Origin of the sequence: Winogradskyella psychrotolerans RS-3 (assembly GCF_000427335.1) — a bacterium.
Classification (GTDB): Bacteria; Bacteroidota; Bacteroidia; order Flavobacteriales; family Flavobacteriaceae; genus Winogradskyella; species Winogradskyella psychrotolerans.
Map to the genome: position 1 here is coordinate 115344 of NZ_ATMR01000095.1, position 57671 is coordinate 173014.

Consider the following 57671-nt stretch of genomic DNA (forward strand, 5'->3'; position numbering starts at 1 on the left):
AGCATCGCGAGAGAGCGAACTAAACGACACAGCGTTTTGATCGGTGCTTTTAGACTCTATAACTTTATTCAAATTAGAGATATTAGCTTGTAATTCTTCAATTTGTTTTTGCAGTCTATCAATGACATTATCTTTCCGATCTGATTCTGCATAAGCTCTATCTAATGATTCCATTAAGCGGTCTGCACTTCTGGTTTTATTGGCATTTATTATTAATTCAAAATCTTTAATGCTTTCGTATTTATGTATATCGTTTTGTAAAGCTGAAACCATCTCATCGCTTACATCTCCATTAAAATGCAAGCGGATTATTTTATTATCAGAATCTAAATCATCATCCTTTCGTTGTAACCAAAGGTTGTCATTGTTTTCAATATCACTTTTAACAAAACTATCAAAATCTCTTTTATATTTACTTTCCTGCAACACAGTTAAAAACGTCCAAATTGCTGGAAGCATAACTACCACAGCAACTAGCATTGCAAATCGAGAAGTTCGTTTTCGCTTTGCGGAATTGGCATACTTTAACATTGGAAAACGCAACAACTTTAATACTAAAAATGTTGCTAAGGCGATAAAAATGGTATTTATCGTAAATAAATACATGGCTCCTCCAAAATACTCCCAGTTCCCTATCGCTAAGCCATAACCAGCCGTACATAAAGGTGGCATTAAGGCTGTTGCAATAGCAACACCAAAAATAACCGAAGCGATAGTTCCTTTTTAGTTCGTGCAATTATTAACGCTAAACCTCCAAAAAAGGCAATAAGTACATCTCGTATATCAGGTCGTGTTCTCCCTAAGAGTTCAGACGTATCTGCACTTAACGGAAATAACCAAAAGAATAAAAATGCGGTTAATAAACTTAGCACAATCATAATGGCTAAATTGATAAGCGATTTTCTTAAGGTATCAATATCGTTGATAGCGATTGAAAGACCAACTCCCAAAATCGGCCCCATTAATGGCGAAATTAACATGGCACCAATAACAACCGCTGTAGAGTTTGCATTAAGACCAATAGATGCCACAAAAATTGAACAGACCAAAATCCAAGCTGTTGCACCTTTGAATGGAATATCTGCTTTTATTGCTGTAATCGTAGCATCTCTATCCGTATCATCTCTAAAATCGAGCAATTCGCTTAAAAATGTCTTTATACTAGCAAATAAACCTTGAGCGTCTTTTTTTACCGCAGCTTTTTTTTCTTCAACGGCAGCTTCCTTATTCATCTCATTGGTCACCTGAGAATTCTCTTCCTCAGAAAAATTGAATTTATTTTCGTCGCTCATAGTTTACCCATATTCTTCTCCAAAATTAGCTTTTACATTTTGAAGTACTTTTTTAATATCTTGTTCTTTTGCCTTAGGAAAGATAAGTAAAACTTCGTCTTTATCAACAATTATGTAATCTTTTAATCCATCTAAAACAACAATTTTACCCGCTTTAGATCGAATCATATTGCCATTAGAATCTTCTAATAATGTTTTAGCATTAACCACTGCATTATCATTTTCATCTTTGTCTAATTTATCATATAAACTTCCCCATGTTCCCAGATCATTCCAATCGAAAGTTGCAGGAATCACATAAACATTATCACTCTTTTCCATAAGCGCATAATCTACAGATATGTTTTCAGCCTTTTGATAATTCTCTTTTATAAACGCATCTTCGTGCTCAGTATTATAGATACTGTAACCGCTTTCAAACAATTTAAATAACTCTGGTTGATTGTTTTTAAAAGCTTTAATAACTGATTTCGCACTCCACATAAAAATCCCTGCATTCCACAAGAAGTTTCCTTGACTTATAAAAGTCTTTGCTGTTTCATAATCTGGTTTCTCTCTAAATTGATTGACTTGCTTAATTTCTGTCGTTGCAGATTTATCATATTCAATATAACCGTAACCTGTATTAGGAAATGTAGGAGTAATACCTAAAGTCATTAATGCATCGTTGGATTCGCAATACTCAAAAGCTGTTTTTACGTTATTAGAAAATGCTTGTTCGTCTTCAATCCAATGATCACTCGGAGCCACAATCATTACAGCATCTTCATTTTCTTTCTGAATTTTTAAGGCTGCATATAATATACAAGGAGCCGTATTACGCATTGCTGGCTCTAAAACAACTTGTCGTTTTGTAACGTTTGGTAATTGTTCAAAAACGAGGTCGTTATAACGTTCGTTGGTTAATATGAAAATATTCTCTTCCGGAATTAACTGTGCTAAGCGATGAAATGTTTTTTGTATTAAGGTATCTCCAGTACCAAGCATATCGTGAAACTGCTTAGGGAAATCTTGCGTACTTACAGGCCAAAATCTTGAACCAACTCCTCCTGCCATTAAAATGGCGTAATAATTTTTATTTTTCATTCTTCTAATAATTCAACTTCTGCATTAGGGTTAAACAAATATAACTTACCTGTTTTAACTTCTAAACATTCAAACCGTTTTCTTCTTTGTTTACCTTGTTTAAAAATTCTTCCATTATACAACTTAAACATTTTACCTAGTGGCACTTCAAAGACATAGGTCTTATCATTACTTTCGTCATATTGCTTTAGGGCGTAGGCGAGCTGCGTATCTGTATCGCTAGACGCTTTTGGGTTTTTAAAGTGATTAGCCAATAATGGTAACAACTCTAAAGGAAAAATTTCTGGACTAAAAAACGGCAACATTAAATGTTGAAAAGTCTGCTTCCACTCTTTTCCATGCGGTTTAATAAATCTACCGTGTTTTTTATACGCTTCAAAGTGCGCAATTTCGTGAATTAATGTTATTAAAAAACGATATACATTTAAATTAGAATTTATCGTAATCTGATGTTTTCCATTGGGCAATTCTCTATAATCTCCATGCCGAGTTTTACGCTCATTTTTCACTTTTACGACTAAATGATCAATAGCTAAAAGCTCTATAATCATTGGTTGTGCCGCAGTAGGAATAAAATTTAAAAGATGTGTTTGCATTAGTGCAAAAATAAGCGTTAAATTATTACTTTTTAAGTCTTTTTCTAATCAAAATGAACGCTACAATTGTAATGAGAATAATGAAAAAGCTAATTGAAGTACACAAAGCATTTAATATATATTCTTAATAGCACTTATCTTGATATTAGTCTAAAAAACCATTAACTTAGCTAGACGCTATTTAATACTCACAATTATTCACAGAATTTAAAATTATGGCATTTATTGACTATTATAAAATACTTGGGGTAGATAAAAGTGCAACCAAAAGTGATATCAAAAAAGCCTACCGAAAATTGGCAAGAAAACATCACCCCGATTTAAACCCTAATGATAAAGAGGCTGAATTACAATTTAAGAAAGTTAATGAAGCTAACGAAGTATTAAGCAACGACGAAAATCGAAAAAAATACGATAAATACGGTGAAAATTGGCAACATGGTGAAGCTTACGACCAGGCCCAAAAACAACAAGATCAGCAACAACATTACCAACGTTCATCCAGACCTCAGGATTTCGGAGATGGCGAGTACTCTGATTTTTTCGAATCCATGTTTGGAGGAGGATTTGGAAACCGGTCTGGCAATACTAAATTTAGAGGACAAGATTTTAATGCACAATTGCAATTAAACCTTAAAGACGTTTACACCACAGAGAAACGTGTGTTGACCGTTAATGGTAAGAACATACGCTTAACAGTTCCTGCTGGAATTACCAATGGACAAATTATAAAAATTAAAGGTAAAGGTGGAGAAGGTAGAAATGGTGGCCCTAATGGTGACTTACTTATTGAATTTAATATCAGTAACAATACGGATTTTAAACGCGATGGCTCAAACCTTTATAAAACCGTAAATCTCGATGTATATAAATCCGTTTTAGGAGGAGATGTTATCCTTGATACATTTGATGGTAAAGTAAAGCTAACTATAAAACCGCTAACCCAAAATGGGACTCAAGTCAAATTGAAAGGTAAAGGCTTTCCTATTTATAAAAAAGAAGGACAATTTGGTGACTTGGTCATTACGTATAATATCGAATTACCAAAAAAACTATCTGATAAGGAAAAAGAACTTTTTGAAGAACTGGCAAAATTACAATAGTTATGCAAAACACACATTTAATACCCATACCGAGTCTATGTACGCATTACCAAGTTGAAATGTCCTTTTTTACGGGATTGAATGAGTATGGCCTCATTGAATTTATTTCAGTAGAAAAGACCTATTGTATCCATCAAGATAAGATTGCAGATGTAGAAAAAATGATTCGATTACATCAAGATCTTCAACTTAACTATGAAGGTATTGATGCTGTATTTAATCTTTTGGAAAAAATTGATGATTTAAAATCTGAATTAATTACGGCTCAGAATAAACTTAAACGGTTTGAAGACGGTTAGGAACCGTTTTTAAAACCTACTAATTTGTTCTTTTTCTATTTTTAAGGTATTCCGCCGTTTTTCCAACGACAAAAACAACAACTGCTATCATTCCAGAAAATAATAGTCCAGTTATAACGATGAAATTTCTTCCCGTATCTGACGTCACCTTTTTCATTGCAGCGCGCTGTTCCAATGAAATTTCGTCTCCGCTAAAAAAACCATCTTTATTCAAATCAAATTTCTGCAAAGCCAATTCTGCTGAAACACCTGAATAAATGGCACTTCCAATGAGTACAACATATAAAAATAAAAAAGTAGTGAGACTAATCCAGAACCATTTCCATTTACTTGCTCCAAATAGCCGTTTCTTGTTATAACCTATAAATCCTAAAATTAGAATAGAGATTAATGCAGGAATAATTAAATGAAAAGGTAATGTTATAGCATTCATTGAAAAATAGACTAAAGCTAAAAATTCAATTCTAAGGTGTAGAATTAGAAACCTGCAACACCTTTCCGTTATAATATTTATTTCCGGTTAAAGCAAAATCTTGAATATACCTTGCCATTTCTATAGCTGTAGTTGGAGCTTTGTACCCTGGAAATGCCTCTTCTAACATTTCGGTTTGTACAGCGCCCAATGCTAATACGTTGAATTGTGGCCCTGTTTCTTTATATTCTTCCGCTAATAATTCCGTCATAGTAATTACAGCTCCCTTACTAGAACTGTAGGCAGATAAGCCTGGAAATTTCATACTTCCCTGAATGCCTCCCATCGAACTAATCGTAACTACATGTCCGTCACTTTTCATAAAAGGAAGAACCGTTCTGGTTAATTCGGAAACACCAAATACGTTGGTTTGGTATACTTTTTCAAAGTCTTTAAATGTTGTTTCTGCAAAAGGTTTATTAATAATAGCGCCTGCATTATTAATCAAAATATCAACATGTTTCCATTCACTTTTAACGAAATCTACTACGTTTTGGTAATCGTCTTCATTACATAAATCAAATGCAAATGATGAAATATTATCAAAATGAAGATTAGAGATTGGTTTTGCATTTCGAGATAAGGCTAAAACGTTGTGACCTTGATCCGCTAATAAATGAACCAATTCAAATCCTATTCCTCTGCTCGTTCCTGTAATTATTATATTTTTACTCATCGTTTAAAACCACTTCTTTTGTTGGTGCATTCATCATCCCTTCTAAAGCAGGAATCATTTTATTCATAAAATTCGCCATGTGTACATAATCCATTTTATCGGCTTCGTCATATACATGATGATAATAATCAAAATTTGTAAAGTCGAAAGTTGAAATGGCATGCGCAGGCATATTTAACTCTTTAAAGAAAGGAAAGTTATCTGATCTCATAAATAAATTCATCTTTTTTGCTCCTGGAAAAAACCCAACAACTTCCTCGCCTGCATATCTATTTAAAGTTTCTGCAAAATTAGAACGCTCGTAACCACTCATATAAGCCATCGCTTCAGTTGAAGCTCTGGGTACACCTATCATTTCAAAATTAATCATTGAATAGGCATTTATACCTTCATTTTTTAAACGTGCCGCTAAATGTGCTGAGCCTTTTAATCCCTTTTCTTCCGCATCATATAAGGTTATTAAAATACTACGTTTGTTGGTTTTTGTTTTGGCAAAATAGGCGCCAAATTCCATAGCGGCAATAGTACCAGAAGCATCGTCATTGGCACCATTTGCAATTGAATCTCCTTCTACAACTTTCCCTATTCCTATATGATCGTAATGACCACCTAGAATTACATATTCATTTTTAAGTTTAGGATCATTGCCTTCCACTACACCCACAATATTATAGGCGTCTATATCTTTTAGCTTAAATGAATCGCGATACGTTTTAAAGTACGGTTTAATTCCATTAGATTTTAGATACTCTTCAATAAACACAGCTGCTTTTTCAAGGCCTTCACTTCCTGTTTCCCTTCCTCCTAATTCGTCCGAAGTTAAATATTCCATACTGGCTTTAATAGCTTCCTGTGAGATAATAGGTTTAGCATTTTCACCATCTTTTCCAGGTGTGCCATCTGGTGCATTTACATTAAAAGCACATGAGCAAAGTAAAGCGATTGAGACTAGTGAAAGTATTTTTTTCATCATTATGTTTTATTTGTGTTTAAAGATAAAAAAATCCTGATTCGAAAATTATCAAATCAGGATTATATTATATAGATACTCTAAATTTAGAGTGCTGTATGATATTTACACAACCATTGTTAATGGGTTTTCAATATAACCTTTCAAAGTTTGAAGGAATTGAGCACCTGTAGCCCCATCAACCGTTCTATGATCGCAAGCTAAACAAAGTTGCATGGTATTACCCACTACAATTTGCCCGTTTTTAACGACTGGTTTTTCAACAATATTTCCAACAGATAAGATTGCCGAATTAGGTTGATTGATAATTGATGTAAAACTATCGATACCGAACATTCCTAAGTTAGAAATTGTAAAAGTACTACCTTCCATTTCGTCTAGTCCTAACTTTTTATTTCTAGCTTTACCTGCTAATTCTTTAACAGCTCCACCAATTTGAGTTAAACTTTGCTCGTTCGCAAATTTAACAACAGGCACTAATAAACCGTCTGGTACGGCAACTGCTACACCAATATGTACGTGGTTATTTAATTTCATTCTATCATCAAACCACTGTGAATTTACTTGAGGATGCTGCTTTAATGCTAAAGCACATGCCTTTACAATCATATCGTTGTAAGAAATCTTAGTATCTGGAATAGAATTATATTGCTTTCTAAATGCAATGGCATTTTCCATATCAAACTCCACATTTAAATAATAATGTGGTGCCGTAAATTTAGATTTCGCTAAGTTTTTAGCAATCGCTTTACGCATGTTTGAGTTTGGTATTTCATCAAAATCTTCTTGACCCGTTGGCACAAATTTACCAACAGAAGCTCCTTGTGCAGCAGGTGTAAAGTTTTCGATATCTTTCTTTACAATTCTACCGTTTTCACCAGAACCTTTAACTTGATTTAAATCAACACCTTTTTCCTCAGCCATTTTTTTAGCTAATGGAGACACAAAAATACGTCCTGAAGTTGACGTCGAAGTTGAAGCTTTTGGAGCTTCTTTCTTTTCTTCAACCTTTTTAGTTTCAGCTTTTGGCGTTTCTTTTTAACTTCTGCCTTAGGTGCTTCTTTCTTTGGTTCTGCTCCTTCAGATTTAAAGTTTTTAGCAATCCCAGAAACATCAGTTCCTTTAGGGCCTATTATAGCTAATAATGAATCTACTTTAGCAGACTCACCTTCTTCTAAACCGATATATAATAAATTTCCAGACTGGAAGGACTCAAATTCCATTGTTGCCTTATCTGTTTCAATTTCAGCAAGAATATCACCTTCTTCAACCTCGTCGCCAACTTTCTTTAACCAAGTAGCAACTGTTCCTTCTTCCATGGTATCACTTAAACGTGGCATGGTAACAACGATAACTCCTTCTGGTAATTCTTGTTCTTCACTAGAATCAGAACTTTCAGTTTCAGTTTCAGTTTCTTTTTCTTCAGAGTCAGAATTTACTTCTTCAGAGTCGTCTGATGCGGCATCTCCGTTTAAATAACTAGAAATATCTTCACCTTCTTCGCCTATAATAGCTAAAAGGGTATCAACTTTGGCAGTTTCACCTTCTTCAATACCAATATGCAGTAACGTACCTTCGTTAAAAGACTCGAACTCCATAGTTGCTTTATCAGTTTCGATTTCAGCTAAAATATCGCCTTCCTCAACTTTGTCACCTACCTTTTTTAACCAAGAGGCAACAGTTCCTTCTTCCATGGTGTCGCTCAAACGCGGCATATTTATTACTTCAGCCATAGTTTACTTAATTTTGTGGTCTATAAATGGGTAATCTTCTTGCTCATATACAACATCGTACATCACATTCTTTTCAGGATATGGAGATTCGTCTGCGAATTTCTCACATTCTGCAACGCGTTTTTTAACGTCCTTGTCAATTGCTTTTAAATCTGCTTCTGTAGCATATTCATTTTCAAGAATAATATCTTTTACTTGTGTAATTGGATCAATTTTCTTGTACTCAGCAACCTCATCTTTAGTTCTATAATGTTGCGCATCAGACATTGAGTGACCTCTATAACGGTACGTTTTCACTTCTAAAAATGTTGGTCCACCACCTTTTCTTGCACGTTGAATAGCTTCATCAAAAGCTTCTGCAACTTTAATAGGGTTCATACCATCTACTGGTCCTGAAGGCATATCATAACCAAGACCTAGTTTCCAAATATCGGTATGATTTGCTGTACGTGCTACTGAAGTTCCCATGGCATAACCGTTGTTTTCACAAACGAATACGACTGGTAAATTCCAAAGCATTGCTAAGTTAAACGTTTCATGCAACGAACCTTGTCTTGCAGCACCATCACCAAAACAGCAAATGGTTACAGCATCTTTATCGTGATATTTATCACCAAATGCAATACCAGCTCCTAAAGGAATTTGACCTCCAACAATACCGTGACCTCCATAAAAACGAAATTCTTTAGAGAAAATGTGCATAGAACCACCAAGACCTTGAGATGTCCCTGTTGCTTTTCCAAACAACTCTGCCATAACACGTTTTGGATCTACACCCATGCCTATTGGCTGCACGTGATTACGATACGCAGTAATCATTTTGTCTTTGGTTAAATCCATAGCATGTAAAGCTCCTGCTAATACCGCCTCTTGGCCATTATACAGGTGAAGGAATCCTCTAACTTTTTGCTGAATATAAACTGCGGCAAGCTTGTCTTCAAACTTTCGCCAGAACAACATGTCCTCGTACCACTTTAGGTAAACTTCTTTAGTTATTTTTTGCATTTCTTGATGAGTTCTTTTTAAATAAAATAGAATAACAAAAATAACACATTAGTCAATAATGAAGAAACAGTATATCATAAAAAAAATAAGTTATTACTGAATTTATTGCAATGAAAACCTTATAAAACTGAACTTTCAAAAAGAAGCGGCAATAAATTAGCTAAAGAATTTGATTTTACAACCTTACCTTCTGCTCCCATAAAATAAATTTCGATGGGTTGATCTTGTTTTATTTCGTATTCTGCGATAGATTGCCTGCATGCACCACATGGTGGAATAGGCTTATTCGTAATTTGATTTTGTGATGAAGCCGTTATTGCCATTTTCAGAATTTTAGCTTTAGGATACTTTGCTCCTGCATAAAATATTGCTGTGCGTTCTGCACACAATCCCGAAGGGAAACATGCGTTTTCTTGGTTACTCCCAATAACAACAATACTATTATCTAACAAAATAGCAGCTCCTACGTTAAATTTTGAATACGGTGCATACGCATTCTCTCTAGCTTCTATGGCCGTAGTCATTAAATTTTGAATGGCTTTAGGAAGCTCATTTATATCATCATAGACTTGTAATGTGGTTTCTATTTTGACTTCCTTCATAGTTTGCAATTTATTTTAGACAAAAAAACTATTGCTTTAATAAACAATAGTTTTTAATATCTAATTTAGTTATAAATTTTAATATTCAGTGTATTCACCATCACCAAAATTAAAGGTCAGTGAGAAACGTAGCGTATTTTCTAATGGACTCTGAATTTTAGATGCTGAAAATAAATATGATAAATCAACATTTATTGTAGTGTATTTGAAACCTGCACCAAGTGCAAAAAACTTACGTGCACCTTTATCATCGGCTTCATTAAAATAACCTGTTCTCAAAGAAAAGTTCTCTTGATATGTATATTCTGCACTCAACGCCCACGTGAATTCTCTTAACTCTTCACTAAAACCTCCTGGTGCATCACCAAACGATTGAAACACTCCGTTTAAAAAACTAACATCTGGATTCTGACCTGACATAATAATATCCCTTCTAATTGGGTTTGTACTTATGTCATCTATATCTTCCTCGTACGTTCCATTATCATTATTATCTGTAAATTCATATTCATTACCATAAATAGGAGGTGTTGGTACCAAATATTTAGTAACCTCACCAGTCACTGCTAGTGTACTGTATTGATCAAATATAAAATCAAAACCTGCCCCTAGTCTTAAGTTTGTTGGCTGAAACACATCGTTACCAGCATCATCATACTTAAATTTTGGCCCTAAATTCTGAATTGCAAAACCTGCTCTCCAACGGCCATTATAATCGTTATAAGCTTCTTCCTCACTTTGATAGTAACCAGTAATATCAGCACCAAAAGTACTACCAGGTTGTGCATTAGAATCTACTTGCCCTATTCGTAAAGCAGACCTCATGTATCGCAATCCTACTGCCATAGAAAACTGATCGCTTAATCGTAATGTATAAGCACCATCTATAGCATACTCATTCGGTTTTACAGCTGTACCTGGATCATTAGCATCTTGAGTTAATACAATTTCACCTAAAGAAAAATACTTAAGTCCTACAGAAAAGGCACTGACCTCATTTATTCTATTAAAATACGTTACATAACTCAGTGAAATATCATTTACCAATCGTGTTAAATACGGAGTGTAACTTAAACTAACACCTTGCTTTGTTTCAGAAAACACATATTTTGCTGGATTGTATTGTTGTGAAAACCCATCTACTGATGTTGCGACTCCCATATCTCCTAATGATGCAGATCTAGCATCTGGTGCGATTAACATAAATGGTAAACCTGTAGTGATTACTCTACTATCAAAATTATCTGGTAGAATTACTGTCTGACCATAGGTAGAACCAATTGTTACGAGTGCGATAAGGGTTATAAAATGTTTCTTCATGTTCAATTTTTGAAATATTAACACCTATTAGATAGTATTAATTCGTTAGCAAATATAAATTATTATTATAGTATGACAAGTTTTTGAATTTTTTCAACTTGTTTATTTAAACGATTAGATTTCACTTTTAGTTTATAGACATAGACTCCTTTTCCGATTTTATCCCCAAAATCGTCTCTTCCGTCCCAAATAATGTCTTTCGATAAAGAACTTACAGCTTTGCTTCCACCTGAAGTTTGCCCATTTAAAGTTCTTACTAATTTACCCGAAACCGTAAAAATTTGCACGGATATATCTAGCGGCTCTACACTATTGTGATTAAACCAAAACTCAGTATAACTCACAAATGGGTTTGGGTAGTTTAAAACATTATTAATAACTAATTCTTCATCTTTATCGAAAACAATAAATTGAATTTCGACGGTTGAAGAGTTATTGTAAACATCCCAAGCTTTTAAAGTCAAGGTATGTAAACCAGGTTCTAAGTCTCTAAATGGATAGGATACTGCACCATTGGTATAATCATCTACATTTGCTTGGTAATAGTTGTTTAAAACTATTGGATTGGTTTCATCTCCGTCAATTATAGCCGTAATATCATGACCAATACCACTTGCTGTATTGATACCATTATCATCTTGAAGCTTTGCTAGTAAAACTGGCGATTCATTTGTAATACCACCTGAAACAAAATTTTCATCGTTCATATATAAATTAATGACCGGTCCGATATTATCCTCGGGAGCATTTTCATTAATACCACCAATTTGAATATCAAAATTTGCACCTGCCTGGTCCGAAATGGGGTTAGCGGTTTGCGCATAAAAACTCACTTTACCATTACCTACCGGAATTCCGATATCTTTTGGCACAATAAAATCAAATTCAAACAGTCCATTTACGACACTTGCTTGGCCTTTAAATATGACTTCGCCTAACGTATTAAAATCCATTATAATAAGATCCCCGCTAGTATCTGTAACGCCATCATTAGCTAATGTTTGACGCTCAATATTTTTATCAAAAACCGTTGCTGTTAATGTTCCGTTATAATTAGATAATACATTGCCGTTTGTATCTACCACTTCACCAGCTAGTTTTGTATAGCTTAACGCTTTTAGAACATCGATAGGCTGTGTAATTTCTACATCATTTACTTTGGTTAATTTAATATCTGGTTGCGCAAAAGCTAATTTCATAGCAGGATCTCCAATAAAGAACACTAATCGTTTTTGACTAGAACCAGCGATATTATTATCTGTCTTTGTTAAACGCAATGCTTCTGCCATTGAAACGTATTCTCTAGAACCAAATGCAAATAAATAATCATCTAATACATTATTTAAAGATTCACCAACGGTTACAATAATTTGTCGTGTTGTAGTCACTAAAGCCACAGCACCTCCATTTGTATTCCAAAAGGTATATTCACCTGCGGTTTCTCTGTTTGGATCATCGAATTTGGTGTATTCGCAAGTTACGGTGATAAACAAATTATATTTACAAATGTTGTTTATCTCTTGCGAATCTATTTTATCAAAAATTCGTTCTTTAGCAATACCATCTTCACCTCCATGACCAAAATAATTAACTACTAAAGCGCCAACTTCAATAGCATCTTTTATAGCATCATTAACTTTAGGATATCTATTTCCTGCCGCTGAAGATTCTTGTTCAAAGGCATCCGAATGAATTTTTACAACATTTAAAAATGGTTTTTCTTCATCTAGCGTCGTCCCTAAATCATCGGTCGTTTTTTGTAATCTTTGCTCCCAAGCCTCATCAACATCATCAGAAATAAGAAGAATATTATTTCTCCAACTGCCATAAGCTTCTGGTTGGTAATAAGTATTAATTTTATCTACCATCTCTTTAGCACGTTGCACATCTTCTGCTAAAATTCTACCCACTGCAATATCCATTCGGTCAATGGAATTAATCATGCCGCCTTCATTATCATCTAACATGGCATAAAAATCATCTGAAACGAATGAACTCGTTAAACTAAAACTACTTGTAGTATACCATGATGGTACCAAGTTTGTATTATTGTTTATTCTATTTTTATAATCATAAGAACCGTCCCCAAATAAACAAAGGTATTTTAACCGTTTACTTGGCGTGCTTGCATTGTCATATACATATTTAATAAAATTACGCAATGCAGCAATATCTTGGCTTCCGGTGCTAAACTCATTATATATCGTTTGTAAATCAACCACCTTTACATTCAAATTGTATTGATTTCTATTAATCTCAGCTAAGCGTTCTGCCTGTGTTAAAAATTGAGATGGTGCCAAGATGATATAATCAATATCTTCAAATTCACCTTGATTATTGGTGAAAATCGTGCCTTTTAAGTTTTGATTTGAAACTACGGTCCTAGAATCTACTTTAGGCGAAAACACATCTGAGTTAGAAAAAGCTAAATATGTTCTTTCTTCTCCAGACTGTGCTTTAAAAGACATAGCACTCGCGTTATCTGAATTTACCGTTGTACTCACATTAAAACGGTCTGTTATATCCCAGATTTCTCTAATATTGTTTGTATTTGCAATATTATATTGTGCTATTCCGGGTGTAGTAATGACCTCTTTATTTTTAAAAACTAATTGATCGCCTTCATATCTTAAACTACGAGTGGCTTCAATATTAATATAATCTAGAAACGCATTTGCAGATGGGTTGCCACTATTATTATAATCAAAAGTTACCGTAATAACATCTGAAGCTATATTTTGGGATTGATTGTATGCCGCAGCAGTTCCTAAAACTGAGCCTGGCGATATCGCTGAAAGCCCTAAAGTTGTAACTTCATTACCATTAATTGTAACTTTCATGGTTGTAGGCACTTCGGAAACAGACCCGACAGCAATACGAAAGTCTACTGGAGTAGTTGTTAGTAAATTCGGGAATTCAAACTCATAAGAACGCTGATTTTCAATATCAAAATCATCACCAAACCAGCGTCTACCTAACTTTGCAAGGTTATACTCATCAACTTCATAAAATTGGTAATCTTGAAACGTATCAATTTCAATAGTAGCGGCACCATTAAGCGTAGGCATACTTTGAATACGTTTACCATTACCAGAACTAACATTAACATAGTAATAAGTCTTATCTGTATATAAGTTTAAATTTGTTTCACTTTCTTCACTATAGGTTTTAGGACCTTCTCCATAGAAAAGGATATAATCGGCATTATCAAAACGCCCATCTTCCTCACCTATAAACTTCACAGCATTCTCTACAACATCAAAAGGATAATTTTCAGAATTTTCTAATGGCAGCATTCGTCCTCCATTACCATAAATCTTTATGGTTCTTGGATCAACAGAATTTGTATTCACCCCTAAACCACCCAAAAAACTCTTAGATAATTTAAAGACACCTGAGTCTTCTATATAAAATCGAAACCATTGTCCGGAACTTAAAACTGAATTTGTAATGGCATTGACCCCCATTGCACCATTAGCAGAACGACTAGAAAGCACATTATAATTTACCGTAAAAGTTGTTATTTTCTTATAAATCCCTTTATCGTTAATAATAGGAGTTAATTCAAAATAATTACTATACTTTCCTCTAGCGTTAGTCGTATGCATCTTATACCTCGGAGACACGGGAATAAGCTTTGGATTTAAATCTTTTAATTCGTTAGACGACATTGTTTCATATACAATATTGGTAACAGCAACCGAATTTTGGTCAATTTGACTCCCGTTACTTTCCCATTGGTCAAAAAAGATTAAACCAGTATCGTCATTATAATTAAAATTATTGTCATCAAAAGCAGGGACTTCAATTTTACTATAACTAGTTTCTAAAACCTTATAGCCATCCCAATTTATATTAAATTGCTTTTGCTGCCCAAAACAAAGCACAGTAAATAAGAGAAGAGAGATTAAATAGCAGTTTTTCATTTATTCATTTTCGTTTTTCGTCTCAAATAGAATTATAAAGATAAGTCTCATATAACACATCCTATATTTCACAATAAAATAACGACTTATACGAGACGTTATTATGACTACACAATTTTTATTTCAAAAATACAACAATAAATCATTTCTAGGCTCGTTATTAAAGGGCAAAATACATCGATAAATTGAAAAAAATCCGTTGTTATGTTCAAAAAAAAGGATGAAATGCATCATTTTTTAAATTTAGACACAAAAAAAAGTTGTCGGTTTACCTTTAATTGTTATATTGCGACTCTAAAATTAAACGAGCTTACTTAAACGTATGGATATGAAACATGTCTCAAACCTAAAATTTTTAATAGCAGCAACGCTTTGCGCCACAATTGTGAGTTGTAATCGTTCTTCTAATTCTGGCAACGTAGATAGTGCCACAGGCTGGAAAATCAACGATAAACAAGGTGGTTTTCAGTACAACACACAATTCAAAGAGCAGGAAACTCCTCCTGGAACTGCTTTTGTTGAAGGTGGAACCTTTACAATGGGTAAAGTAGCAGATGACCCAATGCACGATTGGAATAACACTCCAACACAACAGCATATACAGTCATTCTATATGGATGAAACAGAAGTTACGAATGTAAACTACTTGTTTTATTTAGATTATTTAAAAAATGTATACCCACCAGACGACCCTAACTATGCTTTAATATACAAAGGAGCACTTCCTGATACATTGGTATGGAGAAATCGTTTAGGATATAACGAAATGATGACCGAAAACTATTTGCGTCACCCAGGTTATGCAAACTACCCTGTAGTTGGTGTGAGTTGGATCCAAGCCGTAGAATATGCGAATTGGAGAACTGACCGTGTTGCAGAATTGTCTTTACAAGAAGCAGGATACATCAAAAGAGATGCACAATACACAGACGTAAGCGCAGAAAGCACATTTAGTACAGATACATACATCAATGCACCATCACAAACATATGGTGGTAATGCAGAAGTATTAGAAGGCGGACAACGTAGACAGCAAACGGATGCCGATGGTAACCCTATCAATATTTATGCTAATAGAGAATCTGGATTAATTCCTGTAAAATACAGACTTCCTACCGAAGCTGAATGGGAATATGCCGCTTTAGGTATGAGTGAATTACGTCAATATAACGTATATAGAGGTCGTAAAAAATACCCATGGGATGGTCAGTATACTAGATCTGGAAAACGTGTAAATCGTGGAGATCAATTGGCTAACTTTAAGCAAGGTAAAGGTGATTATGGTGGAATCGCAGGTTGGTCTGACGATGGTGCTGATATTACTGCAGAAGTTAAAACATACGAACCAAATGATTACGGTTTATATGATATGGCTGGTAATGTTGCTGAGTGGGTAGCTGATGTTTACAGACCTATTGTAGATGATGAATTTAATGATTTTAACTACTATAGAGGAAACGTTTATTCTAAAAATGCAATTAACGAAGATGGTACAGTAAAAATTGTAACTGTTGATGATATTGTATATGATACATTAAGCAACGGTAAAATTATCGCTAGAGATTTACCTGGTGAAATTGCTAGAGTTCCAATTGATGAGGACGAAACGTATTTAAGAACTAACTTTAGTCAAAGTGATAACAGAAACTTTAGAGATGGAGATAAGCGTTCTTCACGTTACTACAGAGAAAGTTTTGACGAATCTGAAGGTGACAAGAGTGCAACTAGTAAGATGTACAATTCTCCTAAACATTCGGTTCAAATTGATTCTGTAGAAGGAACTATGACTAGAGAGTATGACCAATCCAACAGCAGAACTTCATTAATTAACGATGAAGTGAGAGTTTATAAAGGTGGTTCTTGGAGAGACAGAGCATACTGGATTGACCCAGCTCAACGTCGCTATTTCCCACAAGATATGGCAACAGACTATATTGGTTTTAGATGTGCTGTTTCTAGAGTTGGATCTAAAAGTGAAGACGGAGGAAAAAGACGAAATTAAGAAGCTTTAAATATTTTTTTAAAAAGTCCTGATAAATATATCAGGACTTTTTATTTTTAAACCTATCAAACAATCATGTTGAAGTCCTCATTATTCTAATACACGATGACTAAAGAACGGCATGTAATAGCTTAATAATTATCAACCTATGAAAATCGACACTATATATCAAAAGTTTAAAACCTGTTCATCTATCGCAACAGACACTAGAAAACTTCAACAAGACTGCATGTATTTTGCTCTAAAAGGAGACAATTTTAATGGAAATAAATTTGTGGACAAAGCTTTTGCTGGTGGTGCAAAATATTGCGTTGTAGATGATGTTGATGCTTTAACAAATGATAACTGTATATACGTTGATGACGCACTAGCGTCCCTACAAGAGCTCGCGAGACATCACAGAAAAGCGATTAACATTCCAATCATAGCATTAACAGGTAGTAACGGAAAAACAACAACTAAAGAGCTTATTAATGCTGTTCTCAATACAACATACAATGTAAACGCTACTATCGGAAACTTAAACAACCATATCGGTGTACCATTAACTTTATTACGTTTTTCGAAAGATATGGATTTCGGAATTGTTGAAATGGGAGCCAATCACCAAAACGAAATCGCGTTTTTGTGTGGCATAGCACTACCCGATTATGGTTTAATTACTAACTTCGGTAAAGCGCATCTTGAAGGATTTGGCAGTATTGAAGGAGTTATTAAAGCAAAATCAGAATTGTATGATTATATAAAACTGAATGAGAAAACAGCATTTATAAATGAGGATGATGAGAAACAGGTACAACAAATCGGAGATTACTCTAAGATTATCACTTTCGGTAATAGTTTAGAAAATGACTGTACCATTTCTTTTGAAAGCGCTAATCCCAATGTGACACTTTTATATGATGGTAATAAGATTAAAAGTCAGCTTATAGGCGATTATAACTACGGAAATATAGCAGTTGCAGTTGCAGTCGGAAAACATTTTAATGTCACTACAGATAACATTAAAAAAGCTATTGAAGGTTATCAGCCAGACAATAACCGCTCTGAAATTATTAAAAAAGGAACGACCAAAATAATTTTAGATGCGTACAACGCTAACCCAACAAGCATGTTAGCCGCTCTTAAAAACTTAAAGCAATTAGATGCTGACAACAAGTTTCTCTTTCTTGGAGATATGTTTGAATTAGGCGCAGATGCAGATAAAGAACATCAATTCATTGTAGATTATATTGAGTCTAATTTTGAAAAAGATGTTTATATTATTGGAAAGAATTTCTATAAAACAACAACAACAAAAGATTCTACTCAAAAATTCTCTAGCTTCGAAGCTATAAAATCGCATTTTAAAACGCTTCAACTTAATAATTCAACGGTTTTAATTAAAGGCTCTCGTGGTATGGCTTTAGAGCGGATTTTAGAACTATTATAAAGTATCTATTTTTTTTAAATAAAATAACCCTTTTGAAATATCTTTCAAAAGGGTTGTTTGTTAATTGTACTTAATCGCAAATTCTTATTGATTATGATTGACCATCCAACCAATTCCGAATTTATCAGTACAGCGGCCAAAATACCCCCATTCTCTTTCGCGATAATTGTGATGCACTTGTCCACCTTTGGATAAGGCCTCAAAAAGACGTTTTCCTTCAGCATTATCAGATGCTTCAATACTCATTTGGCATTGATTTCCGCTATTGAGCGGTGTGTCGGGAGAGACATCATAAGCCATAAAATAAACATTCTTCCCTTTTAACTCAGCGTGCTGTAGTTTATCTCTGTAAGAAGATGGAACATCTATTTTTTTGTCTTCGTAGGTTTGACGGTTAATAATATCAGCGTCAAATAATTCACTATAAAATTTTAATGCTTCTTGGCAATTTCCTTTAAACGATAAATATGCTTGTACTTTCATGTTTTTAGATTTTTAAGTTTAACAAATTGTGAATCTCAATTTATTTAAATTTATTCTAATCTATTAGCTGATTTCATAGTATTTATTGCTCAATCCCTTTCCTAAAAAAATTAACAAAAGCTTCGTTACTAACACATATTATTTAAGACTTATACCATCAATACATTCAATTTAAATACTCCTACCACTCCAAAGACAAATAATTAATGTAGTATTGACTTCATAACTATTAAAATTGGTATCTATTTTAAAAATCATACCATACTACAAAACAACACTATAGAAACAGCAGCTATTAAAATTCCTACAGCACACCAATCATATCTACCATTATAGTCACAAGAAATGAGTCTGAATTTGGGTGAATTAAGCAAAGCAAAACCACTTCAAAGCCTTATTTTTGCATTATATTTTAATAAACCCCCAAATCTTATGAACCACCCCCTAAAATTTATTATGCTTTTAGCTGTAATCAGCTTAAGCAGCTTTCAACTAAATGCCCAGACCAATGGCACTTATACAAATAATAATGGCACTGGAGATGGCTTATGGTCTATAGCAGCTAACTGGACAGATGGTATAATGGCAGATGCAACTGGTATTGCAACCCTAGAGGCTAGTGTAGATATAAATACTGATACAAGTGTTGGAAGTTTGGTAATATCAAATGCTTTAACAATTAGTAGTGCTTCAAATTCTACATTAACTTTAACTACTCCAAGTGGAACTGATAGTAATTATCTCATGCAAAATAATGCTGCTACTGGCACTGTTACTTTTGATTGTAACATAACGATAAGTGTATCTAAAAGATTTAAAAATGCACAAGACGCTACAACTATTTTCGCAGCCGGCAATACGCTTAGTACAGGTACTTTAGGTCTTAATATACAAAATTATTCATCTAACCCTTTTGAATTTAATGGAGTAATAACTGGAAGTGGTGTTTTTTATGCCATAACAGGAGGAGATGATGGAGGAGCAACTTTTGGGAGCACTTCAGATTTATCTGGATTTACAGGAGGTTTTAGAACTAGAAAGAATTCATATCTTTTTAACACTACAACTATAATTCCTGGTGTTTCAACATCTATAGAATTAGAAGGTAATAGTAATGTTACTTTTACTGGAATAAATAATTATCTGGGTGGTATTAACCGAGATACACAAGGAAACGGTTCATCTGTGGTTACATTTAGCCAAAGTCAGAACAATATGGCTACCTTAATAGTAAATACAAGACCTTTAGCTTTAAACTTTACTCCAGCTTCGACAGAAATTGCGTTTTCAGGAATTGGTATAATGACGGGGGTGGTAGATTTGCAAAACTATGCATCTGGAGTGCTTAGAATAGGAATATCATCAACTACGGTATCTCAAACCATATTAGACACTTGGCTTCTAGATGGATTAGAACCTGCAGATGGTACATTTACTCAAGATGCTGATGGTTATATTATACACAATACATATACTACAACGGCAGGTCAGGATATTAATTGGGAAGATGCTTCTAGTTGGGTAGGTGGAAAAATCCCTTCTTTATCAACTGATAATGTAGTAATACATGGTAAAGTAGATTTGAATTCTAACGTAGAAATAAATAATTTAACAATAGAACATACTAGTGGAGTTCAAGAAATTTTAGATGTTCAGCCTGGGTATTCGCTTATTGTAAATGGAGATGCAATAACAAAAGATGCACTTAGAGCAAGCTCTTCTAGTGCGAGTTCTGGTAGTTTAATTTTAAATGGAAATATTACTGGTAATATTAGATATAATAAGTGGGTAAATCCTGTAACATCAGGTAATGATTTGGTAGCGTCTCCAGTTTCTCAAACATTTAGTAGTTTTGAAGCATCCAGCATTAATCTTGTCGAAAACCCTTCTACAACAACGCAAAAATTATTTGGTCCTTTTGATCAACTTAATGGAGTATATATAAACTGGGATACTTCAACTAATGCAAATGATGATATAGTTCCTGGTAAAGGCTATAGAGCAGCAACTAATAGTGGAGGTACAGTTGTATTTCAAGCACAACCAGATTCACCAACAATAGATGTGCCAGTAACGCTTACAGATGGAGGTGATCTCACTTATGGTAAATGGAACTTAATCGGAAACCCTTATCCTTCATATTTAGATTTTAATACTTTTTTCACGGATAACAGAGATCAATTTGATACCGGAGCTTTTCAAGCCATCTATGGTTATGACGGTGATGCTTCAGATGGTTGGACAGTTTGGAATAGTTTAAATGGAGAAAAATTAGCTCCTGGTCAAGGTTTCTTTGTGAGAACTAAAACAGGTGGTGGTACTGTAACGTTCACACCGGCTATGAGAACTATTGGTTCTTCTGATGATTTTATACAAGGACGCTCAGCTAATAATCTAAACATCGCTTTAGCAAAATTGCATTTAAGTAATTCTTCTGACACCTATTCTACCGACATCTATTTTGTAGACAACCAAACTCGTGGTTTAGACCCAGGTTACGATGCAGGTGCTTATGTTGGTGCATCTAATGGCATCTACACTAATCTTGTAGAAAACAATACAGGAATTGATATGGCTATTCAAGCTTTACCATACAACGATTTTAACGATGTAGTTGTTCCACTTGGTATTAAAGGAGAAGCAGGTATACAATTAACTATTGGCTTAGATACGGAAACGGTTTCTATACCTTCTAATATTAATGTATATCTTGAAGATAATGTTACCAATACATGGACTATACTAAATACTGGTGATTATGTATTTACACCAGCTAGTACATTAAATGGAACAGGTCGTTTCTATGTGCATTTTTCTTCTTCAACATTATCTACAGAAGATAACTTGTTAAATGGTTTAAATATCTATTCAGAACAAGCCACAAAAACAGTCGTAGTTAAAGGGCAATTAAACTCAGATACGACAGCTGCTATTTACGATGTACAAGGACGATTGATAGTACAGAACGCATTAAACACGTCTAACACAACAAATACTATAAATGTGAATGCTTTAAAATCAGGAATTTATATTGTTGAATTAAAAAGTAATACACAAAATAGAACTCAAAAGATTATCATAAAATAAAATGTATAATTGATGTCTTAATTTTTTAAATATAGACATTACCCTAAATTGATTAATAGCAGAAAAACCGTGATATTTTTTTTAAATATTGCGGTTTTTTTAATCGTAAAAATTAACAAAAAACACTTGCAATAGTATGATTCAAAATTAGTTTATTTACAAATGAAATATTAATTGATTTATTGAACAACGACTCAATTATTACGTTAATACCATAAAAACACCATTCTGAATAATTATCTTTAAAACCAAAAACATATGTATTATCAAAACATAGCAAAACAGTTCACTTATTTTTCACTTATTTTATTACTTGGCTCAACAGTTTATAGCTGTAAAAACGTAGAAAACAAAAAATCACCAGAACCCAAAGCTGAAACTAAAGCGGAACCAACTTCAAAAGTCGACACACCTGAAGGTATGGTTTGGGTAGAGAAGAAAACCTTTTTACAAGGCGCTAAAGACACCGATAATTATGCCATGCCAAGAGAAAAACCTGCACATTGGGTTACTGTTGATGGTTTTTTTATGGATATCACAGAAGTTACTAATAAGCAGTTTAAGGCCTTTGTGGCAGCTACTAACTATATAACTATAGCAGAACGCGAGATTGATTGGGAAGAAATGAAAAAAGAATTACCTCCAAACACACCAAAACCTCATGATTCTATTCTACAACCTGGAAGTTTAATTTTTAACAAAGATGTGAATGCTGTTGTAAACATGGAGAACTACGGACAATGGTGGACATGGAAAACAGGAGCCGATTGGAAACATCCTGACGGTCCGGATACTACTATTGAAGGTAAAGATGATTATCCGGTAGTACATGTGGCTTACCAAGATGCTTTAGCCTATTGCGAATGGGCAAACAGACGTTTACCAACTGAAGCAGAATGGGAATCTGCTGCCCAAGGAAAAAACACAAACACCATATTTACTTGGGGTAACGATGCTGCAAAATTAGATGCGAATGCTAATACTTGGCAAGGTGTGTTTCCTACGAGTAATGATTCTGAAGACGGGTTTGAATTTATTTCTCCTGTAAAATCATATCCTTCAAATAGTATTGGGTTATTCGACATGGCTGGAAATGTATGGGAAATAACTAGTGACTTTTTTAGTGTAAAATATTACAGTGAATTAGACACGTCTAAGCCGATTGTAAATCCTAAAGGAGCAGCTACACATTTTAATCCTAATAATCCGTACCAAGTAGAACACGTGATGAAAGGTGGGTCTTTTTTGTGCCATGCCTCTTACTGTGCTAGTTTTAGAATATCGGCTAAAATGGGTGTTTCTGTAGATTCTGGATCCGATCATATGGGCTTTAGAACAGTAGCAACACCAGATATGTTAGCTTCTAAAGAATAACGTCTATTTTTCACATATAGCACTAAAAAAAGGGAAAGCTAACTTTCCCTTTTTTTATTTCATAAAATGATTTACAACGCTTATTCTGTGAAGCGCAATTTATTGAAAGATTAGTCTATCATAGAGAATTCTTTTGATACTCTAGTTACTTTAATATAAAATGCGCCCCAGTCTTCACCTTTGTCTGTTGTAAACCAAGCACTCAAATCGGTTTCTCCTTCTGTAAAATTACCTATAAAGCTTATCACTTCAGCCTCTTTTTCTACAGCCTTAGTTTGTTCCCAAGCTCCAATTTTCACTCCACCAGATTTAAAATTCATTGTTCTACCTTCAGCAATAGCTTCTGTAGAAATGGTGCCTTCTTTTCCGGCAACAGCTGCATTTATAGCTAAATTAGATTCAAAAGGCCATCTGCTTAATTCAATAGTATACGTTCCAGACTGTTCAAACGCTACGGTAAATTCACCTCCAACAGGATTCTTTTGTGCTTCTCTAATATAATTCTGATTCCATGGAATTTTAGAATCGTGCACATGTGTATCATGACAAGTTAATTCAATTGGGTTTTGCTGATCTGATCCTAAAACAATAATCGGAAACTGATTAAATTCTGTAGACACAGAACTCCACCATTCGTTATAATAGTCTCGCATTTGTGCTACTTTTTCAGGAAACTGTGCTGCTAAGTCATTGTCTTGACTAGGATCTTTAGAAATATCATATAATTCTTTACCGTTAACCAATCGCATTTTGTCTGACATCACGGCACTTTTTCGCCATTTTATAGGACTTTGTACACGTTGCGAATCTGTAATTAAATAATCCCTACCAATCGTAGTTTCGGTACCTAAAATTAATGAAGAAATATCTGAACCGTCCATTTCCTTTTGTCCTTCAGGTAATTCTAAATTACACAACGTTGCTAAAGTTGGTAAAATATCTAAATGCGCTGTTAAATCCGTAACATCCTTACCCCCACTAATATTCTTTGCTGGATACGAAATGAAAAATGGGACACGGTGTCCCCCTTCATATTCACTGTTTTTTGTGCCTTTCATTCCTGCATTAAAACCGTATAATTGACCTCCTACGGTTTTATAACCTGAAGCCGTTCCGTTATCTGTCATAAAAATAACGATGGTATTATCGGCTATATTTAAGTCTTCCAATTTCCTTTGAAGCTTCGCAAAGTTGTCATCGACATTGGTAATCATTCCGTAAAATATCTTTTGAAATTCTGGAATATCTAAGTCTTTGTATTTATTATAATAAGCTTCTGGCACATTAAATGGAAGGTGTGGCGCATTCGCAGAAATATAAGCGAAGAACGGTTCATCTTTCTTGTCTTCAATATATTTTATCGCCTCATCAAACCAAACATCGGTACAATAACCTTCAAATTTTGTTGGTACTCCATTTTTAAAATAGGTATCATCAAAATAATCATTATCCCAATAATCTGGTGTCTGACCAACTCCACCTCCACCATGCGTAATGGTGTATTTAAAACCTTTATCTTGTGGTCTAGAAGGATAGGTATCTCCTAAATGCCATTTACCAAACATCGCTGTTTCGTAACCATTTTCTTGAAACACATCTGCCATAGTAACTTCATCTGCTCTTAAAATAGAAACACCACCAATCGTATGCCAAACTCCTACTCTATTCGCATAGCGTCCGGTCATTAAACCCGATCTTGAAGGTGCACAGGTTGGCCCCACATGAAAATCTGTTAACCGCACCGATTCGTCATGAAACTTGTCCAAAGCAGGCGTTTTAACTAAGGTATTACCGTGAGCACCTAAATCTCCATAACCTTGGTCGTCGGTAATAATAACAATGACATTAGGTTGTTTTGCTTTTGTAGTGGTTGCTGTTTTTCCTGATTGGGATGTACATGAAAACGTAAGTCCCATAAGTACCATTAATACAATTACTTTTTTATTCATTTCAATACTGTTTTTTGAAAGTATAGGGTGTTATTAATTATTTTAAACCGGTGTAAATTATTCAGGCAATTCTTTTTTCCAGTCGCTCCAAAGACTTTTTAGCTCACTTACTAGTTGCTTGTTATTTTCTGATACATTATTTTTCTCAAACGGATCTAAAGAAATATTGTAGAGTTCTACTTTACTAATGTCTTCATTAAACAAGAGTTTCCAATCGCCATTTCTAACCGCACCTTCTGCCCAATGATCTGTTTTTACTTTTGGAAAACGCCATTCCCAGAATAAAGGTTTGGTGCGTTCAAAACTTTTGTTCTCTAATATCGAAGTTATATTCTCTCCATCAATACTATAGTTTTTTGGTAATTCTGTTTCTGCTAAGTTTGCAAAGGTTGGCAATAAATCTACTGTAGATAATACACTTGTCGAATCTACCTTATTCTCTTCAACATGATTTTTCCATTTTACAATAAAAGGCACTACGACCCCACCTTGAAGAATATCTACTTTTCGACCTCTTAAACCTGCTGTAGAACCCGCTTCTTTTGAAGGTCCCCATCCTGCAGGACCATTATCACTAGAAAAAATAATTAAGGTGTTGTCATCTAATCCCATTTCTGATATGGACTCTAATAAGCGTCCAACATGAAAATCGGCATCTTTTAAAACCGCATAATAGGTTTCTTTACTTGGTGACAAGCCTTTAAAATCTTTGCGTTGTTCCTCTGAAGGCCATAAGGGTGTGTGCGGATCTTTTAACCAAAGGTTAACAAACATCGGTTGTTTACCTTTATTTTTTTTATAAAATCAATCGTTTCATCTACAGCAATTCGACTCGAACTTTGTACCCATAAGGTATCCGTATCCATAAATCGTGTGGTTTCCCATTTCTGATCTCCTTTCCAGGTTGGTCCATTGCCGTTCCAAACTCTTGTCTCATCATAACCATACACTTTAGGTTCTGGTGCCGAAGGATCTCCATGCGGTCTGCCTCCACCGCCTAAATGCCATTTACCAAAATGAGCCGTTTTATAGCCTGCTTTTTGTAGGGTTTGAGGCAGGTATACCGGTAAGGAATCATTCAAATAATTAGGCATATTGCGTTTGGCATTTACTTCGTTTCCTGCGAAATGCGCATGAACGCCATGTCTTGCTGGAAAATGACCTGTTAAAACCGAAGATCGACTCGGAGAACAAACTCCACTCGTCACATGGAATTGTGTAAATCGTGTGCCTTCAGCTGCCATTTTATCTAGATTGGGCGTCACAACTTCTGTATTTCCATACACGCCTAAGTCACCATAACCCCAATCATCTGCAAAAACGAAAATGATGTTTGGTCTTGAATCTTCTGTTTCAGCTACAGCTCCATTATCAGCTACGGTTTTCGTCTTAGTCTCATTACAAGAACTCATTGCAATAGCACCCCATAAAAGTGTGATATGTTTTAAATAACGCATTCTCATTTCCGTATTAATTTTCAAACATTTCTTTTTCCTGTTCGTTACCTAATGCTGCAGCTAACTCCTTGACTTTTTCAGGGAATTGACTCGCTAAATTCGTGTTTTGCCCAATATCGTCTTTAAGGTTGAAGAGCTGCACGGTATCCTTTGCTGTTTTAAAACGTTGTCCTTCTTCAAACCATTTTGGAATTCTGGTGTGGTAACCATCTTTATTATTAATGTATAACCAATCGCCTTTTCTAATCGCGTATTTTGAAGCCCAGGTATTGTGAACAATAGTTTCTCTCACAGGGTCATCTGTATTAGTTAGCCATACGTTAGAAAAATTAAAGCTGTCATGCTGTAATCCTTTTGGTAATTCACTATTTGTAATAGACGCTAACGTATTTAAAAGGTCTATTTGACTGAACAATTGATTGCTCTTTGCTCCTGGTTTAATATGGTTTGGCCATTTTACGATAAAAGGCACATGATGTCCGCCTTCATAAACATCTCTTTTTACACCTCTAAATGGATGAGAACTATCGTGATCATAATTTTTAATACGGTTATAAGCATAGTGCTCCGATCCATTATCTGAAGTAAAAATTACAATCGTATTTTCATCTGCATTAATGGCTTTTAAAGCGTCTAAAATTTGTCCGACCGCATCGTCAGTCTGAAACACAAAATCGCCATAAGGACCTGCTTTACTTTTCCCTCTAAATTCTTCATTTGGAATTATTGGTGCGTGCGGCGAAGGAAACGCCATATATAAAAAGAAAGGTTCTTTGGCTTGTTCTTGATTTTTTATAAAAGTCACAGCCTTGCGCGTCACCGTTGGTAAAATCTTGTAAAAATCCCAGTCTTTTACTGCTGGTCCTGGTCGTAATTCCCAATTGCCTTCTAATGCAAAATCTTCTTTAGGATGTTGTAACGTTAGTGTTGGTGCTTCTGTAGCCTTATCATTTTCAATCCAAGTATATGGAGGGAAATTAATAGTACCATCACCAAAATAAGTATCAAAACCAATAGACAACGGGCCATTAGGAATAGATTTATCCCAATCATAAGCTTGTGCTGGCCAAATTTCGATTTCCTTTTTTCCGTGCTTAGCTTTTACTTTTTGAGTAACCTCTTTTTTTCTAATCGCTTCCCAGTTCCAACCTAAATGCCATTTACCAATAGCTGCTGTATGGTAACCGTTAGTGTTAAGAATACGAGGTAATGTCACCTGATTTTCTTTAAAAACAGATTCTCCCATGGCATGTACGATATCGTTGAAGTCTCTCCAATGGTAGCGGCCCGATAATAAGGCATACCGACTTGGTGTACAAACACCAGAAGAACTGTGAGCATCTGTCATTAGCAGACCTTCTCTAGCTAGTTGATCTAAATTAGGTGTTGGGATTTTAGATTGTGGATTTTGAATCGCTAAATCTCCATAACCCATATCATCAGCATAAAATATGATGATGTTGGGTTTGGGAACCTGTGCTGTAGGTTTTGTTTGTTGTTGACAAGCTGTTAAGCACACCAACATTAAAATATAAAAGTAGGCGCTTATCTTCATTGTTTTAGCTTTGTTTTTTCCAGTCAATGGTAGCTTTCTTATTTTCTAAATCGACCCAAATACTGGCATGTTCATAATTTCGGGTTAAAATCCAACCGTTAACTTGCATCTCGTTTAGAGGTTTGCCTAAGGGTTTATCAAATTCAGGATACCATAGAAGTGATCCCATACTTAGGCGATATCCCCAATTATAACTAATATAAGAATGTTTTTGTGCTCCAGCTAAAAAAGAGGCTAAGGCAAATGTTAAATGCTCTTTAGAAATTTTCTCTTTTTCCTTTTCAGATTTAGCCATAAACTTTTTGTTTACCCAAGCATTCTCTGGCCATGTTTTAAACACCACTATTTTACCGCTTTTACCTGCTTTTTCCATTTCTTGAATATCCTTAAGCATACTTTCTTTCGTTTTGCTATTAAAATACCCGAAATGTTCAATCATTATGGCATCCGTAAAATCTGGAAAGTCATTTTCGCTATTTCTAACTGGTGTAGAACGAATACCATTATAAACGATTAATTTGTCATCACCAATTTTAGCTCTCGTTTCTTTAATTAGATCTTTTAAGCCTTGCTGAATGGCATCATACTTTTCAGCTCCCCATAACTTTTTATTACCTGGATTAGTAACCTGAACTAAGGCATCAAAGAAAACACCATCCACGTTTTCATTATCCAAATTGTCTTTGGCAATATCAGACCACCAATCTCTAAGCTCTAGATTAGATAAATCATAGCGCTTTAATTTACCATCTTTTAAATCTAATTCGCCTGTTTTTGTTTTTAGCCACCACTCTGATTTTGTTTGATAGTCTTCATGCGCTTTATACATACTATAATCTAAAAACGCATTCCAATAGAATACCACTTTCATATCTGGATTTAAATCTTTTAGCACTTTTGCATCAGCAGCAATAGATTCTTCTGAATGTTTATATTTCGGAAAACCATGCGCCTTTTCTAATACTGTAAAGTTAGAATGCTCCGCTATAAATTTAGCTTCAGACTTAGTTAACAAATCCCCTTTTTTTCCAAAATGAAAAGCCACAGGAACTTTATCCCAACTAAATTCTGGATAGTGCTTATCATTTTGCGCCAAGGCAACTTGAGACATCATCAAACCAATTAAAAACAAACTTTTATGTAAAAACGCTAACTTCATTATGCTTACAATTTTATTTTATTGGTAAAATCTTAATCGATTTTAAACTCGATGTTTGAACATCACCTTCAACTAATGACGTCTTAATAATATGATTACCTGCCGTTTTAAATTCTAAAATTCCCATTCTGCGATACGCGTACTTATCGGTTGCAGCTTGTTGATTTTGAACTTTAATGCCTTCATCTGTTGTGGTTTTCCAAACTAAGCGCCCTTCACCTTTATATTCTAAATCTAGATAATAATAACCCGGTTCTTGAACGTTTACTTCCCAGCAAACCGTACCATCTTCTTCCCAATTGCTCACTTGGTTGGCATGTTTCCATTCACCAAATTTCTCCATCCAGCGTACGTTTTTTTGTTCTGCACCTTCAACTTCTCCAAATTCGGTTAATAATCTTGTAGGTACATTTGGATAGATACCTAAGTGTGATTCTACTACAGCTTCTGCATCTTCAAGTTCTACTTCAATTACAGAAATCAATTCTTCAGGTGCTTTATATGGCACGTCGACAACTAACCAATCGTTCTCTTTAGAATATTTAAGTGAACTCTTTTTGTCTCCATCTAAAACGGATATTTTTTTCACTTTAGATTTTAATCCAGGTAAGTATAATTTACCATTAGTTGGCCATTCGCTTACGGATAAATAAAGCGATTTATCATTGGTAGTAACATCTCCCCAAGGTAAGGCATAGCCCCAAGGTGAACTACCTGCGGCGTAAACAACTTGTGGGTATTTCTGAATCCAACGACCAGACTCTTGTAAAAATTCTATACCAATACTTGGAATAGCTCCGTTACTATCCGGACCTACATTAAATAAATACGTACCGCCTCTAGCTACAGTTTCAATAACACGACCTAAAATCTTTTTAGGACTTTTAAAGTTATTATCATACCATGCATAAGACCAAGAATCGTTGTTAGTATCACAAGTTTCCCAAAGCCCTTCTACATTTCGGGTTGGCACTTCCATATCTCCAATACTAGCATAGTCACCCATACCATATCCTACGCGACTACACATCATAGCATTTGGTTGTAATTCTCTAACCATATCCGCTAATTCTACCACATATTCTTCTGGCATATCACCTGGAGTATCAAACCAAACAAAATCGATGTCACCATAGTTGGTGCATATTTCTCTAACCTGAGGTTTACATTTATTATAGAAATAATCTTTAAAGTCCATTTTATTACCATTCTCATCAACTTCAGGACCTCTAGTTCCGCCTGGAGCCGTCCAATCTTGATTGTGAGAATAATAAAATCCGAATCCAAGTCCTAATTCTTTACACGCAGCAGATAACTCGTGCATGGGATCTCTACCAAATGGAGTGGCATCAACAATATTGAAATCACTAGCTTCAGAATCGAACATAGCAAAACCTTCATGATGTTTACTGGTAATGATGATGTACTTCATACCTGCATCTTTTGCTAATTGTGCAATTTGCTTAGCATCAAATTCTGTTGGATTAAAGGTTTTAGCCGTTTCCATATATTTTTCTGGTGCAATATCGGCCACACGCTTGCTCATTAACCATTCTCCAATACCATAATACGTTTTATCTTCCCATACACCACCTAGATTTGAAAATAATCCCCAATGAATAAACATCCCGTAGTTGCCTTCATCAAACAACTTTGCTTTTCCACTTTTTAAAGCATCACCAGTAACGTTAGTTTCACCCCACATTTCTTCCATTCCTTTTTTATTTTTATCTTGAGAATGGCTATTCATAACGCTAATAAGCATTACTAAAACGGAAAACATTAAACATCTATTCTTAAACATATGCGTACTATTATTAATTTATTATTTTTTTGATTTGCAGATAGAAATCTACCTACTTTACTGTATATAACATTCTTGAGTCATCACTAGTTTTCATCAATTAGCGACGCTCCCAAAAACATATTTATTTTTAGATTATAATCTGTATCTCAATCCTACTTTCCAAGTTGGAGTTCTACCGTAATAAGATGTTAAATTTTGAGTATCATCTCCAATATAACGACGTGTATCTTCTCCTGTAAGATTACTTACACCTGCACTTGCTTGTATCTTTCTTGTAATCTTATATTTTAAGTTGATTCCTAAAAGTGTCGTTCCTTCTGTATAATGTGCTTCATCTGCACGTGTAGAGCCAATACCACCTAAATTACTTAAGTAATTACTTCTGTAGGCTGCAGTAAATCTAAAAGAGAACCCGTACTTTTCATAGTACATCACTGTATTGAAGTTGTGTTTTGAAGTCCCTGGAAAACCATTAGTAGCATCTCCAACAGCACCATCAAAATTACTTTCAACAAAAGAATAGTTAGCTCGTAAACCAAATCCACTCGCAAAACCAGGTAAAAACGTAAAGTGATGATTAAAGCCTATTTCAAATCCATAAAGTTGTGCATTTGTAATGTTTATAGGAGTAGAAATATCGAACAATAAATCTTCTTGACCTGCAGGTATTGCTACACCCAGCGCTTCTATACCTGGATACGCTTGATCATTTAATGTTTGACGTCCGATATAATTTTTAATGTCTTTATAAAAGATACTACCGATAATTGCACCACCATTTCTGCTATACAACTCAAATGTTGTATCATACATCCATGCACTGTAAGGCTCTAACTTTGGATTACCAGATTTAATAGTCCCTCTATATAAACTTGTTCCTAAGTTTGGCTCATAGTCTGGTGAACTCGGGTTGAATATTTCTGAAGTAGGATCTAAATACTCCACCTCATTACTCGGCATCATATCTCTATATTTTGGTCTAGATGCTCCTTTTGCAGCGCTAAACCTCAAGTTAAAATTTCTTTTTATTTTAAAATTGGCATTAAAACTAGGTAACACATCCCATCTAGAATTTTCTACCTCATGATATATAGCATCACTTACTACACCACTAGTCTCTGCTATAGGATCAACTATTTCTACTCCGGTAAACCCCCTTGATTCATTTATGGTATTAATGGCTCTTACCCCAAAGTTTAAAACTACTGGTATATTAAATACTGTTGTTCTGGCATCAACTTGTGCATAGGTAGAAAAAGTTTTTTCTATAGCCCCATAAGATTTTGCAGGATTAAATTGTAAATCACCTTCCTGAGAAACCAATTGATCTATGGGTTTATCAAAATCAAAAATACTTCCACCATTTAAACTATTAAATCCTGGTGTTAAATCTAACACGGCATTTCCGGGGATATTAATCCATTGATCTAAACCTGTTCCACCGCCTAAAAAATCACCTGGAATATAATAGTTATCATAAGAAATAAGATCTACAAATTGCTGTAATTGCTCATCTGTATAATCACCATAGATATCGTCAGCATTTGCTTGCGCTTCTCTAGCTTCGAAATCTGTAATTGCTGATCTTGCACCCAATGAGAATTTCACCTTTTTATTTAGCTCATACTCTACATCTAACCTTGAAGCATAATTGTAGCCATTAGTTCTAATATGTCGCTTGGATACAGATCTAAGACCAAATGCTGTAGGATCTAAAATTTCAGTTGGAAGTCCAAACTGAGGAAGTTCACCTCTCAAATCTAAACTAATAGCACTATTGTCATAATCTCTTCCATCCAATCTTGCAGTTATTTGCGTTAAATCTTGGAAAAAATCCAAATCCGAATACGATAAATCAAAACTAAAAGTCAACTTATCTGACTCCTTGTATAAGGTGTTCAAACCTAGTATGTTATTAGTGGTATTATTTGTATAGAACTGATTTTTATTTTGAATATTCACTCGAGACACATCTGCACCAGCTGCATCGATGTAGGCTAAATTATTCCCATTAAAAACCAGACTTTCTGGCGTAAAGAAATTATTAACACCCAGCAAACCATTATCACCACCTGTAGACAATGATGTTTGAAATTGTTGTCTGTCTGAAAAAGCTTCTAATTTAGTTAAGGTATAATCTAACAAAAACTCTAGTTTATCTGTTGGCTTGTATTGAATTGCCGCTGATAAAGCCAATTGTTTTCTGTTGTCTTTTCGTACGGCATTATTAATAGTTGCTGGTACTAAGATACCTTCATAAACATTCTCTCCATCTTCAAAAACACCATTACTATTAGTATCTTCATAAAAATCTACATTTCTGTAACCTCGCATTCCCGATTCATCGCGGTATCTATTATCATCAGTGTGAACTATTGAAACAGCGGCTCCTAATTTATCATTTATTTTACCTCCAAACACACCAGATATTCTGGTATCAAAATCGATATCTTCGAACTCTGAATCACTATCTCCTCTTAAATTAACACTAGCAAAATAATTCTTCCCTCTTTTATACCTGGCATCTAAAGGTCTTAAGGTTTGAAAATCTACTGTCCCACCAATATCTGTAGCAATTTCTTTAGCCTGTGTTGTTTTATGGATTCTAGCTCCATTAATAATTTCTGTAGGAATAACATTTAAGTTAAATTTTCTAAAATCCGATTTCCCTTCATTTCCAGCAGAAATTGGAGCTCGACCATTCATCGTAATTTTCACAAACTGAGGCCCTATACCTCTAATAGATACTCTATCTCCAGAAACACCATCATCATTCCGCTCAATTTGCACACCTGCAACTCTTTGTAAAGCATCAGTTACGTTACCATCAGAAAAACTTCCAATATCCTCTGGTGTAATAGCTTCGATAACACTAGTGGCTTCTCGCTTCTCCCTAACGGCATTTAATTGAGAGCTTCTGATACCTACAGTTAGCGTAACTTCGTCTAAAGCTTGAGAATCCGTTTCCATCTTAACATTGATTACCGTCTTACCAGCCGTAGAATATTCAACAGTCTTAAACCCTATATAATGAAATACGAGGATCGCATCAGGATTCTTTAATTCTATAGTATAGTCTCCATCCATTGTAGACATTGCACCATTCTTTGTGCCTTTTTCTATAATACTTGCACCTGGAAGAGGCATATTATTGACATCAGTGATTTTACCTGTTATGACTTGCTCTTGCGCAAAACCTAAAAAGCATTGCAGCAGCATTAAGAACAGTAAACTTTTAGAATTAATTTTTTTCATGACTTGATGAGTTAGTTCGTATGACTACAAATATGTATCAAATAAGATAAATCAACTTGCTCTGTTCGTTTTAAAATTTTCTCATTTCAACCAAACCCGCTAAGTACTAGGTAGTATCAGTGCGTTTGAATTTTTACAGCAAAAAAATGACGGAATAGAGAAGCGTTACTAAATTAGTAAATGGTTACTTTGTATATATACGATAAATGGATTCAGATGTCTATAAAAAACCTTACAACCATTCTTTTTTTAACATTAAGCACTTGTTTTGTTTTCGGTCAAACAAAACCGACTCAAAATACAATTGATGCTAATTGGGAATCTATGGCTGAGCACTATCAGGTACCAGAATGGTTCCAAGATGGTAAAATAGGGGTTTGGATGCATTGGGGTATCCCATCTTCAATAGACGAAAACAGAGCAGACGATGGGTCTCACTACGGAAGACGCATGTACGGTGATGAAGATTATGATGCACGAAATGAACCTGACAGACTCAGAACGGTAAGATTAACAAAATGGCATACGGAACGCTATGGTCCCCCTTCAGAATTTGGTTACGAAAAATTTATAGCAGATTTTAAAGCGGAAAACTTTAATGCTGATGCCATTGTAGCGTTTGTTAAAGATAATGGAGCGCGTTTTATTATGCCAGTGGCGACACATCATGATAATTTTGATATGTACGACTCCTTCTTTCCTTGGAATTCAGTTAAAATGGGACCAAAGAAAGATATCCTGAGAGAATGGAAAGATGCAGCCTACAAACACGATTTAAAATTTGGAGTATCAACACACTTATATTGGTCTCCTCGCTTTTTTAGAACGGCTCGGAAATTTCAAAAAGAAGGCACTCCAGGATGGGAGTTTTTTAATATGGATTATGACACTAAAGAATTTGCCAGTCAAGATAGCTGGAATAAGCATTGGTACAAACGCTCTTGGGATTTAATTGAAAAATACGATCCAGACATGTTTAATAACGATTCGCCTTATCCGTCTATAAAAACAGGAAAAGGTTTAGGCGTGAAACTATTTTCTGATTATTTAAATAGAGATTTAAAAGAGAACAACGGCAAACAAACTACCGTGTTATCCTTTAAAAACGCCAAAGAAAATAAAGCGGCATTTACCTATAATTTAGAACGTGGGATGTTTGGGGAACAACAAGAACATCCATGGATTTGGGCCACCGATTTATCAGGAAGTTGGTTTTACAGAAAAGATGCGTTCACTAAAATGTCTTTAGATGTTTTAATAGGAAATGCTATAGATGCCATTAGTAAAAATGGTGTGGTGATGATTAACATTGCTTTAAAAGGAGATGGTACAATTCCTAAAAACCAAAAGCAAATGCTGACTAATTTTGGAGACTTTGTAAAGATTAATCATGAAGGTATTTACAACACCAGACCATGGAAAACCTTTGGTGAAGGACCTTTAGAAATCGTTACCAAACGCGCTGGTGAGAACTTGAAGAAGTTCTCTGAAAAAGACATTCGTTTTACAACAAAGGATGGAAATATTTACGCTTTTGTTTTAGCATCACCAACAGAAGATATTTTAATTGAAGTTCTAAAGACAAAAGGACTTTTACAAAAAAACATAAAAGACATACAGCTATTAGGTAGTGATGAAAAAATAAATTGGAACCGAAATAAAGAGGGTTTAGCTATCACATATGATTTTAAAAACACCCCAAACCAATCGGCTATTTGTTTTAAAATAATCACAGAATAACAACTTAAATAAATTAACTAAAGGTCATAATGCATTTTAAAACGACATTTTTATTGGTTTTATTCGCCATTTCTTTAAGTGCGTGTTCCGCGCAAAAACAAGAGGTGCCCGTGGTAAAACAAAAACTACCTGAGTTTTCTTGGGATAAAATGCCATTATATATGCATATGCGTAAATCCACGGCTTTCACAAAAAAAGAGATTACCTATCTTTCAAAATTTCCTTTAATAACGTTTGAAAAAACAACAGGAAGTAAATCATCAGGATCCACAGAAAAAGGCACTATTAAAGCGGCTAAAGCTGTAAAAAAAATAAATCCTAATGCCACAGTATTATACTACAAAAATGTGGTCATCAATTGGAAAGGTTATAAAGAAGATGAAGATTTCTTATACAAACATCGCGAGGCCTTATTAGTTAACGCCAAAGGCGAAAAAGCCTTAATGCCTAATGGTAAAACAGGATTCTTCGATATTTCAAAAGACTATGTTCGTGAGTATTGGTTAAACCATGTAAAAAAGGTTACCGAAAGTCCATTTATTGATGGTGTGTTTTTAGATGCTAACATTAAAGTTTTAGTACCTGTCTTTTTTAATAGTCGTGTTGGTGAAGAAAAACGAGAGGCTATTAAAACAGGCTATTTGTCTATGATGGCAGATTTAGATACTCAAATAGGAAAAGATAATTTACTTATTGCCAATATCATTCGCGTGCGTTCTGAATTTGAAGATTCAGGCAGAGCATACTTAAAATTCTTTGATGGATCGTACTTAGAAGGTTTTGAGCGTGGAAATTCTGGCATGAATTATGAAGATTACCTTGCAAAAGGGATCGAGGCCGTTCAAAAATCGGCTAGAGAAGGCAATGTGATTGCTATGTCTCTCGGCATTGGTAAAGGATTAAAAAATGCAGTAGCTGGTATTGATGATGCTAGGAAAAAAGTAAACATAAATGAAGATTTTACAAAACGCTTAGATTATCTATTGGCTATTTTTCTGGTTTGTGCCGAAAAATACAGCTACGTCTATCCTCATGATGGCTATGGTGTTGGGAGTTCTGCCGTTTGGCTTAAAACCTTTCCGCAGTATGAGAAAAAACTAGGCGCACCAAAAGGCTATGCGAAACGTGAAGGCTACATTTACACAAGATCTTTTGAACATTTAGACGTTACTTTAGATATACAAAACAAAACAGCCCAATTAGATTGGAAATAAACGAACCCTTAAATATTTATATATAAAAAAATGAAATCACTTTTAACATCACTTACAATTTTATTGTGCTTTTCTAACTATGTAATTAGTCAAGAAAAGAAAGATTTAGTAAAACCTAATATTGTTATCTTTTATGTTGATGATTTAGGTTGGCAAGACACAGAACTCAATGATTTAGATGAGCCAACACCTTGGGAAACACCAAATATAATTGCACTTGCAAAAGAAGGAATCAATTTCACCAATGGCTACTCGCCTGCTCCAACTTGCGCTCCATCAAGAGCTGCACTGCTTTCTGGTTTGCACCCAACTAAAACAGGTGTAACACATGTAAGTGGAGGCACTTTACCTAAAACCACTAAACGTTCTAATTATGTGACGCCGTATTACCCTATAGGATTAATGCCTGAAAACTTCACCATTGCAGAAGCATTAAAAATGAATGGCTATACAACCGGACATGTAGGGAAATGGCATGTAGGAGCTCTTGACATTCAAAAATCAACGAATCAAGGTTTCGATTTTGCTTACGAATCTAGAGGTGCACACCAAGGACCTAAACGAGAAAAAAACCGTATCAACAATTTTGCAACCCATGATAAAGGAGATGCTTACCGTTTAAGTGATGAAAAATATCCTCCGTTTACAAAATCATCTCCAAACGGCATTTCGTATCCTAAAGATATGGTTACTGAAAAAGCACTTGAGTTTATTAAATCTAGTAAAGACGAGCCGTTCTTTTTATACTTAGCACATTGGTTGGTTCATGCACCTATTCATACTAAGAATAAGGAGTTATTACAATACTACAGTGATAAATTAGGGGTAGAAATGCCAACCAAGGATATTCCAATTAAAACAGGTGGACAAACCAACCCATTTTACGGCGCTATGGTAACGACTTTAGATTGGAGTTTAGGACGTGTGGTAGATTTATTAAAGACAACAGACGATCCAAGAAACCCAGGTAAAAAGCTAATTGAAACCACTTATATTATTTTTTCTTCGGACAACGGAGGTGTAGAAAAAGCCAATGGAGATATCGTTACAGATAATTACCCTTTAGACCAAGGTAAAAAATATGCACAAGAAGGTGGTATTAGAGTGCCTATGGTGATAAGTGGCCCTCATATTCCTAAAGACAAAACTCAAGATGTATTGATTAATCAATTAGACTTTTTTCCAACACTATTAAACCTTACAAACAGTACTGTACCTGAAGAGTATGGTTCAGATTTAGATGGTTTAGATATTTCTGGGGTGTTATTGAATAATGATAAGACCGTTAAAGATGCGTCAGGACATGAAAGAGAAGATTTATGGTGGCATTTTCCTCACAATACAGATTCTCAGATGCAATCTGCACTTAGACATGGCGAGTACAAATTATACAAAAATTTAATTCCTGATACTTATGAATTATACCGTTTGTATAAAAATGGAAAACGCGAAGATTTAGAAGAAAAGCATAATATTGCAGCACAAAATCCAGAAATCGTTAAGGACTTATCTGCAAGATTAGAAACATATTTAGAAGATTATAATGCACAAATGCCTTATAAAGATCCTTCAAAATTTAAAGGTGAGGATGTAGCATCTATTCCTGTTATTACGAATGATGCGTTTGATGCTAAATCTCAAAGCGTAACTATCTCCATAGAAAAAGGAAAATCAAAGATTGTAGAAGCTTATGCACTTGTAAGAATTGTAAACGCGAATTTAAAAAAGAAGAACGGTAAAAATGGAAAGTTAGGAAAACACGATTCAACCTTAATAAAAATACCATTAGAATCTAGCAAAAATAATTTAGAGTACACGTTTACTATTCCTGAAGACATCATAGAATACGGTGTTATCTTAATCGATGAAAATCGTTTTATGGTAAAAAGTGACTTTCATAAAATCAACTAAATAAGAAGCGTTGAATGTGATATTGTATAGATTTAAATTACAGTATGACATTTGCTTTAATTATATATAAAATGAAAAATAACAGAACATTCTTAGCCTTAGTACTATTGGCCTTTTTAGCCTCTAACTATGGTAATAGTCAGGAAAAAGAGAATTTAATAAAGCCTAACGTCATTATATTTTACGCTGATGATTTAGGCTGGCAAGACGTAGAGTTAAACGATTTAGACGAACCTTGTGCGTGGGATACTCCAAACATTAAAGCATTAGCAAAAGACGCCATCAATTTTACAAATGGCTATTCTCCTGCACCTACTTGTGCTCCGTCTAGATCTGCACTTTTAAGCGGATTGCATCCTGCTAAAACAGGAATAACCAATGTTAGTGGCGGAGGAATCCCTAAGGCTCAGAGATCGGAAAAATATATGAGTCCTTATTTTCCAGAAGGATTAATGCCTGAAAACTTCACGATTGCTGAAGCTTTAAAAATGAATGGTTATAGAACAGGACATGTTGGAAAATGGCATGCAGGAGCACTTCAGATTCAAAAATCAACCAATCAAGGTTTTGATTTTGCACATGAATCTAGAGGAGCACATCAAGGACCTAAAGGAGCTAAAAATCGCTTAAATGCTTTTGCAACACATGATAAAAATGATGCGTATCGTTTAAGTAAAGAAAAATACTTTCCTTTCACAAAGGAATCGCCTAACGGAATTTCATATCCAACAGACGCAGTTACTGAAAACGCTCTAAAATTTATAGAAAACAACAAAGAGGAACCGTTCTTTTTATATTTAGCACATTGGATGGTGCACTATCCTATTCACTCTAAAAACCGTGAATTATTAGACTATTATTGTGATAAATTAGGAGTAGAGCTTCCAGAGGCAGATACTGAATGGACTAAAGAAGGTCAGAATAATCCTTATTTTGGAGCTATGGTTACTACCTTAGATTGGAGTTTAGGTCGCGTAGTCGATTTGTTAAAGAAAACAGATGACCCAAGAAATCCAGGCAAAAAATTATACGAAACAACTTACATCATCTTTTCATCTGATAATGGTGGAGCGGAAACTCGTAGAGCAGAAGTAATGTCTGATAATGCTCCTTTAGATAAAGGAAAAAAATATTCGGAAGAAGGCGGAATTAGAGTCCCAATGCTTATATCGGGACCAAATATTCCAAAAGGAGAAACAAAAGATGTTTTAATCAATCAGTTAGATTATTACCCTACTGTTCTTAGCCTTACCAATAGTAAAATACCTGCTAAATATAGTTCTGATTTAGATGGACTAGATATTTCAGGTGTCTTATTAAAGAATGAAAAGGAAGTCTTAAATAAAGATGGGAAACCAAGAGAAGATTTATGGTGGCATTATCCTTATGGTGGCGAGACTAAAAACCAGTCTGCTATACGATCTGGCGACTATAAGTTATATAAAAACTTTATCACTGGTAATTATGTATTGCATCGTTTGTATAAAGATGGAAAACGACTTGACTTAGAAGAAAAGTTCGATATCGCTAAACAAGAACCAGAAATCACGAAAGCGCTTGCTGAAAAATTAGAAAAATATCTAAAAGATTATGATGCTAAATTGCCATATAAAGAACCTTCAAAATTTAAAAATGATAAGGATGTAACTGCGATTCCTGTTATTGTTAACGATACTTTTGATGCTGCATCACGTAAAGTTGCTATTCAATTAGAAAAAGAAAACTCTAATGTAGTTGAAAGTTATGCACTTGTAAAAATATCAGATAAGGCTAAAGCAAGAAAAAAAGGCAAGAAAAGTAAAGTGAAATCTACGTATATCAGAATACCTGTAGACGCTGGTAAAAATAATTTAGAATACACGTTTACGGTTCCTAAAGAAGCCATAGAATATGGTATCATCCTAATTGATGAAAATCGATTTATGGTAAAAAGTGAGTTTCATAAAGTAAAATAATTAAACGTTAAATAATAGAAATAGGAATCATGAAAACTATAGTTATTAACTGTTGCTTGTGCTTCCTATTTTTGTTTCAAATTGGTTATGCTCAAAAGCATTCTAAACCATTAAAAAACAGCAGACCCAACATCATCTTTGTCATGACAGATGATCAAGGGATGGGTGATTTTTCCTGTATGGGAAACCAAGTCGTAAAAACCCCAAATATTGATGCCTTCTATGAAAAATCAACACGTTTTACAGAATATCATGTAAGTCCTACTTGCGCACCAACACGCGCTGCGATTATGAGTGGACGACACGAATTTAGAGTTGGTGTTACTCATACGATTCTAGAGCGCGAACGCATGGCTTTAGATGTACACACGCTTCCGCAAGTCTTGCAATCTGCAGGTTACCAAACCGGATTGTTTGGCAAATGGCATTTGGGCGATGCAGATGAATACCTCCCACAAAACAGAGGTTTTAATGAAGTGTTGATGCATGGTGCTGGTGGAATTGGGCAAGTAAATCTTGGAGATTTCCCACCTAATAAAGACAACGTGTATTTTGATAATGTTTTACTTCACAATGAAACTATTGTAAAAACCAAGGGCTTTTGTACGGATGTGTTTTTCGATGCGGCTATGGCTTGGACAAAAGAACAAATTAATACGAAAACACCTTACTTCACATACCTTTCACTTAATGCACCGCACGCACCTTTGGTGGCTCCTGAAACCTATAAAAAACGTTTTTTAGAATTAGGATATGATGAAGGTACTGCGAGTAGATATGGGATGATTGAAAATATTGATGACAATTTTGGAAGGTTAATGAGTAAACTTGAAGAATGGGATGCCTTAGACAATACGTTAGTCATTTTCACCACAGATAATGGAGCTACACATTTAAGAGGCACTTTGAATGGGGAAAACGTAAGGCATTTTAATGCAGGTTTGAAAGGTGGAAAAAATTCACCTTACGAAGGTGGTGATCACGTCCCACTTTTCTTGTATTGGAAAGGTGTTTTAACTGAAGGAAAAGACATTAACCAACTTACAGCACACTTAGATTTATACCCGACCTTTGCGGAATTAACTGGAGCTAAGCTACCAGAAACAATGCAGCCTTTAGAAGGTTTGTCATTAATCCCTTTATTAGAAAATACAGCGGTAAACTGGGAAGACCGTTTACTATTTGTGCATTGTGGACGCTGGAAAACCGGAATGGTCAACGAAGCCAAATACACTAAAATGGCTATAAGAAGTCAGCAATGGCGTTTTGTAAATAATGCCGAATTGTACAATGTTGCTAAAGATCCAGGAGAAACTAAAAATGTTGCGGCTGAATATCCTGAAGTGATTGCCAAATTTCAACAACCTTATAACGATTGGTGGTCCACCTCTATTCCACTCATGGTAAACGAAAACAGAAAGCGCGTTAAACAGCAACCGTTACATGTTAAATACTATAAGCAATTAGAGGAGCAAGGAATTTTAGAATGGAATCCGAAAATTGATTAAAATATCATCCAAAATGAATTTAATAATGCGTCCGTATAAAAAGAGATTAAGAATTTATAGTATTGTATTTTCAATGTTTTTAGTTACTGTATCCTGTAAAAAAAAGGAGGATACTACTGTGTCGATTGAAAAACCATTCCACCAAACTAATCATTGGATAGTATTAGAAAAAACGGATGCTTCTAAAGAAGGAAATACATTTTCTTGGGATTTTAATGTGAAACAGCCTTCAGACTATGTGCTTCAAATAGTTTCAAAAAACGAATCTTATAAGGATAAAGATGTTGCAAAAGTAAAAATTGAGGAACAAGCATTTGAAGAACCTTTATTGAAAAGCTATATTATCAATTCGAACGACATAGTTTCCGAATTCAAAAACAAAATTCCATATAAAAACACAGGAAAACAGACGCTTTCCATAACAACCGATGCTGATTTTAAAAACCTAAGAATAATTCCGCATTATAAAAAACCAATTGGTTCTGGAGAACATCATCAAGAATGGTTAACCATGCACCAATCTGCTGAGAAGCAAATAGCGCTTAAACGGTTTAAAGAAGCCAAGTTTGGTATGTTTATACATTGGGGATTATACTCTCAAGCTGGAGGTGTTTGGAAAGGCACTAAAATAAATAACGCACCACATCCAGGACCAAAAGTTGCAGAATGGTTAATGTATGCGTTTCAAATTCCTAGAGAAGAATACAAAGCATTAGCCAAAACCTTTAATCCCGATAAATCCTTTGCGCAAAATGTGGTAAAATTAGCTAAGGATGTTGGTATGAAATACATCGTTATCACTTCAAAACATCATGATGGTTTTGCGTTATTCGATTCAAAACATTCTGAATTTGATATGGTTGACGCCACACCTTATAAAGCAGATATTATTAAGGAGCTTTACAACGCCTGTTTAGCAGAAGGCATAGATTTTGGCGTGTATTATTCGCATGGTAATGATTGGATGGATGGCACAGATGGGAATTATGCTAACGTAAAAAAGTAAATGATTCTTTAGGTATTTATACACATCCAACTGGTAAAAATTTATGGGATCCAAGTGAAAACACACATGAAGAATATCTAAAAAACAAAGCCTATCCTCAAATAAAAGAGCTTATAACCATGCTACCAGAATTGCGTTTAATTTGGTTTGATGGCACAGGTTTTACTACGGAAGAACAAGCATTTCAGTTTTATAAACTCGTTTATGATATGAATCCAAACGTTTTAGTTAACCGAAGAGTGGGTTATGCCTTTGGAGATTATTTGGATGCTGGAGACAATAAGATTCCTTCGGCTTCAGAAAAGCTAGAAAAGTATTGGGAAACCTGTGGAACAACTAACAATTCTTGGGGTTATAAATCCTATGACGACGATTGGAAAAGCCCAAAAGAACTGCTCTACTACTTTGTAGATATTCTATCTAAAGGTGGAAACTATCTATTGAATATTGGTCCTGACGGAAAAGGTCAAGTGCCCGAAACCAGTGCAGAAAACTTGCGCGACATGGGCAAATGGATTCATCAAAATGCAGATGCTATTTATGGAACAACCCGTTGGAAAACACCAAACGAAGGCCAAGAAGAAACATTATTAGATGGTACAGGTCATAGAGCAGCTAAAGGTTTTCAACGAAATTTCACGTCTAAAGATTTTTGGTTCACGACTAAAGGAAACAAGGTTTACGCTATTTCACTCACCCATACAGAAGGAGAAATTCTAATAAAATCATTAAAAGAAGGTGAAGGAGATATTGAACATGTAAAACTATTAGGAAGCGAAAAAGCTCTTAGTTGGGATCAAAATGAAAACGGCTTACAAACTACAGTAACAGATATACCTACAGATGCCTTAGGTTATGTTATTGAAGTAACTTTAAAAAACAATTAAATAAAATTATGAAAACTAAAACAACTCAAATACTTATAATTAGTAGTCTGTTATTGGCTTCACATTTTATACTTACAAGTTTTGATAATAACGACATTACAGAACAACCGAAACCTAAACAACCAAACATTATATACATTCTAGCAGATGATTTAGGAATTGGTGATTTAAGCATCTATAATGAAAATAGTAAAATTCAGACCCCTCATTTAGATCAAATGGGCAAAGAAGGTATGATGTTTACAGATGCGCATACCTCTTCTTCGGTATGTACACCAACACGATACGGCATCTTAACTGGAAGATATAATTGGCGTACGCCTTTGAAAGAATTTGTCACTTGGGGAAATTCACCTAGTTTAATTCAGAAAAACAGATTAACAGTGGCACAGATGCTAAAAAATAAGGGCTATAAAACAGCAAGTATTGGAAAATGGCATTTGGGTTTAAACTGGACGATGAAAAACAACAGCAAAGAGTTTGATCATTTTTCAGACAAATCCAATCGTTTTAATTTTAAAGATATTGATTATAGTCAGCCTTTAAAGTTTGGACCTAATGACATGGGCTTCGATTATTCTTATATGATTTCAGCATCCCTAAACATGCCACCTTTTGTGTATATAGAAAATAATAAGGCCACCATGGTACCAACAGGAATTTCGGCTCAAACCAAAAAACAATCACCCTATGCCACTTGGATTAGAGGAGACATTGCGGATGATTTTAAACATGAAGATGTACTACCAAACGTTGTAGATAAATCTATTTCTTTTATTAAGGAAAATGCCAATAAAGACCAACCGTTTTTTATGTACATTCCTTTGCCTTCTCCACATAATCCCGTGTTACCAATTGCACCGTGGAAAGGTCAAAGCGACATTAAAAGCCCTTATGCCGATTTTGTAATCATGATAGATGATTTAATGGGTCGTATTTTTGAAACACTAAAAGCACAAGGCATTGACGAAAACACATTAGTCATCTTTACTAGCGATAACGGTTTTGCTACTACTAACGATTTAAAAACCTTGCGACAAAAAAACACAGTCCAAGTTATGTGTATAGTGGTTATAAAGGAAGTTATTTAGAAGGAGGTCACAGAGTCCCATTTTTAGTGAAATGGCCAGGAAAAATAAAACCAAATTCGGTTTCAGAAGCCACCATATGTACTACGGATTTTATGGCAACATGTGCAGATATTATTGGTTATGATTTTAAGGATAATGAAGCTGAAGACAGTTTTAGCATGATGCCTTTATTAACCAATGAAGGCGATTATTTAAGAGATGCCACTATTCATCATGACAAGTATGGTGTTTTTGCTATTAGGAAAGGAGATTGGAAATTAATTGTATCTCCAAACTCAGGTATTATGGCATCTGGAGAGACAAAAATACATAAAGATGTTACTGCGGAAGAAATTCTATACAATTTAAAAAAGGACGTTAAAGAGAAAAATAACGTTGCCAATCAATTCCCTGAAAAAGTTAAGGAATTAAAAGCAATTCTAATCCAACACATACAAAATGGCAGAAGTACACCTGGAAAAGTTCAAAAAAACGATGCTATTTCAGGAGAATGGCCTCAAGCAAAGTTTGCTTTAAAAAAATAATTTAAGCCACAATAATTATATTAAAAGAACGAATGAACATATTACGATTCCTTTTCATCTTAGCTTTTATAACCTCTTGTAAGGCTCAAACCACTATCGAAAAACAAGATGTTACGACTAAAAATACAGCGCCAAATATTGTATATATTTTGGCCGATGATATGGGATATGGAGACCTTTCGGCTTTAAATCCAGAATCCGGAATTCAAACTCCACACATGGATAAAATGCTAAATGAAGGTGTTCATTTTACAGAAGCACACACCAATTCTTCGGTATGTACACCGACTCGTTATGGTATCATTACAGGACGTTATGCTTGGAGAAGTTCCTTAAAAAAAGGGGTTCTACATGGTTATAAACCAGCCTTAATAGAAGAAAGCAGACCAACCGTTGCTTCTTACCTTAAAAGTAATGGATATACAACGGCCTGCATTGGAAAATGGCACATTGGTTTAGGTATGCAACCCAAAGATGGAGATAAAGTTGTAAAATCAAAAGATGGTCATAGTAATGTCGATTTTAGTAAACCAATAAAAGACCCAAGCGATTTAGGGTTTGACTATTCCTATATTATTCCTGCCTCTTTAGACATACCGCCTTATGTGTATATTGAAAACGGAAAAACGTTAGAATTACCAACAGCATTCACCAAAGGAAAAAATGCAGGTCGAGGTGTGATGTGGAGATCAGGAGAAAAAGCTCCAAGCTTTGTATTTGAACAGGTATTAGATAATTTCACAAAAAAATCAGTTTCATTTATCCAAGATCAAAAAGAAGTAGATTCTCCTTTCTTTTTGTATTTCCCCTTAACTGCTCCGCATAAACCATGGTTACCAGTAGGTGAAGCAATAGGTAGATCTGAAGCAGGACTTTATGGCGATTACGTCACTATGGTAGATGATGCGGTAGGTGCAGTGGTTACTGCTTTGGAAAAAGCAGATAAATTAGAAAACACGCTGATCATAGTCACCTCAGATAATGGAGCCAATTGGACAGAAAGAGATCAAGAATTATATACACACCGTGCCAATTACATATTCAAAGGTAGAAAAGCAGATATTTATGAAGGAGGTCATCGCGTACCTTATATAGCAAAATGGCCAGGCGTCATTCCTGCAGGATTGAAATCGGATCAATTGATGTGTACCACAGATTTGTTTGCCACTTTATCTGGTATATTAAAGCAACCAACTATAGAAAACGGAGCAGAAGACAGTTTCAACATGTGGCCAGCTTACACCGCTGAAATAAAAACACCAATTAGAGAAGCGGTTGTGCATCATTCACTGTACGGCATGTTTTCTATTAGAAAAGGCAAATGGAAATACACGCCAGAATTAGGTTCCGGTGGTTTTACAAAGCCAAAAAACAGAGAACCAGAATCTAACGAAGCTCCAGGAACTTTATATGATATAATTAACGATCCTGAGGAAAAGAACAATCTTTATAACGAACATCCAGAAGTTGTTGCAGAATTAGAGCAACTTTTAGAAACTTATAAAAGCCAAGGCTATAGTAATAAATAGGAATATAGCAGAATTATGACAAGATCTAGAAAACTTAAGTTTAATGTTTCATTAGCAATATTATGTATCACATTTTCTTTTTTAAAAGGATTGGCGCAAACCGATGACCAATCAAACGGAGCATACCGTGAGATGTACATCAAAAAAAATTGGGATAAATTAGATACAAACAAGGATGGACAATTTTCAGAACGTGAAAACAATCGAAGATGGAAACCATTAAAACGATTGGATCTGAATGCCGACAATCAAGTGAGTTATGAAGAATTCTCGGAACTTCAAATCCCCTATTTAAATACTGGAGGTGAAAGAAAATTGAACGTTTTATACAAAGAAACAAAAGAAGAAAATTTATATCTTGATATTTACTATCCAAAAAACAGAAAAGTAAATCAAAAGTTACCTGTAGTGATTTACACGCATGGTGGCGGTTGGGCTGCAGGCAGCAGACATGGAGCGGCCAATGCGTCTTTTAAAACGGTGCATACAGCACTTTTAGAAAAAGGATTTTGTGTGGTATCTGTAAGTTATAGACTATGGGAAAACGGAGGCGAAACATCTATGAGAGATTGTGTAATAGATAGTAAAGATGCCATGCGTTATTTATCTAAACATCACAAAGCATTAGGAATAGATCCCAATCGATTTTTCTCTTTTGGAGATTCTGCTGGAGGTCAAATAGCTCAAATGCTACTATTAAGTGCGCCAGAAACGCTAATTGGCGATCCTAATTTGGCGTCATACACCTATAAAATGGTCGCTGGAGTATCTTGGTACGGTCCTTGCGATTTCGAAGATATAAGCTTGTTTAATCATGATGATAGTCCGGTTTCAAAAGATAGATTTGGTCCTAGAATCACAAAACCAAATACCAAACCAAAGGAAAAACTAGCGCTTTATAGAGAAATGAGTCCTATTAATTATTTAAATAAAAACAGCCCTCCTTTATTAATGATACAAGGAGACAAGGACACCACAATTCCAGTAAAGCATGCCTATTATATGGCAGAAAAAGCGAATAAGGTTAGCGCACCTGTTACAACATTAATCATTAAAAATGCAGGTCACAATTGGAGAAAAGTAGATGCAGATATTGAACCAACCAGAGGAGAGATTGAGCAAACAACTATTGATTATTTTGTTTCTCACTTAAACTAAACGCAGCGATTATTATTAACATATTCATTAAAAAGAAATATTTCCTTTTAAAACTACAATAAAAACATGATGAAACCTAAAATTAAAACTGTAAGCTTAATTTTAATACTCCTAAGCCTCTTTACTTGGTCTTCTAAGGCTCAAAGTTCAGAAAAACCTAATATAGTTTTTATTGTCTGTGATGATTTAGGCTATGGTGATGTACAAAGTTTAGCACCAGAAACTAGTAAAATTAAAACCCCTCACATCGATCAACTGACTAAAGAAGGCATGACATTTACAGATGCCCATTCTGGCTCTGCAGTATGTACACCAACGCGTTATGGTATTATGACAGGACGTTATAGTTGGCGTTCAAAACTACAAAGTGGAGTTGTTCAAGGCTTTGCACCTAACCTAATTGCAGAAGACCGTCCAACAATTGCGAATTTCCTTAAAGACCAAGGCTATCATACGGCAATTATAGGAAAATGGCATCTTAACTTTCAATATGTAGATTCGATTTCAAATACACCTATCGCTAAAAAATCAAAAAAACACTTACCTCCTATTGGATCTACCATACCTGATGGTCCTATACATCGTGGTTTTGATTATTATCATGGATTCCACCATGCTAAAGACATGAAAGCGGTGATTGTAAATGATAAAGTTGTGCTTTATGATGATGAAATTAACATGCTACCACGATTAACAAATCAATCTGTAAAATACATAACTGATCAGGCAAAGAATAAAGACGGAAAACCATTTTTCTTATATGTGCCTTTAGGGTCGCCTCATACACCAATAGTACCTTCTAAAGAATGGCAAGGTAAAAGTGGACTTGGAGATTATGCCGATTTTGTAATGCAAACAGATGCCACTGTGGGTGCTATAACTGAAGCGCTAAAAGCAAATGGATTATCTGAAAACACATTGGTTATATTCACCAGTGATAACGGTACGTCTAAAGCGGCAAATATACTAGACCTAGAGAAAAAAGGTCATATCGTAAGCGCAGGCTATCGTGGTTCAAAATCCGATTTATGGGACGGAGGTCATCGTGTGCCTTTTATTCTAAAATGGCCAAATGAGGTTAAACCGAACTCTACAAGTGATGAGTTAATTTGTTTGACGGATATTTATGCTACATTTTCTGAAATCACTAATGTGGCTGTTCCTAGTAAGAGTGGAGAAGACAGTGTCAGTATCTTACCTGCTTTACATGGCGAAGACATCAATAGCACGCGAGCTGGCGTGATACATCACTCTATTAGTGGTCATTTTGCTTATCGCTTAGGAAAATGGAAATTGTTACTCGCTAAAGGATCTGGAGGTTGGTCGTCACCAAGAGAAAGAGAAGCTTCAGACATGCCCATTGCACAACTCTATGATATGGAAAATGATCCTGCCGAAACTGAAAATTTATATGAAAAACGTCCTGAAATTGCAGAACAACTTTTAAAGCAATTAGAATTAGACATCAAAACAGGAAGAAGTACTAAGGGCGAATTTGCTGAAAATGATGTGGACAAAATTGTGCTTTGGAAAACGAAACCGAAACGTAAAAAACCTAAGAATTAACCATCCTATTTTCATGAAATTTAGTCTTTCTATTATTAGTATATTCTTGATTTTTTTATTGTTTTCCTCGTGTAAAACAGCTCAAATCCCCTTTAATATAAGTGATGGCAGTAATTTTGAAACAAAATCATTTTATCCTAAATTTAGTTGGGAAACTACGCCAATGTATTATATGTTTGGGGATCCAAAACGCATTTTAAATCCAGAAGAAGTCGAATTTATTGCGGAACGAACAGACTTTATTTGTATTGAAAAATCACATGGTCATGGGGATTTAGGAGCTGCAGAGTTAGGCGCAAAACATGAGGTAGCAGCTTTTAAAAAGGTAAAACCAGAAATGAAAGTGCTTTTTTATTTTAATTCAGCTTATGCCTGGCCTTTCACTTCTTACAACGAGAATTTCACACAAGAAAACATTAACAACTACCCAGAACTAAAGGCCTTCTTAATAGAAAACCCTGAAACCAAAGCCTTAGAAGAGCGAAAAAACGTTTTTTATTTTGATGTTTTAAATCCAGATTTTCGGGAATGGTGGGTAAATACTGTAGCTGAAGGGGTTCAATTTTCAGGTGCCGATGGTGCGTTTATAGATCAAATGCATGGTTTTTCATGGTTACGTCACGATAAATCTCAAGACGTTCAAAAAGCTATGGGAACTATGATGAAAGCTCTAAAAGAAAAATTAGGGACTGATAAAATAGTACTAGGTAACAATGCAAATGCTAAATTAGCACAACACGTTTTCCCGTCTATAGATGCCAATATGTTTGAACATTATGGTGATAAGATGTTAACTAAAGAAAAACTGCTTACGGATTGGGAGGATATGCTTAAAATTTCTAAATCTGGAAAAATGTCAATATTTAGAATTGGTGTGGAATACGATAGTGTAGCTATCGCCAATCCTTCATATTACAAAGGAAAAAAGAGAAATGAACGCTTTGCAAAACTATCTAAAGAAAAATTAGAGTATTATCACGCTTGTTATTTAATAGGTGCGCAACCCTATTCTTATTTTCAATATGGTTGGGGTTGGCAATTGGCTCATGGCTCTTTAATCGATTATCCAGAATTGCAAAAACCACTAGGTGCTCCCAAAGGTGCATACCATAGAACCTCAACGACAGGTTGGGAGTTTACGCGCGAATTTGAACAGGCTTCCGTTTGGGTGAATACGGAAACCAGACAAGCTAAAATAACTTGGCATTAAAAATACCCTTAAATGATACTTTCAAGCCTTAACTTTTATGACGTCTATTAAAATATTTCTTACGACATTCTTAATCGCTTTTTCATTTATAGTAAAAGGACAAGTTAATTTTGAACCAGATTCAATTTTCAATTATAAAATGACAAAGGAAGGCGACTTAAAAATGAAAGTCTTTAAGCCTTCCGGTCATAACATTTCAGATAAAAGTCCTGTTATTATTTCTTTTTTGGTGGAGGCTGGGCTAGTGGCAACACCAAACAGTTCTATCAACAAGCACGCTTTTTTGCAGATAGTGGCTATGTGGCTATTTCAGCTGAATATAGAGTACGCGGCAAACACAAAACTTCGCCTTTTGAATGTGTTACAGATGGTAAATCCGCTATACGCTTTTTAAGAGCTCATGCTGATAAATTAGGAATTAATCCCAATAAAATCATAGTCTCTGGCGCCTCTGCAGGTGGACATGTAGCAGCATGTACAGGCGTTATTAAAGGTTTTGACGAAGCAGATGAAGATTTAAAAATTAGTTCTATTCCAAATGCCATGATTCTTTTCAACCCAGTCGTTGATACAACAGAAAAAGGTTATGGTATAGCGAAAGTAGGAAAAAACAGAAAAACAGAAATTTCACCAAGTCATCATGTTGTAGAAGGCATTCCACCAACATTAATATTCCATGGAACTGCAGACCAAAGCGTTCCTTTTGAAAACGTAGAACGCTTTACCAAATTAATGACTGAAATGGGAAATACATGCGAATTAATTCCTTTTGAAGGTAAAGGTCATGGCTTTTTTAATGGGTCTTATTTTCGCAAAAGAAAAACCGATGACATTTTTAATAACACTATGAATTTATCTCTAGAGTTTCTTAAAAAGCACAATTTCAAAGTCATAGAATAAACAATGCTTATATTCAGCAATCATTTGAACGAATAGAGAAAACACCTTATAAGGTAGTGTTCTATCTTTATATTTAATATTATATACCTTAATAATGAACTTATATAGACTAATTAAATCGCCGTTATCGTATTTGTTATTTATGTTTTGCTTCACGCAGCTAATGCATGGACAAAATGTCGATTTTAAAGTCGATTACGAATCCTTTTTATCTAAGCACGACATGCTTTGGGATCTTGTTCCAGACAAATGGCAAACCGCACCTTATTCAGGAAATGGAAATGTTGGATTTTTATTGTATCAAAGCCCAGAAGAAAAAGATAATGTGATCTCGCTTCATATAGGAAGACATGATTATTACGACCATAGAGAAGCTGAAACTAAAGCTGATGAAATGCTTTGGATTAAACGAAGCCGTTTACCATTAGGTCATTTTAAACTGAAATCTAAAGGAAAAATTACAGGTGTTGACATGCGTTTAGATTTATGGAATGCCGAATTAACAGGTACTATAAAAACGTCTAAAGGAAGTTATAAAATAAAAGGCCTTACGCATAGCGCCAATGATATCATCTATTTTGAAACCGATACAAAAGATGAAACGGTAGAAATTACTTGGCATGCCGAAGCTCCTATTCCACCAGTTTATGAAGTTTTAAAAAGTGGTGGCGGACCAAAAGGAGGTACATGGGATAAAATGAGGGCTGTAACTTTAGAAATGGCACCCCAACCAACGTTTAGTAAAAAAAATGGTTATAATTTCTGCTACCAACCGTTATACGATAATAGAGGGGAAACCACTACAGGCTATAAAATAATAGGGAATCCTTCCGGAAAACAACAATTAATAGCGAGTGTGCATCATAGTTTCCCTGAGCACAATTCATTAGAAATTGTGACTAACAATTTAGAAACAGCCGAAGTTCTTATTAAAGACACCAACTTTATATCTACCCATCAAAAATGGTGGCACGAGTATTACCCTTTAAGTTTCGTAACCATCAATGATGCGGAAAAAGAGTCGTTCTATTGGATACAAATGTATAAACTAGGCTCTGCGTCTAGAGGCAACGGACCGATTTTAGATTTAATGGGACCTTGGTACAATAGAACCTTTTGGCCAATGGTTTGGGGTGATTTAAATGTACAACTCATCTATTGGACGCATTTAACCGCAAATAGAATGTCTATTGGAGAATCCTTACCAAACAACATTGATAAATATGCAAAAAACCTTGAAGACAATGTCCCTAAGCATTGGAAAAACAGTGCTGCCGTTGCTGCTTTAATGCCACAAGACCTCATTGCTTACAACGGTTCAAAAGTGCCAGATATGTTAGCTTGGATTTTAAACGATTATTGGTTGCATCTTCAATTTTCAGGTGATGATAGTCGTATGCGAGATAAACTATTTCCTATCTTAAAAAAGACGGTGAATAGTTACCTGAATTATATCAAAGAAAATCCAGTAGATGCCGAAGACGGTAAAATTCATATTAAATACAGTTGGTCACCAGAATACAAACCAGGTCGTGGTCAAGATATTAATTTTACATTAGCTCTAATTCGCTGGAGTTTCCAAACACTTATTGATATTGACAATCAGCATCACATAAACGACCCACTTAAAAAAGAATGGCAACATGTATTAGATAATTTAGTAGATTTTCAAATTGATAAAAATGGTCTTATGGTCGGAAAAGACAGACCTTTTGCTAATCCACATCGGCATTATTCACATCTACTAGCTTTTTATCCTTTAATGGTAATCACACCAGAAAAGGAAGAAGACAAAAAACTATTACGTACATCTTTAGATCATTGGTTAGATGTTACATTTAATAGTGGCAAAAAAATCAAGGCGATGCCAGTAACGGGTTATACAGCAACAGGAGCGTCTTCCATGTATGCTAATTTAGGCGATGCCGAAAAAGCCTATTATTATTTAGATTTTCTAATCAAGCATAAAAATATTTCATCAACCACGATGTATTCCGAAGGAAAAATCAATCCTGTGATTGAAAGTCCACTGTCCTTTGCCACAAGCTTACACGATATGATGTTGCAAAGTTGGGGAGGAAAAATTCGTGTGTTTCCTGCGAGTCCTAAAAAATGGAAAGACGTTGCTTTTCACGATTTAAGAACACAAGGTGCTTTTTTAGTAAGTGCTAAAAAGATAGACGGTAACACCGAATTTGTATCTGTAAAAAGTTTAAAAGGCAATGCATGTATTGTTCAAGTTGATTTTGAAAACCCTCAATTTTATATCAACGGAAAATCTATTTCTGTAAATAAATCAGCAGATGGTTCTTATAACATCAATTTAAAGAAAGATGAGTCGGTTATCATTACATCAAAGTCTTTAAAACAAACGGATTTAAGTATTATAGAATTACCAAAATCGGAAGCAGAGCAAAATCTATTCGGTTATGGTAAGAAAACAAAACGATTACCAGGTCACGACTATTACAGTTCTTATTAAAAAACACATGAAAATACTATTATACTGTCTATTTACTCTTGCTTCTTTTGCATCATGCACCGCACAAAAGCAATCAAAGAAACCGAATATCATTTTCGTGTTTTCTGATGACCAAAGATTCAATTCGTTGAGTATGACAGGCGATCCTATTGCAGAAACACCAAACATCGATCAGTTAGCTAAGGAAGGTGTCTTTTTTAACAACGCCTATATTACAAGTCCTATTTGCGGACCAAGTAGAGCCAACATCTTTACAGGGCAATGGGAACGAAAAAACAAAATTGGGTTTACAAATGTTTCTAAGCATGTGATTTCCGAAAAAACCTATCAAGACAGTTGGCAAGCACAATTAAGGAACGCTGGGTATTCCACCGCTTTTATTGGAAAACACCACACAAAAATTGGAGACAGAAAGGATACGCCTTTAGTAGAAAACACCGATTTTAGTTATTACGGTAATGGCCATTTAGGATTTTATCCTGCAAAAAAACACAAGCAGTTCAACAATCTAAAAAACGAAACCCAAATTGAAGGTTTATTAGAAGCAACAAAAGCCTATTTATCGCAAGGTGATGATTACCATTACTTCTATGAGAATGCGGATCCTTCCATTAAGAATCAACTTAAGAAAAGAGATCCTAACAAGCCTTTTTCGGCATGGATTAACTTAAATCTTCCACATGCCTCTAGTATTGGTGGTATGGGTTCAAAGCCAGAAGATCCAGACTATTACAAAACAAAATATGACGATGTAAAACACAAAATAGAACTACCAGATAACTACCCACAAGATATTAGTCTGCCTGAAGAGGTATATGCGACATCAGATTTAATGAAATATTATGTCACCTCTAATAAAGGAAAATTATTAAGTGAAAAGCTAAGAATGGATCGTGCTAATTATGCCATTGATTTAATGGTAGGGAATTTACGTGCCTATTTAAAAGAAATAGGCGAAGCAGATAATACCATTATTATCTTTTGTTCCGACAACGGATTGTTTTTAGGAGAACACGGCTTAGGAGGTAAAACTATTTTATATGATGAATCTGTACATGTACCAATGATTGTGTATTCGCCATTTTTCAAGGATAAAACAAAAGGTAAAGTTGTTGATGAATTGGTGGTTGGACAAGATATTCCTGCTACAATTTTAGAAATGTGCGGAGTAAAAGTACCTGAATCCTATCAAGGAAAAAGTATGCTACCATTAATTGATGGTGAAAATGAAAACTGGAGAGAAGACATCTTTTTAGAAAACCTATTTACAGATCAAGGCTACCCAAGACAAGAAGGTGTACGAAGTAAACAGTTTAAATACATTCGTTCGTTCAGTAAAGTCAACGACCGAAATAAGTACATTCCGGAACAAACCATTGAAACAGGAGAACAACCCATTTACGAAGAGTTGTTTGACATTATAAACGACCCAAAAGAACAGAATAACTTAGTTGGGAATAAAGATTACTTAGAAATCTTAAATGCCTACAGAGAACGATGTAAAATCTTGGTATCAGAACTTAACTAGTTTAACACTTATATCACAACCCATGAAAAAGCTATTACTATCATTTCCTATGGTCATGGGAATCTTGTTTTTTGGAATTCTAATTTCAGATAACAATGTGAATTCCATGCATCATTCTTCTAGCAATACAGAAGTAATTCAGAAGAAAGATTCTACCAAATCGAAGCTTAGAATTTACTATATAAGACATGCTGAGGGTGGACATAATGTTAAAAAAGAATGGGGAATATATCCTGAAAATGAATGGCCGTCTTATGTTGGTAATCATAGTGCTTTTACGCCAAAAGGAATTATGCAACAATCTAGAGTATCTAAAAAATTAAATCGGTTTAATTTCGATTTTGTAGCAACCAGTCCTGCGTGGCGTTGTAAAAATACAGTATTGCCCTATTTAGAAGAATCAGAAATAAAGGCAGAGATTTGGCCAGAACTTGCAGAGATCTATGCCACAAACCTCATTGTTTCGCCAGATTTGTCAGAACATACCTCAACTGAAAAAATACTTGGAGCAGGAGATGAAATAACACTACTTCCAGAAGAAGAACCTTACTTCACGTTACGCAATGATGGCACACACGAATTTAAGAAACTACGTTTTCCTAGAGACCATTCAGAAAGTGCAAAAGAAAATGCAATGGCAAAGGTGATTATAGATAAAGTTTTAGAATTAATTGAGGATCGCAATGCATCACACAATACCATACTTCTTTCAGGTCACGGAAGTAGTGGAAAAGCCGTTCTAAGAATGCTTACAAAAGATCCGTTAAATGGTTTTCCTCAAATTACAAATACTGGAGTTTGGATGGTAGAACAACAAGATGA

38 protein-coding genes and 4 pseudogenes (2 of these 42 cut by a window edge) are annotated in these 57671 nt (G+C 34.9%); 24 read left to right on the plus strand and 18 right to left on the minus strand.

Annotated features, from left to right (window positions below; all coding sequences use genetic code 11):
* From ADIWIN_RS22335 to ADIWIN_RS09120, 3 genes and pseudogenes are all read right to left on the minus strand, one after another.
* Positions 1-1292: pseudogene (locus tag ADIWIN_RS22335) on the minus strand (DUF389 domain-containing protein) (it extends 207 nt beyond the left edge of the window).
* A 3-nt stretch (positions 1293-1295) separates the two neighbouring features.
* On the minus strand, positions 1296-2378 hold the full coding sequence (locus ADIWIN_RS09115; RefSeq protein WP_020897735.1) for a mannose-1-phosphate guanylyltransferase: 1083 nt from the start codon (positions 2376-2378) through the stop codon (positions 1296-1298).
* A complete protein-coding gene (locus ADIWIN_RS09120; RefSeq protein WP_020897736.1) occupies positions 2375-2974 on the minus strand; it encodes a SprT-like domain-containing protein in 600 nt (199 codons plus the stop codon). The genes ADIWIN_RS09115 and ADIWIN_RS09120 overlap by 4 nt, the downstream gene beginning before the upstream one ends.
* A gap of 215 nt (positions 2975-3189) precedes the next feature.
* Here ADIWIN_RS09120 and ADIWIN_RS09125 point away from each other — a divergent pair, with 215 nt between their 5' ends.
* Together ADIWIN_RS09125 and ADIWIN_RS09130 are read left to right on the plus strand one after the other, a co-directional pair.
* On the plus strand, positions 3190-4077 hold the full coding sequence (locus ADIWIN_RS09125) for a DnaJ C-terminal domain-containing protein (RefSeq protein ID WP_020897737.1): 888 nt from the start codon (positions 3190-3192) through the stop codon (positions 4075-4077).
* A 2-nt stretch (positions 4078-4079) separates the two neighbouring features.
* Positions 4080-4376 (plus strand): chaperone modulator CbpM, encoded by a 297-nt coding sequence (locus ADIWIN_RS09130; protein ID WP_020897738.1) that lies wholly within the window; start codon positions 4080-4082, stop codon positions 4374-4376.
* Between the two features lie 19 nt (positions 4377-4395).
* Here the strand turns inward: ADIWIN_RS09130 and ADIWIN_RS09135 are convergent, their stop codons facing one another.
* The 8 genes and pseudogenes from ADIWIN_RS09135 to porU form a co-directional block, all read right to left on the minus strand.
* The gene (locus tag ADIWIN_RS09135; RefSeq protein WP_020897739.1) at positions 4396-4809 is read right to left on the minus strand and encodes a hypothetical protein; all 414 of its coding nucleotides are present in this window, start codon (positions 4807-4809) and stop codon (positions 4396-4398) included.
* 31 nt (positions 4810-4840) lie between these two features.
* Positions 4841-5524 (minus strand): SDR family NAD(P)-dependent oxidoreductase, encoded by a 684-nt coding sequence (locus ADIWIN_RS09140; protein WP_020897740.1) that lies wholly within the window; start codon positions 5522-5524, stop codon positions 4841-4843.
* Positions 5517-6494, minus strand: a complete 978-nt coding sequence (locus tag ADIWIN_RS09145) for a M28 family metallopeptidase (RefSeq protein ID WP_020897741.1) — start codon at positions 6492-6494, stop codon at positions 5517-5519. The genes ADIWIN_RS09140 and ADIWIN_RS09145 overlap by 8 nt, the downstream gene beginning before the upstream one ends.
* 105 nt (positions 6495-6599) lie before the next feature.
* Positions 6600-8227 (minus strand): annotated as a pseudogene (locus tag ADIWIN_RS09150) (pyruvate dehydrogenase complex dihydrolipoamide acetyltransferase).
* 3 nt (positions 8228-8230) lie between these two features.
* A complete protein-coding gene (pdhA, locus tag ADIWIN_RS09155) occupies positions 8231-9232 on the minus strand; it encodes a pyruvate dehydrogenase (acetyl-transferring) E1 component subunit alpha (RefSeq protein WP_040756815.1) in 1002 nt (333 codons plus the stop codon).
* Positions 9233-9351: 119 nt separating this feature from the next.
* Positions 9352-9834 carry a cytidine deaminase gene (gene cdd, locus ADIWIN_RS09160; protein WP_020897745.1) on the minus strand — a complete coding sequence of 161 codons (483 nt, stop codon included), beginning with the start codon at positions 9832-9834 and terminating at the stop codon, positions 9352-9354.
* A gap of 78 nt (positions 9835-9912) precedes the next feature.
* Positions 9913-11154, minus strand: a complete 1242-nt coding sequence (gene porV / locus ADIWIN_RS09165) for a type IX secretion system outer membrane channel protein PorV (protein WP_020897746.1) — start codon at positions 11152-11154, stop codon at positions 9913-9915.
* 65 nt (positions 11155-11219) lie between these two features.
* The gene (gene porU, locus ADIWIN_RS09170; protein ID WP_020897747.1) at positions 11220-15080 is read right to left on the minus strand and encodes a type IX secretion system sortase PorU; all 3861 of its coding nucleotides are present in this window, start codon (positions 15078-15080) and stop codon (positions 11220-11222) included.
* Positions 15081-15402: 322 nt separating this feature from the next.
* On the opposite strand from porU, the gene gldJ reads away from it, so the two are divergent.
* Both gldJ and ADIWIN_RS09180 read left to right on the plus strand, forming a co-directional pair.
* Entirely contained in the window at positions 15403-17082 is a 1680-nt protein-coding gene (gene gldJ, locus ADIWIN_RS09175; protein WP_152487240.1) for a gliding motility lipoprotein GldJ, read from the plus strand.
* 148 nt (positions 17083-17230) lie between these two features.
* The gene (locus ADIWIN_RS09180) at positions 17231-18514 is read left to right on the plus strand and encodes a UDP-N-acetylmuramoyl-tripeptide--D-alanyl-D-alanine ligase (RefSeq protein ID WP_040756819.1); all 1284 of its coding nucleotides are present in this window, start codon (positions 17231-17233) and stop codon (positions 18512-18514) included.
* An 84-nt stretch (positions 18515-18598) separates the two neighbouring features.
* Here ADIWIN_RS09180 and ADIWIN_RS09185 read toward each other — a convergent pair whose 3' ends face one another.
* Positions 18599-18997 (minus strand): VOC family protein, encoded by a 399-nt coding sequence (locus tag ADIWIN_RS09185; protein WP_020897750.1) that lies wholly within the window; start codon positions 18995-18997, stop codon positions 18599-18601.
* Between the two features lie 432 nt (positions 18998-19429).
* On the opposite strand from ADIWIN_RS09185, the gene ADIWIN_RS09190 reads away from it, so the two are divergent.
* Together ADIWIN_RS09190 and ADIWIN_RS09195 are read left to right on the plus strand one after the other, a co-directional pair.
* Positions 19430-22084 carry a T9SS type A sorting domain-containing protein gene (locus tag ADIWIN_RS09190; RefSeq protein WP_040756821.1) on the plus strand — a complete coding sequence of 885 codons (2655 nt, stop codon included), beginning with the start codon at positions 19430-19432 and terminating at the stop codon, positions 22082-22084.
* A 258-nt stretch (positions 22085-22342) separates the two neighbouring features.
* Complete coding sequence (locus tag ADIWIN_RS09195) at positions 22343-23458, plus strand: formylglycine-generating enzyme family protein (protein ID WP_020897752.1); 1116 nt, start codon at positions 22343-22345, stop codon at positions 23456-23458.
* A 110-nt stretch (positions 23459-23568) separates the two neighbouring features.
* Here ADIWIN_RS09195 and ADIWIN_RS09200 read toward each other — a convergent pair whose 3' ends face one another.
* The 6 genes and pseudogenes from ADIWIN_RS09200 to ADIWIN_RS09225 all read right to left on the minus strand — a co-directional run bounded on the left by ADIWIN_RS09200 (position 23569) and on the right by ADIWIN_RS09225 (position 34640).
* On the minus strand, positions 23569-25407 hold the full coding sequence (locus ADIWIN_RS09200) for an arylsulfatase (protein WP_020897753.1): 1839 nt from the start codon (positions 25405-25407) through the stop codon (positions 23569-23571).
* A gap of 57 nt (positions 25408-25464) precedes the next feature.
* A pseudogene (locus ADIWIN_RS22165) lies at positions 25465-26870 on the minus strand (sulfatase family protein).
* 7 nt (positions 26871-26877) lie between these two features.
* Positions 26878-28419 (minus strand): sulfatase family protein, encoded by a 1542-nt coding sequence (locus ADIWIN_RS09210; RefSeq protein ID WP_040756835.1) that lies wholly within the window; start codon positions 28417-28419, stop codon positions 26878-26880.
* Positions 28420-28423: 4 nt separating this feature from the next.
* Positions 28424-29578, minus strand: a complete 1155-nt coding sequence (locus ADIWIN_RS09215) for a putative glycoside hydrolase (protein ID WP_020897757.1) — start codon at positions 29576-29578, stop codon at positions 28424-28426.
* A gap of 13 nt (positions 29579-29591) precedes the next feature.
* The gene (locus tag ADIWIN_RS09220) at positions 29592-31382 is read right to left on the minus strand and encodes an alpha-L-fucosidase (RefSeq protein ID WP_040756823.1); all 1791 of its coding nucleotides are present in this window, start codon (positions 31380-31382) and stop codon (positions 29592-29594) included.
* A gap of 135 nt (positions 31383-31517) precedes the next feature.
* A complete protein-coding gene (locus tag ADIWIN_RS09225) occupies positions 31518-34640 on the minus strand; it encodes a TonB-dependent receptor (RefSeq protein WP_020897759.1) in 3123 nt (1040 codons plus the stop codon).
* Between the two features lie 216 nt (positions 34641-34856).
* Here ADIWIN_RS09225 and ADIWIN_RS09230 point away from each other — a divergent pair, with 216 nt between their 5' ends.
* The 18 genes and pseudogenes from ADIWIN_RS09230 to ADIWIN_RS09300 form a co-directional block, all read left to right on the plus strand.
* Positions 34857-36380, plus strand: a complete 1524-nt coding sequence (locus tag ADIWIN_RS09230) for an alpha-L-fucosidase (RefSeq protein WP_020897760.1) — start codon at positions 34857-34859, stop codon at positions 36378-36380.
* 29 nt (positions 36381-36409) lie between these two features.
* Positions 36410-37594 (plus strand): putative glycoside hydrolase, encoded by a 1185-nt coding sequence (locus ADIWIN_RS09235; RefSeq protein ID WP_020897761.1) that lies wholly within the window; start codon positions 36410-36412, stop codon positions 37592-37594.
* 30 nt (positions 37595-37624) lie between these two features.
* The gene (locus ADIWIN_RS09240) at positions 37625-39505 is read left to right on the plus strand and encodes a sulfatase (RefSeq protein WP_020897762.1); all 1881 of its coding nucleotides are present in this window, start codon (positions 37625-37627) and stop codon (positions 39503-39505) included.
* Positions 39506-39576: 71 nt separating this feature from the next.
* On the plus strand, positions 39577-41460 hold the full coding sequence (locus tag ADIWIN_RS09245; protein WP_051155439.1) for a sulfatase: 1884 nt from the start codon (positions 39577-39579) through the stop codon (positions 41458-41460).
* A gap of 29 nt (positions 41461-41489) precedes the next feature.
* A complete protein-coding gene (locus tag ADIWIN_RS09250) occupies positions 41490-42968 on the plus strand; it encodes an arylsulfatase (protein ID WP_040756825.1) in 1479 nt (492 codons plus the stop codon).
* A gap of 13 nt (positions 42969-42981) precedes the next feature.
* Entirely contained in the window at positions 42982-43974 is a 993-nt protein-coding gene (locus ADIWIN_RS21635) for an alpha-L-fucosidase (protein ID WP_020897765.1), read from the plus strand.
* Positions 43975-43988: 14 nt separating this feature from the next.
* Positions 43989-44861 (plus strand): alpha-L-fucosidase, encoded by an 873-nt coding sequence (locus tag ADIWIN_RS21640; RefSeq protein WP_262507760.1) that lies wholly within the window; start codon positions 43989-43991, stop codon positions 44859-44861.
* A gap of 8 nt (positions 44862-44869) precedes the next feature.
* On the plus strand, positions 44870-45952 hold the full coding sequence (locus ADIWIN_RS09260) for a sulfatase-like hydrolase/transferase (protein WP_020897767.1): 1083 nt from the start codon (positions 44870-44872) through the stop codon (positions 45950-45952).
* Complete coding sequence (locus ADIWIN_RS20850) at positions 45922-46476, plus strand: sulfatase/phosphatase domain-containing protein (RefSeq protein ID WP_020897768.1); 555 nt, start codon at positions 45922-45924, stop codon at positions 46474-46476. The genes ADIWIN_RS09260 and ADIWIN_RS20850 overlap by 31 nt, the downstream gene beginning before the upstream one ends.
* A 32-nt stretch (positions 46477-46508) precedes the next feature.
* Positions 46509-48005 carry a sulfatase family protein gene (locus ADIWIN_RS09265; protein ID WP_020897769.1) on the plus strand — a complete coding sequence of 499 codons (1497 nt, stop codon included), beginning with the start codon at positions 46509-46511 and terminating at the stop codon, positions 48003-48005.
* A gap of 15 nt (positions 48006-48020) precedes the next feature.
* A complete protein-coding gene (locus ADIWIN_RS09270; RefSeq protein WP_020897770.1) occupies positions 48021-49163 on the plus strand; it encodes an alpha/beta hydrolase fold domain-containing protein in 1143 nt (380 codons plus the stop codon).
* Positions 49164-49232: 69 nt separating this feature from the next.
* Entirely contained in the window at positions 49233-50729 is a 1497-nt protein-coding gene (locus ADIWIN_RS09275; protein ID WP_020897771.1) for a sulfatase family protein, read from the plus strand.
* A gap of 13 nt (positions 50730-50742) precedes the next feature.
* A complete protein-coding gene (locus tag ADIWIN_RS09280) occupies positions 50743-51939 on the plus strand; it encodes a putative glycoside hydrolase (protein WP_020897772.1) in 1197 nt (398 codons plus the stop codon).
* Between the two features lie 231 nt (positions 51940-52170).
* Positions 52171-52506 (plus strand): annotated as a pseudogene (locus ADIWIN_RS22415) (alpha/beta hydrolase); the annotation flags it as partial.
* Positions 52483-52839, plus strand: coding sequence for an alpha/beta hydrolase (locus tag ADIWIN_RS22420; RefSeq protein ID WP_235047077.1), 357 nt, complete (start codon positions 52483-52485; stop codon positions 52837-52839). The pseudogene ADIWIN_RS22415 and the gene ADIWIN_RS22420, both read left to right, overlap by 24 nt.
* A gap of 163 nt (positions 52840-53002) precedes the next feature.
* Positions 53003-55321, plus strand: coding sequence for a glycosyl hydrolase family 95 catalytic domain-containing protein (locus tag ADIWIN_RS09290; RefSeq protein WP_020897774.1), 2319 nt, complete (start codon positions 53003-53005; stop codon positions 55319-55321).
* Between the two features lie 7 nt (positions 55322-55328).
* A complete protein-coding gene (locus ADIWIN_RS09295) occupies positions 55329-56849 on the plus strand; it encodes a sulfatase-like hydrolase/transferase (RefSeq protein ID WP_081669557.1) in 1521 nt (506 codons plus the stop codon).
* Between the two features lie 22 nt (positions 56850-56871).
* A protein-coding gene (locus ADIWIN_RS09300) for a histidine phosphatase family protein (RefSeq protein WP_020897776.1) crosses the window boundary here: on the plus strand, positions 56872-57671 show its 5' portion. It continues 49 nt past the right edge of the window; only the first 800 of its 849 coding nucleotides appear in the window; the start codon lies at positions 56872-56874; its stop codon lies off the right edge, out of view.

Bases quoted from the DNA above. Each gene is read 5' to 3' on its own strand.
- ADIWIN_RS09115 (WP_020897735.1), bottom strand. From the start codon at position 2,378: ATGAAAAATAAAAATTATTACGCCATTTTAATGGCAGGAGGAGTTGGT.
- ADIWIN_RS09120 (WP_020897736.1), bottom strand. From the start codon at position 2,974: ATGCAAACACATCTTTTAAATTTTATTCCTACTGCGGCACAACCAATG.
- ADIWIN_RS09125 (WP_020897737.1), top strand. From the start codon at position 3,190: ATGGCATTTATTGACTATTATAAAATACTTGGGGTAGATAAAAGTGCA.
- ADIWIN_RS09130 (WP_020897738.1), top strand. From the start codon at position 4,080: ATGCAAAACACACATTTAATACCCATACCGAGTCTATGTACGCATTAC.
- ADIWIN_RS09135 (WP_020897739.1), bottom strand. From the start codon at position 4,809: ATGAATGCTATAACATTACCTTTTCATTTAATTATTCCTGCATTAATC.
- ADIWIN_RS09140 (WP_020897740.1), bottom strand. From the start codon at position 5,524: ATGAGTAAAAATATAATAATTACAGGAACGAGCAGAGGAATAGGATTT.
- ADIWIN_RS09145 (WP_020897741.1), bottom strand. From the start codon at position 6,494: ATGAAAAAAATACTTTCACTAGTCTCAATCGCTTTACTTTGCTCATGT.
- pdhA (WP_040756815.1), bottom strand. From the start codon at position 9,232: ATGCAAAAAATAACTAAAGAAGTTTACCTAAAGTGGTACGAGGACATG.
- cdd (WP_020897745.1), bottom strand. From the start codon at position 9,834: ATGAAGGAAGTCAAAATAGAAACCACATTACAAGTCTATGATGATATA.
- porV (WP_020897746.1), bottom strand. From the start codon at position 11,154: ATGAAGAAACATTTTATAACCCTTATCGCACTCGTAACAATTGGTTCT.
- porU (WP_020897747.1), bottom strand. From the start codon at position 15,080: ATGAAAAACTGCTATTTAATCTCTCTTCTCTTATTTACTGTGCTTTGT.
- gldJ (WP_152487240.1), top strand. From the start codon at position 15,403: ATGGATATGAAACATGTCTCAAACCTAAAATTTTTAATAGCAGCAACG.
- ADIWIN_RS09180 (WP_040756819.1), top strand. From the start codon at position 17,231: ATGAAAATCGACACTATATATCAAAAGTTTAAAACCTGTTCATCTATC.
- ADIWIN_RS09185 (WP_020897750.1), bottom strand. From the start codon at position 18,997: ATGAAAGTACAAGCATATTTATCGTTTAAAGGAAATTGCCAAGAAGCA.
- ADIWIN_RS09190 (WP_040756821.1), top strand. From the start codon at position 19,430: ATGAACCACCCCCTAAAATTTATTATGCTTTTAGCTGTAATCAGCTTA.
- ADIWIN_RS09195 (WP_020897752.1), top strand. From the start codon at position 22,343: ATGTATTATCAAAACATAGCAAAACAGTTCACTTATTTTTCACTTATT.
- ADIWIN_RS09200 (WP_020897753.1), bottom strand. From the start codon at position 25,407: ATGAATAAAAAAGTAATTGTATTAATGGTACTTATGGGACTTACGTTT.
- ADIWIN_RS09210 (WP_040756835.1), bottom strand. From the start codon at position 28,419: ATGAAGATAAGCGCCTACTTTTATATTTTAATGTTGGTGTGCTTAACA.
- ADIWIN_RS09215 (WP_020897757.1), bottom strand. From the start codon at position 29,578: ATGAAGTTAGCGTTTTTACATAAAAGTTTGTTTTTAATTGGTTTGATG.
- ADIWIN_RS09220 (WP_040756823.1), bottom strand. From the start codon at position 31,382: ATGTTTAAGAATAGATGTTTAATGTTTTCCGTTTTAGTAATGCTTATT.
- ADIWIN_RS09225 (WP_020897759.1), bottom strand. From the start codon at position 34,640: ATGAAAAAAATTAATTCTAAAAGTTTACTGTTCTTAATGCTGCTGCAA.
- ADIWIN_RS09230 (WP_020897760.1), top strand. From the start codon at position 34,857: ATGTCTATAAAAAACCTTACAACCATTCTTTTTTTAACATTAAGCACT.
- ADIWIN_RS09235 (WP_020897761.1), top strand. From the start codon at position 36,410: ATGCATTTTAAAACGACATTTTTATTGGTTTTATTCGCCATTTCTTTA.
- ADIWIN_RS09240 (WP_020897762.1), top strand. From the start codon at position 37,625: ATGAAATCACTTTTAACATCACTTACAATTTTATTGTGCTTTTCTAAC.
- ADIWIN_RS09245 (WP_051155439.1), top strand. From the start codon at position 39,577: ATGAAAAATAACAGAACATTCTTAGCCTTAGTACTATTGGCCTTTTTA.
- ADIWIN_RS09250 (WP_040756825.1), top strand. From the start codon at position 41,490: ATGAAAACTATAGTTATTAACTGTTGCTTGTGCTTCCTATTTTTGTTT.
- ADIWIN_RS21635 (WP_020897765.1), top strand. From the start codon at position 42,982: ATGAATTTAATAATGCGTCCGTATAAAAAGAGATTAAGAATTTATAGT.
- ADIWIN_RS09260 (WP_020897767.1), top strand. From the start codon at position 44,870: ATGAAAACTAAAACAACTCAAATACTTATAATTAGTAGTCTGTTATTG.
- ADIWIN_RS09265 (WP_020897769.1), top strand. From the start codon at position 46,509: ATGAACATATTACGATTCCTTTTCATCTTAGCTTTTATAACCTCTTGT.
- ADIWIN_RS09270 (WP_020897770.1), top strand. From the start codon at position 48,021: ATGACAAGATCTAGAAAACTTAAGTTTAATGTTTCATTAGCAATATTA.
- ADIWIN_RS09275 (WP_020897771.1), top strand. From the start codon at position 49,233: ATGAAACCTAAAATTAAAACTGTAAGCTTAATTTTAATACTCCTAAGC.
- ADIWIN_RS09280 (WP_020897772.1), top strand. From the start codon at position 50,743: ATGAAATTTAGTCTTTCTATTATTAGTATATTCTTGATTTTTTTATTG.
- ADIWIN_RS22420 (WP_235047077.1), top strand. From the start codon at position 52,483: ATGATTCTTTTCAACCCAGTCGTTGATACAACAGAAAAAGGTTATGGT.
- ADIWIN_RS09290 (WP_020897774.1), top strand. From the start codon at position 53,003: ATGCATGGACAAAATGTCGATTTTAAAGTCGATTACGAATCCTTTTTA.
- ADIWIN_RS09295 (WP_081669557.1), top strand. From the start codon at position 55,329: ATGAAAATACTATTATACTGTCTATTTACTCTTGCTTCTTTTGCATCA.